The sequence below is a fragment of the Pseudomonas sp. NPDC089392 genome, from assembly GCF_044749595.1.
Taxonomy (GTDB): domain Bacteria; phylum Pseudomonadota; class Gammaproteobacteria; order Pseudomonadales; family Pseudomonadaceae; genus Aquipseudomonas.
This window is the reverse complement of the sequence record NZ_JBIVIF010000020.1, coordinates 1-57671: the sequence shown is the minus strand read 5'-3', so window position 1 is coordinate 57671 and position 57671 is coordinate 1. Positions and strand designations below refer to the sequence as shown.

The 57671-nt window shown below is 62.7% G+C and carries 45 protein-coding genes; 21 read left to right on the top strand and 24 right to left on the bottom strand.

Annotation, left to right across the window (positions count from 1 at the left end; genetic code table 11):
* Nucleotides 1-4: 4 nt before the first annotated feature.
* Nucleotides 5-919 carry a LysR family transcriptional regulator gene (locus ACIP1G_RS17860; RefSeq protein ID WP_400739372.1) on the bottom strand — a complete coding sequence of 305 codons (915 nt, stop codon included), beginning with the start codon at nucleotides 917-919 and terminating at the stop codon, nucleotides 5-7.
* A gap of 192 nt (nucleotides 920-1111) precedes the next feature.
* On the opposite strand from ACIP1G_RS17860, the gene ACIP1G_RS17855 reads away from it, so the two are divergent.
* The 5 genes from ACIP1G_RS17855 to ACIP1G_RS17835 all read left to right on the top strand — a co-directional run bounded on the left by ACIP1G_RS17855 (nucleotide 1112) and on the right by ACIP1G_RS17835 (nucleotide 10155).
* Nucleotides 1112-3448: a TonB-dependent receptor gene (locus ACIP1G_RS17855; protein ID WP_400739369.1), complete on the top strand. Its 2337-nt coding sequence runs from the start codon at nucleotides 1112-1114 to the stop codon at nucleotides 3446-3448.
* 18 nt (nucleotides 3449-3466) lie between these two features.
* Nucleotides 3467-5143 carry an aryl-sulfate sulfotransferase gene (locus ACIP1G_RS17850; RefSeq protein WP_400739366.1) on the top strand — a complete coding sequence of 559 codons (1677 nt, stop codon included), beginning with the start codon at nucleotides 3467-3469 and terminating at the stop codon, nucleotides 5141-5143.
* A 709-nt stretch (nucleotides 5144-5852) separates the two neighbouring features.
* A complete protein-coding gene (gene gabD, locus ACIP1G_RS17845; protein ID WP_400739364.1) occupies nucleotides 5853-7295 on the top strand; it encodes an NADP-dependent succinate-semialdehyde dehydrogenase in 1443 nt (480 codons plus the stop codon).
* Between the two features lie 183 nt (nucleotides 7296-7478).
* On the top strand, nucleotides 7479-8756 hold the full coding sequence (gene gabT / locus ACIP1G_RS17840; protein WP_400739361.1) for a 4-aminobutyrate--2-oxoglutarate transaminase: 1278 nt from the start codon (nucleotides 7479-7481) through the stop codon (nucleotides 8754-8756).
* Between the two features lie 139 nt (nucleotides 8757-8895).
* Nucleotides 8896-10155: an HDOD domain-containing protein gene (locus ACIP1G_RS17835; RefSeq protein ID WP_400739358.1), complete on the top strand. Its 1260-nt coding sequence runs from the start codon at nucleotides 8896-8898 to the stop codon at nucleotides 10153-10155.
* A 237-nt stretch (nucleotides 10156-10392) separates the two neighbouring features.
* Here ACIP1G_RS17835 and ACIP1G_RS17830 read toward each other — a convergent pair whose 3' ends face one another.
* Nucleotides 10393-11421 (bottom strand): GGDEF domain-containing protein, encoded by a 1029-nt coding sequence (locus tag ACIP1G_RS17830; RefSeq protein ID WP_400739355.1) that lies wholly within the window; start codon nucleotides 11419-11421, stop codon nucleotides 10393-10395.
* Nucleotides 11422-11520: 99 nt separating this feature from the next.
* Nucleotides 11521-12705 (bottom strand): delta-9 fatty acid desaturase DesA, encoded by a 1185-nt coding sequence (gene desA, locus ACIP1G_RS17825; protein WP_400739352.1) that lies wholly within the window; start codon nucleotides 12703-12705, stop codon nucleotides 11521-11523.
* A gap of 146 nt (nucleotides 12706-12851) precedes the next feature.
* Here desA and dibA point away from each other — a divergent pair, with 146 nt between their 5' ends.
* Nucleotides 12852-14747 carry a phosphodiesterase DibA gene (gene dibA / locus ACIP1G_RS17820; protein WP_400739349.1) on the top strand — a complete coding sequence of 632 codons (1896 nt, stop codon included), beginning with the start codon at nucleotides 12852-12854 and terminating at the stop codon, nucleotides 14745-14747.
* 96 nt (nucleotides 14748-14843) lie between these two features.
* Here dibA and ACIP1G_RS17815 read toward each other — a convergent pair whose 3' ends face one another.
* From ACIP1G_RS17815 to tcyJ, 9 genes are all read right to left on the bottom strand, one after another.
* Nucleotides 14844-15488 (bottom strand): methionine ABC transporter permease, encoded by a 645-nt coding sequence (locus ACIP1G_RS17815; RefSeq protein ID WP_079230410.1) that lies wholly within the window; start codon nucleotides 15486-15488, stop codon nucleotides 14844-14846.
* Nucleotides 15478-16587, bottom strand: coding sequence for a methionine ABC transporter ATP-binding protein (locus tag ACIP1G_RS17810; RefSeq protein WP_400739345.1), 1110 nt, complete (start codon nucleotides 16585-16587; stop codon nucleotides 15478-15480). Before ACIP1G_RS17810 ends, ACIP1G_RS17815 begins: the two co-directional genes overlap by 11 nt.
* A gap of 1 nt (nucleotide 16588) precedes the next feature.
* Entirely contained in the window at nucleotides 16589-17389 is an 801-nt protein-coding gene (locus tag ACIP1G_RS17805; RefSeq protein ID WP_400739342.1) for a MetQ/NlpA family ABC transporter substrate-binding protein, read from the bottom strand.
* On the bottom strand, nucleotides 17382-18773 hold the full coding sequence (locus ACIP1G_RS17800) for an LLM class flavin-dependent oxidoreductase (protein WP_400739339.1): 1392 nt from the start codon (nucleotides 18771-18773) through the stop codon (nucleotides 17382-17384). The genes ACIP1G_RS17805 and ACIP1G_RS17800 overlap by 8 nt, the downstream gene beginning before the upstream one ends.
* Nucleotides 18773-19954 (bottom strand): SfnB family sulfur acquisition oxidoreductase, encoded by a 1182-nt coding sequence (locus ACIP1G_RS17795; protein ID WP_400739336.1) that lies wholly within the window; start codon nucleotides 19952-19954, stop codon nucleotides 18773-18775. The genes ACIP1G_RS17800 and ACIP1G_RS17795 overlap by 1 nt, the downstream gene beginning before the upstream one ends.
* A gap of 151 nt (nucleotides 19955-20105) precedes the next feature.
* Nucleotides 20106-21347 carry an SfnB family sulfur acquisition oxidoreductase gene (locus tag ACIP1G_RS17790; protein WP_400739334.1) on the bottom strand — a complete coding sequence of 414 codons (1242 nt, stop codon included), beginning with the start codon at nucleotides 21345-21347 and terminating at the stop codon, nucleotides 20106-20108.
* A 308-nt stretch (nucleotides 21348-21655) separates the two neighbouring features.
* Nucleotides 21656-22414: an L-cystine ABC transporter ATP-binding protein TcyN gene (gene tcyN, locus ACIP1G_RS17785; protein WP_400739331.1), complete on the bottom strand. Its 759-nt coding sequence runs from the start codon at nucleotides 22412-22414 to the stop codon at nucleotides 21656-21658.
* A 2-nt stretch (nucleotides 22415-22416) separates the two neighbouring features.
* The gene (tcyL, locus tag ACIP1G_RS17780; RefSeq protein ID WP_051099126.1) at nucleotides 22417-23085 is read right to left on the bottom strand and encodes a cystine ABC transporter permease; all 669 of its coding nucleotides are present in this window, start codon (nucleotides 23083-23085) and stop codon (nucleotides 22417-22419) included.
* Nucleotides 23082-23876 carry a cystine ABC transporter substrate-binding protein gene (gene tcyJ / locus ACIP1G_RS17775; protein WP_400739328.1) on the bottom strand — a complete coding sequence of 265 codons (795 nt, stop codon included), beginning with the start codon at nucleotides 23874-23876 and terminating at the stop codon, nucleotides 23082-23084. The genes tcyL and tcyJ overlap by 4 nt, the downstream gene beginning before the upstream one ends.
* Nucleotides 23877-24267: 391 nt before the next feature.
* On the opposite strand from tcyJ, the gene epsC reads away from it, so the two are divergent.
* A complete protein-coding gene (gene epsC, locus ACIP1G_RS17770; protein WP_400739325.1) occupies nucleotides 24268-25200 on the top strand; it encodes a serine O-acetyltransferase EpsC in 933 nt (310 codons plus the stop codon).
* 333 nt (nucleotides 25201-25533) lie between these two features.
* Entirely contained in the window at nucleotides 25534-27495 is a 1962-nt protein-coding gene (gene betT / locus ACIP1G_RS17765; protein ID WP_400739474.1) for a choline transporter BetT, read from the top strand.
* A 119-nt stretch (nucleotides 27496-27614) separates the two neighbouring features.
* Here the strand turns inward: betT and tauD are convergent, their stop codons facing one another.
* From tauD to tauA, 4 genes are read right to left on the bottom strand one after another with little or no spacing between them, the layout of a single operon-like run.
* Complete coding sequence (tauD, locus tag ACIP1G_RS17760) at nucleotides 27615-28448, bottom strand: taurine dioxygenase (protein ID WP_400739322.1); 834 nt, start codon at nucleotides 28446-28448, stop codon at nucleotides 27615-27617.
* 37 nt (nucleotides 28449-28485) lie between these two features.
* Entirely contained in the window at nucleotides 28486-29325 is an 840-nt protein-coding gene (gene tauC / locus ACIP1G_RS17755; protein WP_400739319.1) for a taurine ABC transporter permease TauC, read from the bottom strand.
* Nucleotides 29322-30110, bottom strand: coding sequence for a taurine ABC transporter ATP-binding subunit (gene tauB, locus ACIP1G_RS17750; protein ID WP_400739316.1), 789 nt, complete (start codon nucleotides 30108-30110; stop codon nucleotides 29322-29324). The genes tauC and tauB overlap by 4 nt, the downstream gene beginning before the upstream one ends.
* 27 nt (nucleotides 30111-30137) lie before the next feature.
* Nucleotides 30138-31109, bottom strand: a complete 972-nt coding sequence (tauA, locus tag ACIP1G_RS17745; RefSeq protein ID WP_400739313.1) for a taurine ABC transporter substrate-binding protein — start codon at nucleotides 31107-31109, stop codon at nucleotides 30138-30140.
* Nucleotides 31110-31756: 647 nt separating this feature from the next.
* Between tauA and ACIP1G_RS17740 the strand changes: the two genes are divergently transcribed.
* The 8 genes from ACIP1G_RS17740 to ACIP1G_RS17705 all read left to right on the top strand — a co-directional run bounded on the left by ACIP1G_RS17740 (nucleotide 31757) and on the right by ACIP1G_RS17705 (nucleotide 38896).
* Nucleotides 31757-33091, top strand: coding sequence for an OprD family porin (locus tag ACIP1G_RS17740; protein ID WP_400739310.1), 1335 nt, complete (start codon nucleotides 31757-31759; stop codon nucleotides 33089-33091).
* A gap of 165 nt (nucleotides 33092-33256) precedes the next feature.
* The gene (locus tag ACIP1G_RS17735) at nucleotides 33257-33895 is read left to right on the top strand and encodes a peroxiredoxin (RefSeq protein ID WP_400739307.1); all 639 of its coding nucleotides are present in this window, start codon (nucleotides 33257-33259) and stop codon (nucleotides 33893-33895) included.
* 288 nt (nucleotides 33896-34183) lie between these two features.
* A complete protein-coding gene (ssuE, locus tag ACIP1G_RS17730) occupies nucleotides 34184-34777 on the top strand; it encodes an NADPH-dependent FMN reductase (protein ID WP_400739305.1) in 594 nt (197 codons plus the stop codon).
* Between the two features lie 84 nt (nucleotides 34778-34861).
* On the top strand, nucleotides 34862-35827 hold the full coding sequence (locus tag ACIP1G_RS17725) for a sulfonate ABC transporter substrate-binding protein (protein WP_400739302.1): 966 nt from the start codon (nucleotides 34862-34864) through the stop codon (nucleotides 35825-35827).
* A 60-nt stretch (nucleotides 35828-35887) separates the two neighbouring features.
* A complete protein-coding gene (gene ssuD, locus ACIP1G_RS17720; protein ID WP_400739300.1) occupies nucleotides 35888-37036 on the top strand; it encodes an FMNH2-dependent alkanesulfonate monooxygenase in 1149 nt (382 codons plus the stop codon).
* 10 nt (nucleotides 37037-37046) lie between these two features.
* Nucleotides 37047-37844 (top strand): aliphatic sulfonate ABC transporter permease SsuC, encoded by a 798-nt coding sequence (gene ssuC / locus ACIP1G_RS17715; RefSeq protein WP_400739299.1) that lies wholly within the window; start codon nucleotides 37047-37049, stop codon nucleotides 37842-37844.
* Nucleotides 37841-38653, top strand: a complete 813-nt coding sequence (gene ssuB, locus ACIP1G_RS17710) for an aliphatic sulfonates ABC transporter ATP-binding protein (protein ID WP_400739297.1) — start codon at nucleotides 37841-37843, stop codon at nucleotides 38651-38653. The genes ssuC and ssuB overlap by 4 nt, the downstream gene beginning before the upstream one ends.
* Nucleotides 38654-38680: 27 nt before the next feature.
* Nucleotides 38681-38896: a molybdopterin-binding protein gene (locus ACIP1G_RS17705; RefSeq protein WP_003255829.1), complete on the top strand. Its 216-nt coding sequence runs from the start codon at nucleotides 38681-38683 to the stop codon at nucleotides 38894-38896.
* Nucleotides 38897-38942: 46 nt separating this feature from the next.
* Here ACIP1G_RS17705 and ACIP1G_RS17700 read toward each other — a convergent pair whose 3' ends face one another.
* From ACIP1G_RS17700 to ACIP1G_RS17680, 5 genes are all read right to left on the bottom strand, one after another.
* Nucleotides 38943-44435, bottom strand: coding sequence for a hypothetical protein (locus tag ACIP1G_RS17700; RefSeq protein WP_400739295.1), 5493 nt, complete (start codon nucleotides 44433-44435; stop codon nucleotides 38943-38945).
* An 86-nt stretch (nucleotides 44436-44521) separates the two neighbouring features.
* Nucleotides 44522-45157, bottom strand: a complete 636-nt coding sequence (locus tag ACIP1G_RS17695; protein WP_400739293.1) for a TetR/AcrR family transcriptional regulator — start codon at nucleotides 45155-45157, stop codon at nucleotides 44522-44524.
* The gene (gene gshA, locus ACIP1G_RS17690; protein ID WP_400739290.1) at nucleotides 45157-46734 is read right to left on the bottom strand and encodes a glutamate--cysteine ligase; all 1578 of its coding nucleotides are present in this window, start codon (nucleotides 46732-46734) and stop codon (nucleotides 45157-45159) included. The genes ACIP1G_RS17695 and gshA overlap by 1 nt, the downstream gene beginning before the upstream one ends.
* 154 nt (nucleotides 46735-46888) lie before the next feature.
* The gene (locus tag ACIP1G_RS17685; RefSeq protein WP_400739288.1) at nucleotides 46889-47272 is read right to left on the bottom strand and encodes a PaaI family thioesterase; all 384 of its coding nucleotides are present in this window, start codon (nucleotides 47270-47272) and stop codon (nucleotides 46889-46891) included.
* Complete coding sequence (locus ACIP1G_RS17680; RefSeq protein ID WP_400739285.1) at nucleotides 47272-49596, bottom strand: Tex family protein; 2325 nt, start codon at nucleotides 49594-49596, stop codon at nucleotides 47272-47274. Before ACIP1G_RS17680 ends, ACIP1G_RS17685 begins: the two co-directional genes overlap by 1 nt.
* A 217-nt stretch (nucleotides 49597-49813) precedes the next feature.
* Here ACIP1G_RS17680 and ompR point away from each other — a divergent pair, with 217 nt between their 5' ends.
* Both ompR and ACIP1G_RS17670 read left to right on the top strand, forming a co-directional pair.
* Nucleotides 49814-50554, top strand: coding sequence for a two-component system response regulator OmpR (gene ompR / locus ACIP1G_RS17675; protein ID WP_400739282.1), 741 nt, complete (start codon nucleotides 49814-49816; stop codon nucleotides 50552-50554).
* Between the two features lie 13 nt (nucleotides 50555-50567).
* On the top strand, nucleotides 50568-51881 hold the full coding sequence (locus tag ACIP1G_RS17670; protein WP_400739279.1) for an ATP-binding protein: 1314 nt from the start codon (nucleotides 50568-50570) through the stop codon (nucleotides 51879-51881).
* 116 nt (nucleotides 51882-51997) lie between these two features.
* On the opposite strand, the gene rimK is transcribed toward ACIP1G_RS17670, so the two are convergent.
* Nucleotides 51998-52903, bottom strand: a complete 906-nt coding sequence (gene rimK / locus ACIP1G_RS17665) for a 30S ribosomal protein S6--L-glutamate ligase (protein ID WP_012316721.1) — start codon at nucleotides 52901-52903, stop codon at nucleotides 51998-52000.
* Nucleotides 52900-53382, bottom strand: coding sequence for an ATP-dependent zinc protease (locus ACIP1G_RS17660; RefSeq protein WP_400739277.1), 483 nt, complete (start codon nucleotides 53380-53382; stop codon nucleotides 52900-52902). Before ACIP1G_RS17660 ends, rimK begins: the two co-directional genes overlap by 4 nt.
* 109 nt (nucleotides 53383-53491) lie before the next feature.
* On the opposite strand from ACIP1G_RS17660, the gene ACIP1G_RS17655 reads away from it, so the two are divergent.
* Nucleotides 53492-53893: an RNA-binding S4 domain-containing protein gene (locus ACIP1G_RS17655; RefSeq protein ID WP_400739274.1), complete on the top strand. Its 402-nt coding sequence runs from the start codon at nucleotides 53492-53494 to the stop codon at nucleotides 53891-53893.
* A gap of 110 nt (nucleotides 53894-54003) precedes the next feature.
* Here ACIP1G_RS17655 and ACIP1G_RS17650 read toward each other — a convergent pair whose 3' ends face one another.
* A complete protein-coding gene (locus tag ACIP1G_RS17650; protein ID WP_400739271.1) occupies nucleotides 54004-54798 on the bottom strand; it encodes a phosphatase PAP2 family protein in 795 nt (264 codons plus the stop codon).
* A 119-nt stretch (nucleotides 54799-54917) separates the two neighbouring features.
* On the opposite strand from ACIP1G_RS17650, the gene hslO reads away from it, so the two are divergent.
* Entirely contained in the window at nucleotides 54918-55817 is a 900-nt protein-coding gene (hslO, locus tag ACIP1G_RS17645; protein ID WP_400739268.1) for an Hsp33 family molecular chaperone HslO, read from the top strand.
* Between the two features lie 179 nt (nucleotides 55818-55996).
* Nucleotides 55997-57538 carry a phosphoenolpyruvate carboxykinase gene (locus ACIP1G_RS17640; RefSeq protein ID WP_400739265.1) on the top strand — a complete coding sequence of 514 codons (1542 nt, stop codon included), beginning with the start codon at nucleotides 55997-55999 and terminating at the stop codon, nucleotides 57536-57538.
* Nucleotides 57539-57671 lie beyond the last annotated feature (133 nt).

The following is a 57671-nucleotide window of genomic DNA, read 5'->3' as shown; positions in this document are numbered from 1 at the left end:
GCCTTCAGATTTCGGTATCACAGGCAATAAGCTGTCTCACCAACCCCTGCGCCAACGGCGATAAGCCATACCCCACCCGGCTCACCACCCCATAGCGGGTATAAAACGCTTCTTCCTGCTCCGCCGTCAGGTCTGCCAGGCGCAGCGCCACCAGCCCACCGTCCCGCTGATACGGCCGCAAATTGGCATTGCAGGCAATGCCGATGGTGTCCGAATGCATCACCACATTCAGCAACGCATAACCATGCTCGCATTCCACCGACGGCAGGAAGTCCTGCCGCCCGCTGAGTTCGCTGAGGATCTTGCGGATGTTCGGTGGGCGGACCGTAGTGGCCAGCGGGTAGTCGAACAGGTCCCGCGCCTGCACGGTCTCGCGCTTGGTCAGCGGGTGCCCGGCGCGGCAGCAGAAGTGCCAGCGCTGCGGCGTCAGCTTGTGCACCTGGTAGTCCGGGTCGGACTCGAACTGGCGGGTGTCGGCGACGAAGAATTCGATCTCTTCGGCAACCAGCTTGCGGTTCAGTACCTGCCAGTTATCCACCTGAAAGCAGGTGCGCGCCGCCGGGTATTCGGCGACAAAGCGCGCCACCGCCCGTGGCACCAACCCCCCGGCTGGCGCAGGGCCGGAGCCGAAGCGCACCACGCCGGTGGTGGCACCGTTGAACTGGTGAATTTCGTTGACCAGGTTGTGTGCCCCATGGACCAGACGCCGCGAATGCTCCAGTACCAGCAAGCCCTGGCGGGTCGGCGCCAGTTCCTTGCTGGCGCGGTCCACCAGGCGGCAGCCGACGTTGTGTTCCAGCGTCTGAATGCTGCGGCTAAATGCCGATTGTGACAGGTTCACCGCCGCCGCCGCGGCGACAAAGCTGCGGTGTTCGACAAGGGCAATGTAGTGGCGCAGCTGACGCAGATCGATATGCATTTTCTACATTAAAACCTTCGGTCAAATGCAATTGCTGACAAGGGTGAGTCCCCTTATAAAGGGAGTCACTTATTCCACAAAATATGAATTACAAATATTTATATCTCTTAAAAGAATATAAGCCCGACTGACCGCGATTCGGTTCCGCCAACGGAAATGCTCGCCAGGGCCCACGCCTCAAGGAGCATTTGCATGTCCGGACTTTCCCGTTGGCCTGCGCGCGCGTCGCGTTTCACCTTGCAACCCTTGGCCGCTGGCGTGCTGCTGGCGGCGTCCGCTGGCAGCTTTGCCGAAGAGCCGGCCAGTGCCACCCCGGCGGTAGAACAGGAAGCCAAGCTCGGCACCGTCACAGTCAATGCCCGGCGCCGCGAAGAAACCGCGCAAAGCGTGCCCACACCGATCAGCGTACTGGACAGCGAAACCCTGGAAACCCAACGCATCTATCGCGTGCAGGACTTGCAGCAACTGGTGCCCAGCACCAACGTCGCCTACGTGCATGCCCGCCAGTCGAGCATCTCGATCCGCGGCCTGGGCAACAACCCAGCCAGCGATGGCCTGGAAGGCAGCGTCGGCATCTACCTGGACAACGTCTACCTTGGCCGTCCCGGCATGGCGGTGTTCGACCTGCTGGACGTGGAGCAACTGGAAGTGCTGCGCGGCCCGCAAGGCACGCTGTTCGGCAAGAACACCACTGCCGGCGTGCTGAACATCACCACGCGCAAGCCTACCTTCCACCGCGAGGGCAGCATCCAGCAGTCGATTGGCGAAGACGGTTACCTGCAGACCCAGGGCAGCTTCTCGGGGCCGATCAGCGAAACCCTGGCCGGGCGCATCAGTGCTTACCGCACCGAAGACGACGGCTATGTGAAGAACATCCACAACGGCGACGACCTTAACGGCGGCAAGCGCCAGGGTTTTCGTACCCAGCTGCTGTTCAAACCCAGCGAAACCTTCAACCTGCGCTGGATCGGCGAATACAACGAAGAGGACTCCAACAACGGCATCCTCAGCCTGTACAGCACTGGCCCGACCATCAATGGCGTCAACCGCTATGAAAGCCTGGCCGCCCAGGCGGGCGCGACGCTGGTGTCGGGCAAGGACCGCAAGGTCAATTTCGATGCCGACCAGCAGGTGACGGTGTTCCAGGGCGGTACCTCGGTGGAGGCCAACTGGACCCTGCCCAACGACTTCACCCTGACCTCGATCACCGCCTACCGCTGGTGGGACTTTACCCCGCGTAACGACGACGGCCTCAACGTGCCGGTGTTCTACAGCGCCGGGGTATCGGTGCGCGACAAGCAGTATTCCCAGGAAGTCCGCCTGGCCTCGCCCACCGGTGGCGCCTTCGACTATGTGCTGGGCGCGTACTACTTCAAGCAGGACCTGGACAACAAGTCCTTCACTTATTACGGACCACAGGCGGATATCTGGAACCTCACCCCGGCCGGTGCGCTGAACAACGTCAACACCATCGGCGATGGGCACATCGATACCGATAGCTATGCGTTGTTCGCCCAAGGCACCTGGCACATCACCGACCGCCTGGACTTCACTGCAGGCATTCGCGGTACCTATGAAGAGAAAAGCGCCTGGGTGACCCGCGATGCGCCGACGGGCGGCGCGGACGTGACCGGTGCTGCCGCTGCCGCACGGCAGGGCAGGGTAGGTGCCTACGATTCGGGTGACCTCAACCAGTACAGCTTCAGCCCCTCGGGCCTTCTGGGCCTGAGCTACCGCTTCAACGAGCAGTTGCTGGGCTACGCCACCCTGACCCATGGCGAGAAATCCGGCGGCATCAACCTCACCGTCGGCGCGGCGCCACGGCTGGGCACCGACTCGCTGCTGGTTGGCACCGAGCGGGTCAACAACGCCGAGCTGGGTTTGAAAAGCACGTTGCTCGACGGCCGCCTGCAGCTTAATACCAACCTGTTCTGGGCCGAAGTGCATGGCTACCAGGCCAACGTCTACGACCAGATCAACCGCGTGCAGTACCTGGCCAACGCCGGCAGCGTGCGCTCGCGTGGCCTGGAGTTCGAAGCCACGGCGCTGCCGATCCGCGGCCTCACGGTCAACTTCAACGGCTCGTGGAACGACGTGCGCTACACCGAGTACAAGGACGCGCCATGCCCTCCGGAGGTGAGCCTGGCCAATGCCACCGCCACCTGCGACCTGTCTGGCCACCAGGTGGTCGGTGCCTCCAAGTACATCGCCAACCTCAACACCCAGTACAAGTGGCAGGCCACTGAGCATGTCGAACCCTACGTCACTGCCAGCTACGCCTTCCGCTCGAAGGCGGTGGGCACAATCGACGATTCCGATTTCGGCCAGATCCCCAGCTATGCGCTGGTCAACCTTTCCGCGGGTGTACGCCTGGACCAGGGCGACGGCGTGGTCGACCTGTCGCTTTGGGTGAAAAACGCCGGCGACAAAACCTACTTCACCAGCCTGTGGAACTCCGCCAACGGTGGTTATGCCGGCGTGCTCGGTACCCCGCGCACCTTCGGCGCCACCGCCCGTTACGACTTCTGAGTAAAAAGGAGCTTTGCCATGAATGCCAAGACCGAAACCCCTGTATTGCCTGAAGGCGCCTGCCTGACCGCCAAGGTCCCCGAACGGGACGAAGCGCTGCTCGGCGACGTGGTGGTCAACCCGTACCGCCTGGCGCCGCTGACCGCGATCATCCGCGATGGCGGCCGCACCGTGAGCGCCGCGCATGTGCGCGTGCTGGGGCGTGGCGAACGCGGCGTGGACATCGCCTACGAGGTGTCCGACCGTTCGTTGTGGACCTATGGCGGCATCCCGGTATTTGGCCTGTACCCGGACCACGTCAACCAGGTGGAAGTGACCTACAAGCTGGACGGCGAACGCGTGCGCGAGCAGTACCAGATCTATGCGCCGGCCGTGCGCCTGCCGGTGGTGGCGAAGCAAACCGCCGCGTTGCCGGAAGTCGAGCCGATCAAGGTCTCGGCAGGTTTTGAAAAGCGCCTGTACCTGTTCAACCACCTGCAGGGTGACATCCCCGGCGGTCGCGCCTTCAAGTGGAACGCCCTGGGCGGTGCGGCGGAATGGGACCAGGTGGGCAACAACTGGATTGCCGACAGCAACGGCGACGTGCGCTGGTACCTGGATATCGAGCAGATCCACGACTCCAACCGCCGCGACGCCCTGGGCGGCACCATGGGCTTCCAGCAGACCCGCGACGGCAAGCTGATCTGGGGGCAGGGCCAGACTTATTCCAAGTACGACCTGTTGGGCCGGCGCATCTGGCAGCGCAGCCTGCCCGACAAGTTCGCCGACTTCTCCCATGAAATCCGCGAGACTGCCAATGGCACCTACCTGCTGCGGGTGGGCACCAGCGACTACCGCCGGCCCGACGGCAAGCGCGTGCGCTCGATTCGCGACCACATCATCGAAGTCAACGAGGCGGGGGATGTGCTGAACTTCTGGGACCTCAACCAGATCCTCGACCCGTACCGTGGTGACTTGCTGGAAACCCTGGGCAAGGCGGCGATCCAATTGCCGGATGGGGTGCAAAAGCAGGACGAGCGGCTGGCCAACGAGTTGGCTGAGGGCGACTTGCCCTTTGGTGACACCCCAGGGGTGGGCACCGGGCGAAACTGGGCCCACGTCAATGCCATCGACTACGACGCCGATGACGACAGCATCATCGTTTCAGCACGGCACCAGGGCGTGGTGAAGATTGGTCGTGACAAGCAGGTGAAGTGGATTCTCGCCTCGCCCCAAGGCTGGCCTGAACGTTTGCGTGAGAAGGTGCTGACGCCGATCGCGAGTGAAGGCTTCGACTGGTCGTGGACCCAGCATACCGCCTGGCTGACCGGCAAAGGCACGCTGACCGTGTTCGACAACGGCTGGGGCCGCGACTTTGCGCCGACCAGGCTGACCGGCAACTACAGCCGGGCGGTGGAATACCGCATCGACGAGGCCAAGGGTACGGTCGAGCAGGTGTGGGAGTACGGCAAGGAGCGCGGCGACGAGTGGTATAGCCCGGTGACTTCGGTGGTGGCTTATAGGCCGGAGACCGACACCCAGTTCATCTACTCGGCTTCGGTGAACTTCCTTACGCCGGAGAAGCTGACTACTACCGTGCTCAACGAGGTGCGGCGCGGGACCCAGGAGGTGCTGGTGGAATTGAAGGTGCACAGCCGGCAGCCGGGGTCGGTTGGTTACCGGGCTTTGGTGATCGACCTGGGCAAGGCGTTCTGATTGAGCTGGAAAAGCATCACGGCTGGCGGGTGCTTGCCACAACATTTTCTTCGCCTGTGAGATCGAGCGCCGCCCGCGCGGCGCTTCGCGGCACAAGGCCGCTCCCACTGTCTGTTTCGGGCCAGTCAGTCCTGTGAGATCACCTCTGTCCGCCTTGTTGGTTTCATTCGATATTGGAGGTGGCGCTGATTTTTATCGATTTTCAGTCATGCACCCCAGGGTGCGCCCGCCTATGGCACAGGAATAATTGGCCCGAAACAGATGTGGGAGCGGCCTTGTGCCGCGAAGCGCCGCGCGGGCGGCGCTCGATCTGTGGTCCACCTCAAAATCCGAGGCAACACCTGCCAGCCTTCACCGATAATCTGTGAAGACCCTTCCTGCCATGAGGGCCGTCTGTCCTCCCATCACATTTCCTTCAGCTCGTTCGTCTAACCTGTACCGGCCTCTTCGCGGGTGAACCCGCTCCCACAGGTACTGTGCATATCCTGAATCCTGTGCGGGTCTTGTGGGAGCGGGTTTACCCGCGAAGAGGCCGGTTGCCACAGCACAGAAATGTGAATTTTCCGCCAGGCTGTTCAACCATTCGTTCTTTTTTTCGAACAGCCTATTGTCCAACACCCCAGCAGCCGCTTAGCATTCGTTTGAGATTTCAAACGCTCGATGCCCTGCCTTGGGCGCTTTTCAACAATCAACAATTCGGGAAGCCGACATGCAGCTCAAAGACGCTCAGTTGTTCCGCCAGCAAGCCTATATCAATGGTGAGTGGCTGGATGCGGACAACGGCCAGACCATCAAGGTGACCAACCCGGCCACCGGTGAAGTCATTGGTACCGTGCCGAAGATGGGCACCGCGGAAACTCGCCGCGCCATCGAAGCCGCCGACAAGGCCCTGCCGGCCTGGCGTGCCCTGACCGCCAAGGAGCGCTCGAACAAGCTGCGTCGCTGGTTCGAACTGATGATCGAGAACCAGGACGACCTGGCTCGCCTGATGACCACCGAGCAAGGCAAGCCGCTGGCCGAAGCCAAGGGCGAAATCGCCTACGCTGCCTCGTTCATCGAGTGGTTCGCCGAAGAAGCCAAGCGCGTCTACGGTGACACCATCCCGGGCCACCAGCCAGACAAGCGCCTGATCGTCATCAAGCAGCCAATCGGCGTTACCGCGGCCATCACCCCGTGGAACTTCCCGGCCGCCATGATCACCCGTAAAGCCGGCCCGGCCCTGGCCGCTGGCTGCACCATGGTGCTCAAGCCTGCCTCGCAGACCCCGTACTCCGCCCTGGCCCTGGTCGAGCTGGCCCACCGTGCCGGTATCCCGGCTGGCGTGCTGAGCGTGGTTACTGGCAGCGCTGGCGAAGTTGGCGGCGAACTGACCGGCAACTCCCTGGTACGCAAGCTGTCCTTCACCGGCTCGACCGAAATCGGTCGCCAGCTGATGGAAGAATGCGCCAAGGACATCAAGAAGGTTTCCCTGGAGCTGGGTGGCAACGCCCCGTTCATCGTGTTCGACGACGCCGACCTGGACAAGGCGGTCGAGGGCGCGATCATCTCCAAGTATCGCAACAACGGCCAGACCTGCGTCTGCGCAAACCGTATCTACGTGCAGGACGGCGTCTACGACGCGTTCGCCCAGAAGCTGGCCGCTGCAGTTGCCAAGCTGAAGATCGGTAACGGCCTGGAAGACGGCACCACCACTGGCCCGCTGATCGACGGCAAGGCTGTCGCCAAGGTCCAGGAACACATTGAAGACGCCGTTTCCAAAGGCGCCAAAGTGCTGTCCGGTGGCAAGATCATCGAAGGCAACTTCTTCGAGCCGACCATCCTGGTCGACGTACCGAGGACCGCTGCCGTCGCCAAGGAAGAGACCTTCGGCCCACTGGCGCCGCTGTTCCGCTTCAAAGACGAAGCCGAAGTCATCGCCATGTCCAACGACACCGAGTTCGGCCTGGCTTCGTACTTCTACGCCCGCGACATGAGCCGTGTGTTCCGTGTTGCCGAGGCCCTGGAATACGGCATGGTGGGTATCAACACCGGCCTGATCTCCAACGAAGTGGCACCGTTCGGTGGCATCAAGGCTTCGGGCCTGGGCCGCGAAGGTTCCAAGTACGGTATCGAGGACTACCTCGAAATCAAATACCTGTGCATCAGCGTCTGATAGCACGGTAAAGGCTTTACCTCTGCCAGCGGGGCGCGAGAGCGACGTCTCGCTGGCCTTTTTTACATCGCAGTACCTGGTGGCCAGGGCGTTCACGGCAGTCGATCAACGAATACTGTTCGCGAGCACTCCCAGCCACCCCCGAATAAAAGCGCCATTTCTGAGCGGCGCAATGAGGGCATTATGAGCAAGACCAACGAATCCTTGATGCAACGTCGTGTAGCTGCCGTCCCACGTGGCGTTGGCCAGATCCACCCGATCTTCGTCGACACCGCGAAGAACTCGACCGTGATCGACGTTGAAGGCCGCGAACTGATCGACTTCGCTGGCGGCATCGCAGTACTGAACACCGGCCACCTGCACCCGAAAGTGGTTGCAGCTGTGCAAGACCAGCTGACCAAGGTCAGCCACACCTGCTTCCAGGTGCTGGCCTACGAGCCTTATGTAGAGCTGTGCGAAAAGATCAACAAGTTGGTCCCGGGCGACTTCGACAAGAAGACCCTGCTGGTCACCACTGGCTCCGAAGCCGTTGAAAACGCCGTAAAGATCGCCCGTGCCGCCACTGGCCGCGCTGGCGTGATCGCCTTCACCGGCGGCTACCACGGCCGTACCATGATGACCCTGGGCCTGACCGGCAAGGTCGTGCCGTACTCCGCTGGCATGGGCCTGATGCCAGGCGGCATCTTCCGCGCCCTGTTCCCGAGCGAACTGCACGGTATCAGCGTTGACGACGCCATTGCCTCGGTTGAGCGCATCTTCAAGAACGACGCCGAGCCGCGCGACATCGCCGCGATCATCCTCGAGCCAGTTCAAGGCGAAGGCGGCTTCTTGCCAGCGCCGAAAGAGCTGATGAAGCGCCTGCGCGCCCTGTGCGACCAGCACGGTATCCTGCTGATCGCCGACGAAGTACAAACCGGCGCTGGCCGTACCGGTACCTTCTTCGCCATGGAACAGATGGGCGTTGCGCCTGACCTGACCACCTTCGCCAAATCCATCGCTGGCGGCTTCCCGCTGGCCGGTGTGTGCGGCAAGGCCGAGTACATGGACGCCATCGCTCCAGGCGGCCTGGGCGGCACCTACGCCGGTTCGCCGATCGCTTGCGCCGCGGCCCTGGCCGTGATCGAAGTGTTCGAAGAAGAAAAACTGCTGGACCGCAGCAAGGCTGTGGGTGAGCGCCTGACCGCTGGCCTGCGCGAAATCCAGAAGAAGCACCCGATCATCGGCGACGTCCGTGGTCTGGGCTCGATGATTGCTGTCGAAGTGTTCGAGAAAGGCACTCACACCCCGAATGCTGCTGCTGTTGGCCAGGTTGTGGCCAAGGCACGTGACAAGGGTCTGATCCTGCTGTCTTGCGGCACCTACGGCAACGTCCTGCGTATCCTGGTTCCGCTGACCGCCGAAGACGCGCTGCTGGACAAAGGCCTGGCCATCATCGAAGAGTGCTTCGCTGAACTCGCCTGATGTGACGCGCTTCTGAAAAAACCCGCTTCGGCGGGTTTTTTTTGTGCCCAGAAAAGCCATGTGGCGCTATGGTTGTCCGAGGACTTGCTCAGGAAGCTGCGACGGACTGTGTGTCAGGGATATTCAGGAGTAGTTGGCGATGAACGCTGCAGACCCCACACCACCAAGCGTACTGATTGTCGAGGGCGACCCTTGGGTACGTGACATGCTCAGCGAAATGCTGCTCAGCGTGCGCTGTGACGCGCGGCTGCAGGTATGCGCCGACGGCTCGCAGGCGCTCAGTGCCTTGGCCGGCAAACCCGACCTGATCATCGCCGCTCGCGAACTGGCCGGCGTCGATGGCCTCGACCTGCTGCGCAAGGTGCGCGCCAAGGGCCCGGGCTTGCCGTTCATCCTCATGAGCAACCGCAGCGACAGTGCCAGCGTGCGCGAGGCGCTGCCCTTGCACCCCACGGCCTACCTGAGCAAGCCACTGAACCTGGATAACCTGCGCAAGCGCCTGGAAGAGCTGCTGGTGGCGGTTGGCGAAGAGATCGCCTGCCCGGTGCCAGCCTTGCAGGTGGGTGCCAGCCTGCCGGCCTACCTGGAGCAGCGCCGTGCCAACGCCGATGGCGGGCCGTTGCTGGCCGATGTGCAATTGGCGATCAAGCGTGCGCTCAATCCCCAGGGCCTGAACCTGAAGGTGCTGGCAGAGGAAGTGCGTAACGACCCGCAAGTGACCGCCGTGCTTATCGCGGCGGCCAACAGCGCCGCGATGCACCGTGAAGCACCGGTCCAGACCTTGCTGCAGGCCCTGAACAAGCTTGGCAGCACCCAGAGCATGAACCTGATCCTTGGCATGACCCTCAAACGCAGCGCACGCCTCAGCGACCCGTTGCTGGCGGAACATGCGGCCCGCTACTGGGACTTGTCACTGCACACAGCCGAATATGGCCGCACCCTGGCGTGCATGCTTGAGCTGGACGAGGGGCGTTGCTATTGCGCGGGGCTGCTGCATTGCCTGGGCGACCTGGCGGTGCTGCGCTGCCTGCAGGAATGGCGCCTGGCTGGCGGCGAGCTCGATGAAGACAAGGTCCAGCTATCGCTCAACGAGTTCGGCGCGGCGTTCGGCTCGGCGTTGCGTACCCGCTGGCGCTTGCCGCTGGCCTTGCGCGAGTTGATCGCGGCGGTCTACCAGTTGGGCGGCGGGGTGTATTCGCGGGAGATTCTGGCCATGAACCTGGCCGGGCAGTTGTCGCAGTTGCCGGCCGAGCAGGGGTTGGAGAAGGTGGCCAGCGGCAAGACTGCGCGGTTGCTCAAGATTGGTTTGCCGGAGCTGAGCCGGCTGCGCAAGGTGGAGAACCCGGAGGTGAAGCCGGCGCCACCTGAGCAATCCGACCCCGCCGAGCCTACTGCCTAAGCTTGTCCAGCCGTGCGCGACCCTGTGGCAGATCACCCAGCCCTTTGGGCTGCGCTGTCGCGCAGAAAACTGATGTTGGCAGGCGCTCCGCATACCCTGTGGGAGCGGGTTTACCCGCGAAGAATTCAACTCGGTGCATGGCACCGGCTCCGCCGGTGTTCGCGGGTAAACCCGCTCCCACAGGGATCGCGCCAGCTTTAGGTTGTATGCAAGACAGCCAATTCTCAAGATGATGTGTCAGCCGCGGACGATCTGGTTCTTGCCTTGCCGCTTGGCCCGGTACATCGCCGCATCGGCGCGGGCATACAGGCTGTCCAGGGACACATCTTCAGCAGTCAACCCAGTCAGCCCCTGGCTGACTGTCACCCCGTACACCTGCTCGCCATGGCTGAAGCTCAAACGCTGAATTTGCCGCTGTAGGCGCTCGGCAATCTGCTCCGCTTCCTGGGCGCTGCAGCCTGGGAACACCGCCGCAAACTCCTCGCCACCAATACGCCCGAACAGGTCGCCGCGGCGTAGCACGGCCTTGCCGCTGTCGGCGATGTGTTGCAGCACCTGGTCGCCTTCCTGGTGGCCGTAGCTGTCGTTGATGCGCTTGAAGTCGTCGATGTCCAGCAGCAGGAAAGCCAGCGGTGTGCCGTTTTCGCGGGCGCTGTCGAAGGCTTGTTGGGCGCATTCGAAGAAGTGCCGGCGATTGCTGCTCTGGGTCAGCGCGTCGGTGGTGGCCAGGCGCTGCAGCTCGCCTTCGATCTGCTTCTTCTCGGTGATGTCTTCGGCGATGCCGACGATGATCACCCGCTCGCCATCGCGCTGCTGGTTGATGTAGCACTTGTCGCTCAGCCAGCGCAGCTGGCCGTCGGCATTGAGGATGCGGTACTCGCGGTCTTCCACCGAACCTTGGAGCAGCACCTGGGCCAGGCTGCGCTCGGCGAACTCCAGGTCGTCGGGGTAGATGCTGTCGCGCCATTCGTTGTAATCAGCCAGCACCAGGCTGGCCGGGCGGCCGAAGATGCGCTCGTAGGCAGGGCTTACGTAAAGCACCTGGCGGGTTTCCCAGTCGAAGGCCCAAAGCACCGCATTGACGCTGTCGAGCAGCGAGCTGAACAGCTGTTCACGTCCGCTCAGGCGGGCGACTTCGCCTTGGGCATGGAGTAGCGCCAGTAAAGTCTGTGCGGCTTCAGGGCGAGGGGTGCCGGGCAATGTCGTTGTAATGTTCTTGGCCATGTGCACGAAGCGGGTCTCAACGTGAAAGCGTGCGGCCAGCATCCGGCCCGCCACGCGGGCGATGTGCCAAATTTGAGTGGGGGCGAGGGGGTGAAGTTCCAAACGGCACGCCCCGACATGGGGCGTGCCGATCAACGGCGGTCAGGCGCCGGTCGGGCGCAGGGAGTAGGTCTTGAGCTGTGCCGCGAAGTCACGCAGGGCATGGATACCGCTGGTTTCGGCTTCGTGTACCCAGTCTTTCATGGCGGCCAGCATGTCGTGGCCGTTGGCGCTGGTGCGCGCCCAGATCTGCTGCAGGGCCAGGCGTTTTTCGTAGATGGTCTTCAGCGCCTGGCTGTGCGCGAGCATCGACTCGATGCGCACATGGTGGCGGTCTTCCAGCAGGCTGGTCTCGCGCGACAGCAGGCGCTTGGCGCGGCGGAAGTGGTGGCGCACCGAGGCGTCGACCCGGGCAAGCTCCTGCTTGACCAGCGGGCCGATCACCAGCTTGCGGTACTGGGCCATGATCTGGAAGCGGTTGTTGAGGATGGCCATGGCGGTGTCCATGTCCAGGCTGGCCTTGCCCGTCACCCGGTGGGCGATAGGTGCCACACGCTGCACCTTGGCCAGGCGCAACAGGCAGAACAGGCGGATCCACGCCCAGCCCATGTCGAACTCCCAGCGCTTGACCGACAGCTTGGCCGAGTTGGGGTAGGTGTGGTGGTTGTTGTGCAGTTCTTCGCCACCGATGACGATGCCCCACGGCACCAGGTTGGTGGCGGCGTCGCGGCACTCGAAATTACGGTAGCCGAGCGCGTGGCCCAGGCCGTTGACCACACCGGCGGCCCAGAACGGGATCCACATCATTTGCACCGCCCAGATGGTGATGCCGATGGTGCCGAACAGCAGCAGGTCGATCACCGCCATCAGGGCGATACCGCCCAGCTTGTAGCGCGAGTAGAGGTTGCGCTCGATCCAGTCTTCAGGGCAGTTCTTGCCGTAGATGCGCAGGGTTTCGGGGTTGCGCGCCTCTTCACGATATAGCTCGGCACCTTTGCGCAATACCGTGCTCAGGCCCTTGTGTACCGGGCTGTGCGGGTCGTCTGGGGTTTCGCATTTTGCGTGGTGCTTGCGGTGGACGGCGGTCCACTCGCGGGTGTTCTGCGCCGTGGTCAGCCACAGCCAGAAGCGGAAGAAATGCTTGAGCGCGCCGTTGAGCTCCAGCGCCCGGTGCGCGGAGTAGCGATGCAGGTAGACCGTGACGCTGACAATGGTCACATGGGTCATCAACAAGGTGATGCCGACCAGTTGCCAGGCCGACAAGTCGAGCAGGCCGTTGTACCACATAGGTGTAAAAACCCTCGGAATGCAGGAGGAGGGGCTGATTATCCCTTGAGGAGGAAATAAAACCAGTCACCCTTTCAGATAGGCGGTCACGATATGTTTCAGCCTTTATAATGCCCCATCCTTTTTCATGGGCAATTGCACCCGACATGTCTGTTTCTGTTCGCGACGCCTTGCGCATGGCTGCGCTGTATGTGGTGCTCTCGATCCTCTGGCTGGCCCTGGCCGAGGTGGTGCTGCACGGTATGACTGAAGACCCTCTGGCGCTGACTGTCGGCCGGCAGATCAATGTGGTGGTCTGGGTGTTGCTCAGTGCCTTGCTGATTTATGTGTCGCGGGTACGCCTGCTCAACTTCATTGGCCATGGCGCACGCTTGCGTTGTGAGGACCGTGAACGGCTGCGCATGGCCGCCGCGGTGTTCGACAGCACCCTCGAAGGCGTGCTGGTGACCGACCGCCAAGGCCTGATCGTGCACGTCAACCGCGCCTTCATGCGTATTACTGGCTACCAGCAGGACGAGGTCATCGGCCAGCGCCCGAACAAGTTCAAGTCGGGGCGCCATGGCGTGGCGTTCTACCAGCAGATCTTCGCCACGCTGGCCGACAAGGGCGAGTGGAGCGGGGAAATCTGGAACCGGCGCAAGAGTGGTGAAATCTACCCGCAATGGCAGACCATTTGCGCCATTCGCGACGATGAGGGTGAGGTTAGCCACTACGTGGCAGTGTTCAGTGACATCAGCGCGATCAAGCATTCGGAGCAGGAGCTGGCCTACCTGGCCCACCACGATCCGCTGACCGGCCTGCCCAACCGCCTGTTGTTCACCGACCGCGTCGAGCAAGCGCTGGCGGCAGCGCAGGCGAACAAGCGCGGTTGTGCCCTGCTGTTGCTGGACCTGGACCATTTCCAAAGCATCAACGATGGCCTTGGCCACACCATCGGTGACCAGTTGCTGAAGCTGGTGGGCGAGCGCCTGGGTGAGGGGCTGGGCACGGGTGTGACCCTGGCGCGGCTGGGCGGCGACGAGTTCGGTGTGCTGGCGGAGAACTGCCAGCAGGTAGGCCAGGCCGGCAAGCTGGCGCAGCGCATCATCGAGCGCATGCGTGAGCCGTTCCTGTTTGATGGACACCGCCTGTTCATCAGTGTCAGCGCGGGCATCAGCCTGTTCCCCAGCGATGCCTTGGGTGCCGAACAGTTGCTGCGCAATGCCGACTCGGCGTTGTACAAGGCCAAGAGCAACGGGCGGGCCTGCTATGCGCTGTACACCGAAGAGCTGACTGCCCACGCCCAGCACCGGGTGGAAACGGCCGGTGAGCTGCGCCGGGCGCTGGAACAGGACGAGCTGCGGGTGTTCTACCAACCAGTGCACGACCTGGCTACCGGCAGCCAGGTCGGGGTCGAGGCGTTGGTGCGCTGGCAGCACCCCCAGCGCGGCCTGGTGCCGCCGGGCGAGTTCATCCCGATTGCCGAGCGCACCGGGTTGATTGCCGAGATTGACGCCTGGATACTGCGCCAGGCGTGCCAGCAGATGGTGCAGTGGCAGGTGGAAGGCCGGCAGCTGGCATTTGTGGCAGTTAATATTTCCAGCCGCCTGTTTGGCCAGCACGAGTTGTACCGGCAGGTGGCCGAGGTGCTGCACGACACCGGCTTGGCTCCGGCCTTGCTGGAGCTGGAAGTGACTGAAAGCGCGGTGATGGACGACCCGGAAGTGGCGCTGGAACAATTGCATCGCCTGCGTGAGCTGGGTGTGACCCTGGCCATCGACGACTTTGGTACCGGCTATTCATCGTTGCTGCGGCTCAAGCGCTTGCCGGTGCAGAAGCTGAAGATCGACCAGGGCTTCGTTGCCGGCTTGCCGCTGGATGAAGATGACATCGCGATCGTGCGGGTGATCATCGCCCTGGCCCGCAGCATGGGCATGCAGGTGCATGCCGAGGGTATCGAGCAGGCAGAGCAGGCCAGTTTCCTGCTGCAGGAGCTGTGTCAGCTGGGGCAGGGGTATTGGTTCGGGCGGCCGGTGCCGGCTGCCGATTTGCACTGGGGTTGAGGGCCTCTTCGCGGGTAAACCCGCTCCTACAAGGGGACGCGGTCGCCTGTAGGAGCGGCCTTGCGTCGCGATAGGGCTGCAAAGCAGCCCCTAAGTTCAACGCTTGTTCAAGCCCTTCGCCAAGCGGTCCCCACCCAGCTGGATCAACGCCACCAACGCCACCAGCATGGCAATCACGGTCAGCATGATCTGGCTGTCGAAGCGCTGGTAGCCATAACGGTAGGCGATATCCCCCAGGCCCCCGGCACCAATCGCCCCGGCCATGGCCGAGGAGTTGATCAGGGTTACCAGGGTAATGGTGAAGCCACCTACGATCCCTGGCAGCGCCTCGGGCAACAGCACATGCCAGACGATGTGCCAGCGCCGGCAGCCCATGGCCTGCGCGGCTTCCACCAGGCCATGGTCGACTTCGCGCAGGCTGACCTCGGCTATCCGGGCAAAGAACGGCGTGGCCGCAATGGTCAACGGCACCACCGCCGCCCACACGCCATAGGTGGTACCCACCACCAGGCGAGTGAACGGGATCAGCGCGACCATCAGGATCAGGAACGGGATCGAGCGGAACAGATTGACGAAGGCGCCCAGCACCCGGTTCAGCAGCGGTGCCTCAAAAATCCCGCCCTTGTCGCTGGTAACCAGCAGCACCGCCATCGGTACCCCCACCAGCAGGGCGACCAGTGAGGACACGCCGACCATCAGCAAGGTATCGAGCAAGCCTTCGAGCAGGCGATCAAACCACATGGCCCAGTACCTCCACGTCCTCGGCCCAGCGGCGGGCGCGTTCCAGCAAATGATGGGCGTCGTGCGGCGAGTGCTGCACCGACAGAATCAGCTGCCCCAGGGCATGCTCGCCAATGGTTTCCACACCGCCCTGTAGCAGGCGCACGCGGCCGCCCAGGTCGTTGAACAGGGCAGACAGCTCCGGCTCGCCGAACAGGGTCAGCTTCAGCACCACGGCACTGTCGTGGTTCGCCGGGCTGGCCCGCAGGCTGGCTTGCAGTGCGGCTGGCAGCCTGGCCTGCAACGGTGCCAGCAACGTGCGGGTGACCTCGTGGCGTGGTGAGCCGAACACCCGCCAGACCTCGCCCTGCTCGACTACTTCACCGCGTTCCAGCACCACCACCCGGTGGCAGATATCGCGGATCACCGCCATTTCGTGGGTGATCAGCACGATGGTCAGGCCCAGGCGCTGGTTGATGTCGCGCAGCAGTTCGAGGATCGAGGCGGTGGTTTCCGGGTCCAGCGCCGAGGTGGCCTCGTCGCACAGCAGGATCTCGGGGTCGTGCACCAGCGCCCGGGCGATGCCCACGCGCTGCTTCTGCCCGCCGGAAAGCTGCGCCGGGTAGACGTGGTGCTTTTCCTGCAGGCCGACCAGTTCCAGCAGTTCGCGCACCTTGCGCTGGCGCTCGGCCTTGGCCACGCCAGCCACCTTCAAGGGCAACTCGACGTTCTGCCATACGGTCTTGGCCGACATCAGGTTGAAGTGCTGGAAGATCATTCCGATGCGCCGGCGCAGGGCAACCAGGTGGTCCTCGTCGAACGGCGCGATATCTACCTGGTCGATCAGCACCCGGCCCTGGCTGGGCTGCTCCAGGCGGTTGATGGTGCGTAGCAGCGATGACTTGCCGGCGCCGCTGCGGCCGATGATGCCGAAAACCTCGCCATGGCGGATGTTCAGGTCGATGCCTTGCAAGGCCGGTTGCGCCTGCCCTGGGTAGGTCTTGCCCAGGCCAATGAAGCGCACATGGGCTTCATTGACCTCTGGGCGCAGGGCCTGCTCCCTGGCCGTTGGCGGCAGTGGTTGTGTGGTGGGCGCCCTGAGCGCGCTGGCCTGGCTCATGTCAGCCCTCCCAGCCGGCCTGGTAGAGCTTGCCGTGGGCCTTGTCCAGCGCCGCACGCACGGCTGGCGAGTGCTGGTAGATATCGACGAACTTGGCCAGGCGCGGGTCGCCCTTGCTCTGCGGGCGAATGACGAACTGGATCACGTATTCCTTGTTTTCCAGGCCGTCGAACAGCAGCGCGGAACCTGCATCGAAGCTGTTGGCCAAGCGAATGTAGGCCGGGTAACCCTGCACCAGGTCGGCGTCGTCATAGGCGCGTACCAGCTGCACCGCCTCGACTTGCAGGATCTTCAGCTTCTTCGGGTTGGCGACGATGTCGTCCTCGGTGGCCTTGTAGCCAACCCCCGGCTTAAGCGTGATCAACCCGGCCTTGGCCAGCAGCTGCAGGCCGCGGCCGCTGTTGATCGGGTCGTTGGCGATGGCCACGCTGGCGCCTTCAGGCAGCTCGGCGAAGCTTTTGTACTTTTTCGAGTACAGGCCAACGTTGTTGATGATGCCCGGGGCGTAAGGCACCAGGTTGAAGCCCGCAGCAGCCTTGGCGTTTTCCAGGAACGGGATGTGCTGGAAGTAGTTCACGTCGATGTCGCCGCTGTTGAGGCTGACATTGGGCGCGATCCAGTCGCTGAACTCGATCAGCTTCACGTCCAGCCCTTGCTTGTGCGCTTCTTCCACTGCAGCTTCCAGCGGGATGGCAAAGGCCGAGGTGGTGCCGATCTTCAACGGGTCGGCGGCCAGGGCCGCGGCGGACAGGCCGAGGGTGAGGGCAATGGCCGCGACGGGCCGGAACAGTTTCTCAAGCATGGTGCAGGGCTCCAGTCGGGGCAGGGGTAGAGGTAAAGCGGTAAGCCGAGCCAGGGTGGTCGGCGGGCAGGTGCGGGTGGTCGGCCTGGAACAGCTTCTCGCGCAGGGTGCCTTCGGCGTAGGCGGTTTTGTAGCGGCCACGCTGTTGCAATTGCGGGATGACCAGGTCGATGAAGGCCTCATAACTTTCCGGGGTCACGGTGCGGGTCAGGTTGAAACCGTCCAGCCCGGTATCATCGATCCAGGCGATCAGCTGCTCCGCGACCTGCTCGGGCGCGCCGACCAGGGTCAAGTAGCGCCCACCCAAGGCGTGCTGCTGCAACAGTCGCCGGCGGGTCCAGGCGTTATCCTGCAACTGGCGCGTGGCGGACTGGATGGCATTGCCCTGGCTGAAGGCAATCGGCTCGTCCAGCTCAAAGGCGGCAAAATCGATGCCGGTGGAGGCAGCGAAGTGCGCGACCCCGGCCTCGGCGCTGGCGTAGCTCAGGTATTCGGCGTGCTTGGCCTGGGCCTGTTGTTCGGTGGCGGCGACGATCACCGTGATGCCCAAGAACACCTTGACCGCCTGCGGGTCGCGGCCGGCGGCCTGGGCGGCGGCGCGCACCTTGTCGACCTGGGCACGGGTGGAGGCCTTGTCCTGGCCACCGATGAACACGCATTCGGCATGGTCGCCGGCGAAAGCCAGGCCACGCTGCGAACTGCCGGCCTGGAACAGCACCGGGGTGCGCTGCGGCGAAGGCTCGCACAGGTGGTAGCCGTTGACCTTGTAGAACTCGCCCTGGTGCTGAACCTTGCGCACCTTGTCGGGCTGGGCGTAAACGCGCTGCTGGCGGTCGGCGACCACGGCATCGTCGGCCCAGCTGCCCTCCAGCAGCTTGTACAGCACCTGCAGGTACTCGTCGGCCTGGTCGTAGCGGCGGTCATGCTCTGGTTGCTGCTCCAGGCCCATGGCCCGGGCGGCGCTGTCGAGGTAGCCGGTGACGATGTTCCAGCCCACCCGGCCGTTGCTCAGGTGGTCGAGGGTGGAAAGGCGCCGGGCGAACAGGTACGGCGCCTCGTAGGTGAGGTTGGCGGTAAGGCCGAAACCCAGGTGCCGGGTAACCGCAGCCATGGCCGAAACCAGCAACAGCGGGTCGTTGACCGGCAGCTGGATCGACTCCTTGAGAGTGACGTCCAGCGACTGGCCGTAGATGTCGTAGGTGCCGACGATATCGGCGATGAACAGCCCGTCGAACAGGCCACGCTCCAGCAGCCGCGCCAGGTTGGTCCAGTAGTCCAGGGTCTTGTACTGGGTCGAGGTGTCCCGTGGGTGGGTCCACAGGCCGTGGTTGATGTGCCCGATGCAGTTCATGTTGAAGGCATTGAGCAGGATCTGCTTGGCCATCAGATAGTCCCCCGGCGTGGTGGGTTGGCATCGTTGAGGTAGTAGTTGCCGATGGCGTGGTACTTCCAGCGCACCGGGTCGTGCAGGGTGTGCACGCGGGCGTTGCGCCAGTGGCGGTCGAGGTTGTGCTCGGCCAGGGTGGCCTGGCTGCCGCCCAGTTCGAACAGCGCGGTACCGGCTGCAAGGGAAATCTCGGTGCTGATGGCCCGTGCCTCGGCCACGGCGATGGAGGCTGCGGCAACGTTTTCGGCCGTGCTGTCGTCGCGGGCGCGGTCGAGGTATTCGCCGGCGCGCTCCAGTAGGGCTTCAGCGGCGTGCAGGCGGATCGCCAGGTGACCGAAGCTCTTCAGCGTCAGCGGGTCATCGGTGGCCTTGTCCAGGCCGGAATCGACCCACGGGCGGCTGCGGGTGCGCACGAAATGCAGGGCATCTTCATAGGCGGCGCGTGCGATGCCGGTGTCGATGGCGGCATGGAGGATCTGCGCCAGCGGGCCGACCGGGGTGGGGCGTTCGAAGGCGCTCTGGAACGGCACCACGTCGGCGGCGCTGACCAATACGTTGTCGAACACTACCGAACCGCTGCCGGTGGTGCGCTGGCCAAAACCGCTCCAGTCGTCGATCACCTGCAGGCCCTGGCTGTCGGCAGGGACGAACGCCAGGTGCTGCACGCCGTGTTCGTCGACCACCGAAGTGGGAATGCGTTGGGCATAGATGGCGCCGGTGGAATAGAACTTGCGGCCGTTGATGCGGAAATCCTCGCCTTCACGGCTCAGGCGGGTGGTGCGCTCGTTGGCGGTCTTGGTGCCCAGTTCAGCCAGGGCGTTGCCGAAGCGGCTGCCGGCCAGTACTTGGGCGTACAGGCGTTGTTGCTGTTCGGGGGTGCCGTTTACCCGCAGTACTTCCAGGCCGTAGAAATGGTTTTGCGGGATCTGCCCGAGTGAGCCGTCGGCCTGGGCGATGCGGGCGATGACTTTGGCCAGGGTGACATTGGACACGCCGGCGCCGCCGAAGGCCTTGGGCACGCTGATGGCCCACAGGCCGGAACGGGTGAACAGCTCCAGTTCGGCGTGCGGCAGGCGGCGTTCGCGGTCGCGCAGGGCGCTGTCGCGGCGCAGTTGTTGGGCGATGTCTTCGGCGATTGCCAGGGCTTGAGTGTCGCTGGTGATGATTGTTGTAGTCATGTTGTTCTCCGGGGCCCCAGGGGCCGCTTTGCGGCCCATCGCGACACAAGGCCGCTCCTACAGGAGACCGCGTACCTGCATGGGCTTGCGTATCCCTGTAGGAGCGGCCTTGTGTCGCGATGGGCTGCAAAGCAGCCCCAGGGCCCTCAAATCAGATCCAGGAGTGCCGCGCAGGCAAGGTGCCGTTAAGGTGATAAGCCCCGACCGCGTGGTACTTCCAGCGCACCGGGTCATGCAGGGTGTGTACCCGGGCATTGCGCCAGTGGCGGTCGAGGTTGAACTCGGCGAGGGTGGCGCGGCTGCCGGCCAGCTCGAACAGCTTCTCGCTGGCCTGCAAGGCGATTTCTGTAGTCAGCACCTTGGCCTCGGCCACGGCGATCGAGGCGCGGGCTGCGGAGGCAGCATCGATCGGCGCTGCATTGACCTCGTCGAGTACTCGCGCAGCCTTGCGCAGCAATGCTTCTGCCGCGTGCAGCTCAAGCTTCAGGCGGCCGATATCGGCGATCACATAGGGGTCGTCACTGGCACGGTCCACGTTGGCCTCGATCCATGGCCGGGACTTTTCCCGCACAAAGCTGATGGCATCTTCGATAGCCGCTTCGGCAATGCCGGCATCAATCGCCGCCTGAATCAGCTGCGAGACTGCGCCCTGGATATTGGCAATATCGCGCTGGCGCCAGTTGTCGATCACCAGCTCGGTATCCACCGGCACCTGGTCGAGCAGCACGGTGCCGCTGGCGGTGGTGCGCTGGCCGAACCCGGACCAGTCATCGACGATGCGCAGCCCCGGGCTGCCCCGGCGCACGAATGCCAGGCGCTGGTGGCCCTCGTCATCCAACGCTTTTACCGCCACCCAGTGGGCGAACAGGGCGCCGGTGGAATAGAACTTCTCGCCGCTGATGCGATAACCATCACCGACGCGGGTGATGCGGGCCTTGAGGGTGAGGGTGTCCTTGGTACCGCGTTCAGGCCCGGCATTGCCGATGCGCCAGCCGTCGAGCACGCTGCGGAAGATCACTGCCTGCTGTGCCTCGGTAGCCGTCAGGCGCAGCAACTGCAATATGCCGAACTGGTTCTGCGGGATCTGCCCCAGGGCCGGGTCGGCGGCGCTGATCAGGCGGAACACTTCGGCTATGGTTTCAAACGAAACATCGGGGCCGCCATGGGCCTTGGGTACGCTGATGCTGCCCAGGCCGCTGCGGGTGAACAGCTCGATCTCGGCCCAGGGCAATTTGCGTTGCTGGTCGCGGCGGGCGGCTTGCTCGTGGGCGACCGTGGCCAGTTCGCGGGCCGCTTGCAGGGCTTCGGCGTCGTTGCGCAGTACCTTGGCCGGCAGCAGCAGGGGCGTGCTGTCGAGGTCGCTGTGGAATTGGGTATTTGGCTGGCTGGACATCAGTGCCGCTCCTTGGCTGCACTCAATGCCCTGGCGTTACGCACTGGGGTGATTGTGATCCTGACCATTCCTGACCTCACAAATAAGTTATGCCGCTACAGCTGGTCGCGGCAGATGTGTGTTGGTCCGGTGGTCCGGTTTATATACCCTAATGCTTTATAAAAAGTTTATGAACTAACTTTTTGGAATATTTATAGAAGGATGGATTTGCGTTGGATGTGCCGGCCTATTCGCGGGTAAACCCGCTCCTACACGGCCAGCGATATCCCTGTAGGAGCGGGTTTACCCGCGAATAGGCCGTAACAGGTTTACTCGGAAGCAGCAGTCCCAAGAAACTTGCGCAGGAACTGTCGGGTACGCTCTTCCTTGGGCGCCGCAAACAGCGCCTTGGCCTCACCCTGTTCCACGATCACGCCCTTGTCGAAGAAGATCACCCGGTTCGCCACGTCCCGGGCAAAGCTCATCTCGTGGGTGACGATGATCATGGTGCGCTTCTCTTCGGCCAGGCCGCGGATGGTCGCCAGTACTTCACCGACCAGCTCGGGGTCCAGCGCCGAGGTGGGTTCGTCAAACAGGATCACCTCCGGCTCCATGGCCAGGGCGCGGGCAATGGCCACCCGTTGCTGCTGGCCGCCAGACAGGCGCCTTGGGTAGGCATCCTCCTTGCCAGCCAAGCCGACTTTGGCCAACAGGCGCCGACCCAGGTCGAGGGCCTGCTCGCGGGGTGTCTTCTTGACGATCACCGGCCCCTCGATCACGTTTTCCAGGGCGGTGCGGTGCGGGAACAGGTTGAAGTTCTGGAACACGAACCCGGCCTGCTGGCGCAAACGGCGAATTGCACTCTGCTGGCCACCCAACGGGCGGTTGGCGTCGATGCTGATGGCGCCGATCTGGATCTGCCCGGCATCGGGGGTTTCCAGCAGGTTCAGGCAGCGCAGGAAGGTGGTCTTGCCTGAGCCGCTAGGGCCAATGACGGCCACTACTTCGCCGGGCTGCACGGTCAGGTCGATACCGTTGAGCACGGTCTGGCCCTTGAACCGCTTGGTCAGGCCTTTGACTTCAATCATGCTCAATGCTCCTGGTCATGCTGGTTGACCCGCGCTTCCATGCGGTTCTGGAAGTGCGCGAGGATGCTGCACAGCACCCAGTAGATGACCGCGACCGCCACGTACATGGTGAACACTTCGAATGTGCGCGCGGTAATCAATTGGGCCTGGCGGAACAGCTCGGGCACCTGGATGGTCGCCGCCAGGGCGGTGTCCTTGACCAGTGAGATGAAGCTGTTGCCCAGCGGTGGCAGGGCGGTGCGCAAGGCCTGTGGCAGGATCGCCCGGCGCATGGCCTGCACGCGGGTCATGCCAATGCTGGCAGCGGCTTCCCACTGGCCACGGTCGATCGAGGAGATCGCCGCGCGCAGGATTTCGCAGATGTAGGCGGCCATGTTCAGCGACAGGCCGATCAGCGAGGCCGGAATCGGGTCAAGTTCGATACCGATCTGCGGCATGCCGAAGTAGATCACGAACAGCTGCACCAGCAGCGGCGTGCCGCGGAAGAACGACACGTAGACCCGCGCCAGCCAGTTCAGCGGCAATATCTTCGACAGCCGCATCAGCGCCAGGGCAAAGCCCAGCACCAGGCCGAAGAACATGCCGCCAACGCTGAGCAGCACCGTATAACCCGCGCCCTTCAGCAGGAAGGGCGTGGAATCGACAACGAGTTGCAGGCTTTCGGCAATCATTTGGTGACGTCGGCACCGAAGTATTTTTCCGACAGCTTGGCCAGCGTGCCGTCAGCCTTGAGCTTGTCGATGGCCTTGTTGAGGGCGGCCAACAGTTCAGGCTCGCCCTTGCGCAGGGCCACGCCGCTTTCCAGGCGCGAGAAGGCATCGCCGGCAAGTTCCGTGTCCTTGGCTTTTTGCGCGTATTCCAGCGCGGCCAGGCGGTCGATCAGGATGGCGTCGATGCGGCCGTTGCGCAGGTCAGCGAACTTGCTCGGGTCGTCTTCATAGGTGCGCACGTCAGCCTGTGGCACGTCCTTTTTCACCCACTGCTCGTAGTTGGTGCCCAGGCCCACGCCGACCTTCTTGCCGGCCAGGTCCTGCGCGCCCTTGATGTTCAGCTGCTCGGCCTTCTTCTTCAGGATCAGCGCCTGGATGCCGGAGATGGTGTAGGGCTCGGAGAAGTCGTACTTCTTCTTGCGCTCTTCGGAGATGGTGACCTGGTTGACCACCACGTCCAGGCGCTTGGACTCCAGTGCGGCGAGGATGCCGTCCCACTTGGTCGGCTGGATCTTGGCCTTGACCCCCAGCTCCTTGGCCAGCAGCTCGGACAGCTCCACTTCAAAGCCGGTCAGCTTGCCGTTTTCGTCCTGGAAGCTGAACGGTGGGTAAGTGCCTTCCAGGCCGACGTTGATCACGCCTTTTTCCTGGATGGTCTTCAGCTGCTCACCGGCGAAGGCCTGGCTGAGCAGGCCGGCACCCAGCAGGATTGCCAGGCTGGCGTTGAGTAGCGGTTTGGCGAATTTCGACATGAGGGAGCCCCGCGCTTGTTGTGTAAGTAGTGGGTGGCGACTATAGGGTTGGCTGCTTAGGCCAGGAAATAATAAAAAATTATTTTGTTATTTCCTTTTTGATTTGTGCCAGGTGCTGGCTGCTTTGAGGGTAGGCGAGGTTGCCCGCGCCGTCATCGCTGCTTATGCCTGACTTAGTGCAGGATGGAATAAAGCGTTGTTTTTTCCAAGGGATGGATTTGCCGTAGAGTGGATTGCATGTAGGCAGGTCCGGCCCTTTCGCGGGTAAACCCGCTCCCACAGGGATCGCGCAAATATTGAATGTTGTGCAGTACCTGTGGGAGCGGGTTCACCCGCGAAGAGGCCGGACCTGCCGATAAAAATAGTTGGCCTACTCAGGCAGGAGAACACCGTGAGCGAACAACCTTCATCCGGGCACTGGCAGTTGCAGAGCATCGTCACCGGCCTGCGCGGCGCCCGTGAGCAATGGCGCACCCGCAATGGCCGCAGCAGCGGCGAGCAGGGCGGGCGCGAGCTGCCTTCGCGCGAGGCAATGCGACATATTCTGGAGCAACTGTGCGGCGCGCTGTTCCCCATGCGCCTGGGCCCGGTCGACCTGCGCGAAGAAAGTGAAGACTTCTATGTTGGCCATACTCTGGATGCCGCGCTGACCGCCCTGTTGACCCAGGCCCGTCTTGAGCTGCGCTACGCCGCACGGCAAAGCAAGGCTGAGCTGGCTGGCGTCGATGCCCATGCCTTGAGCCTGGTCCAGGGCTTCGCTGCCGCACTGCCAGACTTGCGCGTAATGCTCGACACCGACGTGCTGGCTGCCTACCACGGTGACCCGGCGGCGCGCAGCGTCGATGAAGTGCTGCTGTGCTACCCAGGCATCCTGGCGATCATCCACCACCGCCTGGCACACCACCTGTATCAGGCCGGCCTGCCACTGCTGGCGCGGATCAGTTCGGAGCTGGCGCATTCGGCCACCGGTATCGACATTCACCCTGGGGCGCAGATTGGCCCGAGTTTCTTCATTGACCACGGCACGGGTGTGGTGATCGGTGAAACCGCGATCATTGGTGAGCGCGTGCGTATCTACCAGGCAGTGACCCTGGGCGCCAAGCGCTTCCCCAGCGATGAGTCGGGCACCCTGCACAAAGGCCTGCCACGCCACCCGATCGTCGAGGACGATGTGGTGATCTATGCCGGGGCCACGGTGCTGGGGCGTATTACCATCGGCAAAGGCTCGACCATTGGCGGCAATGTGTGGCTGACCCGCAGTGTGCCGGCTGAAAGCAACATTACCCAGGCCAACTTGCAGCTGGATTGCCATGACAAGAATTGATCTAGGATTTGCTTAGCCTGTACCGGCCTCTTCGCGGGTAAACCCGCTCCTACAACGGGCGCGCCGATCCCGAGGGCGGCGCCGCCCAATGTAGGAGCGGGTTTACCCGCGAAGAGGCCAGAACAGGAGTACACCAATCAGCACCCCAATTCGCAATGAAATCCGATCCATGTTTAACTTGAACGCTTGTTCAATGAAAAACGCTGGTCCGCTGCCGGTGTTCAACAGGAGGATTCCTTTGCTGAACCCGTTCATTCCGAACCTTACGTCATTCGACGAGGTGCGCGCCCGATGAGTGCACCGACCCCTTCCCTTGCCAATGGCAAGATCCGCATGAACCCCCCGGTGTTCTACTTTGCGGCAAGTTTCATCCTCATCTTCGGCCTGGTGGTCATTTCCTATCCGCAAGCCGCAGGTGACTGGTTGCTGGCGGCGCAGAACTGGGCGGCCAACACGGTTGGCTGGTACTACATGCTGGCGATGACGCTGTACCTGGTCTTCGTGGTGGTCACCGCCTTGTCTGGCTACGGCAAGATCAAGCTCGGTGCCGACCACGACGAACCCGAGTTCAGCTACCTGTCATGGGCCGGCATGCTGTTCGCCGCCGGCATCAGCATCACGCTGTTCTTCTTCTGTGTCTCCGAACCGCTGACCCACATGCTGCAACCGCCCCAGGGCGAGGCAGGCACGGCCGAGGCCGGGCGCCAGGCGATGCAGATCCTGTTCTTGCACTGGGGCCTGCACGGCTGGGGGGTATTCGCCTTCGTCGGCATGGCCCTGGCCTACTTCGCCTACCGGCACAACCTGCCGCTGGCCTTGCGTTCGGCGCTGTACCCGCTGATTGGCAAGCGCATCAACGGGCCGATCGGTTACGCGGTAGACGGCTTCGGCATCATCGCCACGGTGTTCGGCCTGGGCGCCGACATGGGCTTTGGCGTGCTGCACCTGAACGCCGGCCTCGACTACCTGTTCGGCATCAGCCACAGCCAGTGGGTGCAGGTAATCCTCATCACCCTGATGATGGGCGCGGCGGTGGCCGTCGCGGTTGCCGGGGTGGAGAAGGGCGTGCGGGTGATGAGCGACATCAACCTGTTCCTGGCCTGCGCGCTGCTGCTGTTCGTGCTGTTCGCCGGGCCTACCCAGCACCTGTTCAACACGCTGATCCAAAACCTCGGCGATTACCTGGGCGCTCTGCCGCGCAAGAGCTTCGACGTGTATGCCTACGGTGAAAACCGTGACTGGCTGGGTGGCTGGACGGTGTTCTACTGGGCCTGGTGGATTGCCTGGGCGCCGTTCGTGGGCTTGTTCATCGCGCGTATCTCCCGTGGCCGCACCATCCGCGAGTTCGTCTTTGGCGTGCTGTTGATTCCGCTGGGCTTCACCCTGGCGTGGATGTCGATCTTCGGCAACAGCGCCCTGGACCAGGTCATCAACCACGGCATGACGGCCCTCGGCCAGTCGGCACTGGATAACCCGTCGATGAGTCTGTACCTGCTGCTGGAGACCTACCCGTGGAGCAAGGCAGTGATCGCCACCACGGTGTTCATCAGCTTCGTGTTCTTCGTCACATCGGCAGACTCAGGCACTGTGGTGCTGTCGACCTTGTCGGCCAAGGGCGGTGAAGCCGATGAGGACGGGCCGAACTGGTTGCGCATCTTCTGGGGCGCGATGACCGCGCTGATCACCAGTGCGCTGTTGTTCGCCGGCAGCATCGATTCGTTGAAGTCGGCGGTGGTGCTGACTTCGCTGCCGTTCTCGCTGATTCTGCTGTGCATGATGTGGGGGCTGCACAAGGCGTTCTACCTGGAGTCGCAACGGCAGATTGCGCAGATGCATTCGTTGGCCCCGTTCGCCCAGTCACGCCGCGGCCGTGGCGGCTGGCGCCAACGCCTGAGCCAGGCGGTGCACTTCCCGTCGCGTGACGAGGTGTACCGCTTCATGGACGACGTGGTGCGCCCGGCGATTGCCGATGTGCGCGAAGTGTTCGAGCAGAAGGGCCTGGTGCTGATTACCCAGGACGACCCGAGCCACGACAACGTCAGCCTGAAGATTGGCCATGGCGACGAGCAGCCGTTCATTTACCAGGTGCAGATGCGTGGCTACTTCACGCCATCGTTCGCCCTGGGTGGGCTGGGTACGCAGGAGTTGAAGAACCGCCGCTATTACCGGGCGGAGGTGCACCTGAGCGAAGGCAGCCAGAACTATGACCTGGTGGGCTACAGCAAGGAGCAGATCATCAACGACATCCTCGACCAGTATGAGCGGCACATGCAGTACCTGCATCTGGTCAGGTAATAATCTGTACCGGCCTCTTCGCGGGTAAACCCGCTCCCACAGGTACGGCACCGGTTTCGAAGCCTGTGTTGTACCTGTGGGAGCGGGTTTACCCGCGAAGAGGCCGGCACAGGCAACAACTAGAAGGGCGCATCCCCAAGGATGGTCGCCCGATGCATCACCCGCCGATTGGGCCGGTAATCATCCACCGCAAAATGCTGGGTCACGCGGTTGTCCCAGAACGCCACGTCATTCTCCTGCCACCGCCAGCGAATGCTGAACTCCGGCCGCGTCGCATGGGCGAACAGCAGCTTCAGCAATGCCTCGCTTTCCAGCTCGCTCAGCTCATTGATGCGCGTGGTAAACCCTTCATTGACGAACAACGCCTTGCGCCCGCTTACCGGGTGCGTGCGCACCACCGGGTGTGACAGCGGCGGGTTGTTGCGCCGGGTGGCTTCCCAGCGTGCCAGGTCTTCAGCCGTGGTGCCAAAGCGCTCCAGCGGGAACGACTTGGTGAAGTCGTGGGTGGCCGTCAGCCCGTCGAGCATCTCACGCAGCGGTGACGACAACGCCTCGAAAGCCGCAATGCCGCTGGCCCACAGGGTGTCGCCACCGTACGCCGGCAATTGCTTGGCGCTAAGCACCGCACCCAGCGCCGGGGTCGGCAGGAAGGTCACGTCGGTGTGCCACACGGCGTTGTCGCGTACATCGGTCACCGCCGTGTCGAGCACCAGTACCTGCGGGGTTTCTGGCACGTTGGGGTAGATCGGGTGAATGTGCAGGTCGCCGAAGCGGGCGGCAAAGCGCGCCTGTTGCTCCGGGTTGATTGGCTGGTCGCGGAAGAACAGCACCTGGTGTTGCAGCAGCGCCTGCTCGATGGCGTCGCGCTGTTCGGCTGTGATGTCGCGGCTGATGTCCACGCCGCTGATCTGGGCGCCGAGCGCCGGGCTGAGGGGGGTGATGGTCAGGCTCATGTCGGTCTCTTTGTCAGGCACCAGTGTGCTGGCGTGGTCAGTGTGTTTGCCCGTGCCACGGCACCAGTTTGCGTTGCAGGGCACGCAGGCTCATTTCCAGGGCGAACGCGATCAGGGCGATCAGCAGGATGCCCAGCACCACCACGTCGGTAACCAGGAACTGCGCAGCCGACTGCACCATGAAGCCCAGGCCGCTGGTGGCGGCGATCAGCTCGGCGGCCACCAGGGTCGACCAGCCGACGCCCAGGCCAATGCGGATGCCGGTGAGGATGTCGGGCAACGCGCTGGGCAGGATCACGTGGCGAATCAGCTGGGCCTTGGTGGCGCCCAGCGACTGCGCGGCACGCAGCTTGGCCGGGTCGACCGTGCGCACGCCGGTGGCGGTGGCAATAGCAATCGGGGCGAAGATCGCCAGGTAGATCAGCAGCACCTTCGACAGCTCGCCGATGCCGCACCAGATGACGATCAGCGGCAGGTAGGCCAGCGGTGGGATCGGCCGGTAGAACTCGATTAGCGGGTCGAGAATGCCGCGCGCCACCCGGTTGTAGCCGATGGCGATGCCTACCGGGATAGCGGTCAATGTGGCGGCCAGCAGGGCCAAGCCGATGCGCCCCAGGCTGGCGCCCAGGTGCTGCCACAGGCTGGCGTCCATGTAACCTTGGGTCAGCAAGGTCCAGCCCTTGGCCAGTATGTCGCCGGGCGAGGGCAGGAACAGCGGCTCGACCCAGCCGGCGGCAGTCACCAGCCACCAGGCCAGCAGCAGGCTGCCCAGGGTCAGGGTGCTGATCCAGCGGGTGGAAAGCGGGCGGCGCAGCTTGGCGGCCGGCCGGGTTTGGTTGTCGGGTTTGCCGGTAACCGGCAGGTCAAGGCTGCTCATGCGCGCTCCTGCAGGCTTTGGCGTTGGGAGAACACGCGGGCCAGGACGTGCTCGCGGGTTTCGATGAAGGCCGGGTCGGACTTGATCGCCCGGGCCGATTCGCCAGCGGCATAGCGCTGGCCGAAGTCCAGTTGCAGGCGCTCCACCACGCGCCCGGGGTTGGGCGCCAGCAGTACCAGCTCGCTGGCCACGAACACCGCTTCTTCGATGTCGTGGGTAATCAGGAATACCGGCTTGGCGGTGCGTTGCCACACCTGCAGCAGCAGCTCTTGCATCTGCTCGCGGGTGAAGGCATCGAGTGCGCCGAACGGCTCGTCCATCAGCAGCACCCGCGGGTCGGCCGCCAGCGCCCGGGCCAGGCCCACGCGCTGTTTCTGGCCACCGGACAGTTGCCAGATACGCCGCTCGCCGAAGCCGGCGAGGTCGACCAGGGCCAGCATCTCGCGGGCTTTGGCTTCACGCTCGGCGCGTGGCACGCCGGCCAGTTCCAGGCCGAAGGCGACATTGCCCAGCACGTTCTGCCAAGGCAGCAATGCGTCGTCCTGGAACACCACGCCGCGCTCGGCACCGGGGCCTTGCACCGGTACGCCGTCGAGCGAGATGCGCCCGCTGCTGGGGGCGACGAAGCCGGCAATGAGGTTGAGCAGCGAGGTCTTGCCGCTGCCGGAAGGCCCCAGGGCCACCAGTAGCTGGCGCGGCCCCAGGCTCAGGTTGATGTCGGCCAGCACCGGGGTGGCGGCACCGGGGTACTGTGCGCTGATGCGCTCCAGTTCGAGCAAGGCCATGGCAGGCTCCGGTCGGTTTCTACGGGCTTAGTTGGGAAGGTACTGGGCGCTGACGTACGGCGAGTAGTCCGGCAGTACCGCGTCGACCTTGCCTTGCTGCTTGAGGAAGGTGGCGGTGTCGGTCAGTGCCTGGGTGGTTGGCGCGCCCAGTGCGCTGGCCTGGTCGGCAGCCAGTGGGTAGACGTTGCCCTGCAGCAGCACCGGGATATCACCAGGCTTGGCGCCAGACAGCTTGGCCAGTTTGCTCACGTTGTCCGGGTTGGCCAGCCAGGCTTTCGGGTCTTTGCGGTAGTCGGCGTAGGCGTCGAGGGTGACCTTGGCGAAGGCCTTGACCACGTCGGGGTGCTTGGCGGCGAAGTCCTTGCGCACGATCCAGGCGTCGAAGGTTGGTGCGCCTTTTTCGGCCAGCTCGCCAGAGGTGATCAGCACCTTGCCGTTTTCCTTGGCCACGCCCAGGGCCGGGTCCCAGACGTAGGTGGCATCGATGTCACCGCGCTTCCAGGCGGCAATGATCGCCGGTGGCGCCAGGTTCAGGATCTGTACCTTGGACGGGTCGATGTTCCAGCTTTTCAGGGCTGCCAGCAGGCTGTAGTGGCCGGTGGAGACGAACGGCACGGCGACCTTCTTGCCGACCAAGTCCTGCGGGGTCTTGATGCTGTCGCGGGCGACCAGCGCTTCACCGGCGCCAATCTGCGTGGCAATCAGGAAGGTTTCGACCGGCAGCTTGCGGGTAGCAGCGGCTGCCAAGGGGCTGGAGCCCAGGTAGCCGATCTGCACGTCGCCGCTGGCCACCGCAGTGATCACATCGGCGCCGTTGTCGAATTTGCGCCAGTCGATGCTGGCCTTGCTGGCTTTTTCGTAGTCGCCATCGACCTGTGCCACTTTGGCCGGGTCGACGGTGGTCTGGTAGGCAACGGTCAGGTCGGCGGCCTGGGCCAACCAGCTGGCGCTGGCGAGGGTCAGGGCGGCGAACAGGCGCAGCGGAGCGTGCGGGATCATGGTGAACCTCTCGTCAGGCAATGGGTGTGATGGGATGACGAGAAGGCTAAATGATCTAAGAAAGGTAAAATAAATAACTTTTTTGCATTAGCTTAGGAGCCAAATGCTTTAAGCTTCATGTCGCCGTGACGCAGTCCGTTGTAGGAGCGGCCTTGTGTCGCGATGGGCCGCATAGCGGCCCCGGCAATTTCTGTGGCGTAGCTGAGATCCTGGGGCCCCTTCGCGGCCCATCGCGACACAAGGCCGCTCCTACAAGAGACCGCATGAGACTGCAACCTGGATCAATGGCGAAATCAGAGGAGCCTGCTAGGCTTTTTCGTCCCTTTAGAACGATACGGAATTAGGTTATGAGCAAACGTTTGCAAATAACCAATAGTTATTAGATGTGGGGCTGCTACAACGAATGGTAGTAAAGGTTCCTAACATATTCCGTAAAAATCTTACAAATTCATAAAACGGTCATTTTGGATTTATAGGATTGTCATTATCCTGTAGCGCAGGTGGCGCCTTAGACCAAAGTCTCGAAACGTTTAGAAACGATTGACTTACTAGTCACGCTTTGGGACTAAATCGCCAATCCACGGTGAGCGGGGCAGCAGATCCCACCGCCAGAGATACACAAGAATTAGAACGTAGAGGAGCAAAACATGTACAAGTCCAGCCTGGCTCTGGCCGTGGCACTGGGGGTTCTCGCCCAACAAGCAGGCGCTGCCGGTTTCGTCGAAGACAGCAAACTGGCGCTCAGCTCGCGCACCATGTACTTCAACGATGACAACCGTGAAGGTGGTACTGACCAGAAAGAAAGCGGTCAGGGCTTCAAGCTCGACTATCTGTCTGGCTTCACCGAAGGTACCGTAGGTTTTGGTGTTGACGTTCAAGCGCTGTGGGGCATTCACCTGGATGGTGGCCGTGGTAGCCGTCCGGATGCCAACAACACCTTCTTCCCAAGCGACTCCGATGGTTCGGCAGTCCACGACTGGGCACGCATTGGTGGTAACGCCAAGGCTCGCTTCTCCAAGACCGAGGTCCACTACGGTAGCGCCCTGGCGCCTAACCTGCCGATCCTGGTCTCCAACGATGGTCGTCTGCTGCCGCAGACCTTCGAGGGTGGCACCCTGCAGTCGAAGGAAATCGACAACCTGACCTTCAACGCAGGTCAACTGACCCACGCCATGGGCCGTGCTTCGAGCAACCATACTGGTCTTTCCGTTTCTGGCGCCTTCCGCGACAGCAACAAGTTCCAGTTCGCTGGTGGTGACTACAAGCTCACTCCAGACCTGACCCTGCAGTACTACTACTCGAACCTGGAAGACTTCTACAAGCAGCACTTCCTGGGTGCTACTCACGTCTTCAAGATTGCCGACAACCAGTCGTTCAAGACTGACCTGCGCTACTTCGACAGCAGCAGCGATGGCAAGAACGGTCAGACCGGTTATGCCTTCGACAACAACGGTGGCTTTGCCAAGAACGCGGGCGAGGTCGACAACAAGACCTGGAGCGCCATGTTCACCTACACCCTGGGTGGCCACGCGCTGATGCTCGGTCACCAGCAAGTCGGTGACGATGGTGGCTTCGTCTGGCTGAACCAAGGTAGCGTCCGTAAGGACGGCGCCACGTCTTCGCTGGAAGGCAACGGCGGCGCGAGCTTCTACCTGTTCACCGACAGCATGATCAACCAGTTCGCCCGTGCCGGCGAGAACACCACCTTCGGTCAGTACTCGTATGACTTCGCGGCCCTGGGCGTTCCAGGCCTGAAGGCTTCGGTGGCCTACCTGCGTGGTGACGATGTCCGCAACAAGTCGGGCGACGGCAGCTACAACGAATGGGAACGTGACGCACGCGTCGACTACACCCTTCAGGAAGGCACCCTCAAAGGCCTGGGCTTCAGCCTGCGTCAAGGCGTGTACCGTGGTAGCGGCGAAAGCGCTGCAGACAAAGACCAGACTCGCTTCATCGTGAACTACACTTACAACTTCCTGTAAGCCGTAGCTCAACAAGAAGCCTCGCCTAGTGCGAGGCTTTTTTGTGCCTGCAATTTCGTATGCATTATGGTTATAAACAAATCAGTATTTATTCTTTTTGTTTTTAATCGAAAGCAGGCACATTGAACCCATACGGTACAGAACCCAGTACAGGAGCCGCAGCCCATGAGCCTCAAACTCGGCGATATCGCCCCCGACTTCGAGCAGGATTCCAGCGAAGGCAAGATCCGCTTCCACGAGTGGCTGGGCAACAGCTGGGGGGTGTTGTTCTCCCACCCGGCCGACTTCACCCCGGTGTGCACCACCGAGTTGGGCCTGACTGCCAAGCTCAAGGACGAATTCGCCAAGCGCGGGGTCAAGGCCATTGCCCTGTCGGTGGACCCGGTCGACTCGCACCACCGCTGGATCGATGACATCAACGAAACCCAGAACACCGTGGTCAACTTCCCGATCATTGCCGACGCTGACCGCAAGGTGTCCGACCTGTACGACCTGATCCACCCGAACGCCAGCGACACCCTGACCGTGCGCTCGCTGTTCGTCATCGACCCGAACAAGAAGGTGCGCCTGACCATCACCTACCCGGCCAGTACTGGGCGCAACTTCAACGAGATTTTGCGGGTGATCGACTCGCTGCAGCTCACCGACAACCACAAGGTCGCCACACCAGGTAACTGGCAGGACGGTGACGAGGTGGTGATCGTGCCTTCGCTGAAGGACGAGGAGGAGATCAAGCAGCGTTTCCCCAGAGGTTACCGGGCGGTCAAACCCTATCTGCGCCTGACCCCGCAGCCAAATCGTTAATGGATTCCTCGTTGCATTGCTCTTAGCCAAGCAGGGATTTTCGGGCCGTTTCGACGGCCCTTTTTTATGCCTGCTGAAACTGCGTGGGCTTCTTCGCGGGTAAACCCGCTCCTACAGGGATAGCGCAATCCCCAGGGTCTGTGGTGTCCCTGTAGGAGCGGGTTCACCCGCGAAAGGGCCGGCACAGGCGAAAGATAAAAATGGAATATACAAATGAAAAAATATGATTTCTAGATATATGCAGCGGCTGTTAATGTCACTCCCAACAGAACACAAGGAAGCGCTGCAATGCTGGTCGTATCAATCGGAGGTAGCCCAAGTCCACGTTCACGCTCCGGCGTGCTGCTGGAGCGTTCGCGCCAGTGGCTGCAGAACCGCGGCGTCGAAGTGGTAACGTTCCAGGTAAGTGACTTCCCCGCCGAGGACCTGCTGCACGCCCGTTTCGACAGCCCGCAGGTGCAGCACTTCCAGCAGCTGGTGGCCCAGGCCGATGGCCTGATCGTCGCCACGCCGGTGTACAAGGCATCGTTTTCCGGCGCCCTGAAAACCTTGCTCGACCTGCTGCCCGAACGCGCCCTGGCCCACAAGATCGTGTTGCCAATCGCCACCGGCGGCAGCATCGCCCACATGCTGGCGGTGGACTACGCACTGAAACCCGTGCTGTCGGCACTCAAGGCGCAAGAGACCCTGCAAGGGATCTTCGCCGACGACAGCCAGGTTGCTTACGCAGAAGGCAGCAAGCCCGCGCAGCTGGTATCCGCGCTGGAAGAGCGCCTGCACGACTCGCTGGAAACCTTTCACGTTGCTCTGGCCCGCAGGCCGCGCCCCGTGGCCCCCGGCGTACTGAATGAACGCCTGATCAGCGCTCGCTGGAGCATCTGACCGGCCCCACCCGCTTCACCACCTTACTCGCCCGACAACGAGGCAAGCAGGTGCAACCCGAACCCATTCGCACAGGAGAGCGCCATGCGCACAGTCTTCTTGCGTCGCGGTCTGGTCGCCCTGTTTGCGGCGGCTGTGTCCTTCGGCGCCATCACCCAAGCCCAGGCCGAGAGCCTGCGTATCGGTTACCAGAAATACGGCACCCTGGTGCTGCTCAAGGCCAAGGGCACGCTGGAAAAGCGCCTGGCCGAGCAGGGCGTGCAGGTGCAGTGGACCGAGTTCCCCGGCGGCCCGCAGCTGCTTGAAGGGCTGAACGTCGGCTCCATCGACTTCGGTGTAACCGGCGAAACCCCGCCAGTGTTCGCCCAGGCCGCTGGCGCCGATCTGCTTTATGTGGCCTACGAGCCGCCTGCGCCGCACAGCGAGGCGATCCTGGTGCCGAAGGGCTCACCGATCCAGTCGGTAAAGGACCTCAAGGGCAAGAAAGTCGTCCTCAACAAAGGCTCTAACGTGCACTACCTGCTGGTTCGCGCCCTGGAAGACGCCGGCCTCAAGTACAGCGATATCCAGCCTGTCTACCTGCCGCCGGCCGACGCCCGCGCCGCCTTCGAGCGCGGCAGCGTGGATGCCTGGGTGATCTGGGACCCGTACCAGGCCGCTGCCGAGCAGCAGCTGCAGGCGCGCACCCTGCGTGACGGCAAGGGCCTGGTCGACAACCACCAGTTCTACCTCGCCACCCGCAACTACGCGACTCAGCACCCGGCAGTGATCAACACCGTAATCGAGGAAGTGCGCGCCGTGGGCGAGTGGTCCCAGGCCAACCCGCAGCAGGTGACCGACCAGGTCGCACCACTGCTCGGCCTACCCGCCGACATCACCCTGACTTCGGTCAAGCGCCAGGGCTACGGCGCTGCGCCGCTAACCCCGGAAGTGGTGGCCGCGCAACAGAAGATCGCCGACACGTTCCAGGCGCTGAAGCTGATTCCCAAGCCGCTGAGCATCAAGGACGTGATCTGGACACCCCCGGCCAAGGTCGCTAGCGCACCTTGATTGATTCGCCTGCGCCGGGGCGCCGCTCCGGTTTGAGCCACCCTTGAGGAGACAACTCCAATGAGCCTTAACATTTTCTGGTTCCTGCCCACGCACGGTGACGGTAAGTACCTGGGCACCTCCGATGGCGCGCGCGCTGTCGACCATGGCTACCTGCAGCAGATCGCCCAGGCGGCCGACCGCCTCGGCTTTGGTGGCGTGCTGATCCCTACCGGGCGTTCCTGCGAGGATTCCTGGCTGGTCGCGGCATCGCTGATTCCGGTGACCCAGCGCCTGAAGTTCCTGGTCGCCCTGCGCCCCGGCATCATTTCGCCGACCGTGGCAGCGCGCCAGGCGGCAACCCTCGATCGGTTGTCCAATGGCCGTGCGCTGTTCAACCTGGTGACTGGCGGCGACCCGGACGAGTTGGCGGGTGACGGCCTGCACTTGAACCACCAGGAACGCTACGAGGCCTCCGTTGAGTTCACCCGTATCTGGCGCAAGGTGCTGGAAGGCGAGACCGTCGACTACGACGGCAAGCACATCCAGGTGAAGGGCGCCAAGCTGCTCTATCCACCGATCCAGCAACCGCGCCCGCCCCTGTATTTTGGCGGATCCTCCGACGCCGCGCAGGACCTGGCCGCCGAGCAGGTCGAGCTGTACCTGACCTGGGGCGAGCCGCCGAGCGCCGTCGCCGAGAAAATCGCCCAGGTGCGTGAGAAAGCTGCCGCCCAGGGCCGTGAAGTACGTTTTGGCATCCGCCTGCACGTGATCGTGCGGGAAACCAACGAAGAAGCCTGGGCCGCTGCCGACAAGCTGATCTCGCACCTGGACGACGACACCATCACCCGTGCCCAGGCCTCGCTGGCGCGCTTCGACTCGGTTGGCCAGCAACGCATGGCTGCCCTGCACAACGGCAACCGCGACAAGCTGGAAGTCAGCCCCAACCTGTGGGCCGGTGTCGGCCTGGTGCGTGGCGGTGCCGGTACCGCGCTGGTGGGCGATGGCCCGACCGTTGCGGCGCGGGTCAAGGAGTACGCCGAGCTGGGCATCGACACCTTCATCTTCTCCGGTTACCCACACCTGGAAGAGTCCTACCGCGTTGCAGAACTGCTGTTCCCGCACATTGATGTGAACCGCCCCGAGCAACCCAAGACTGGCGGCTACGTAAGCCCGTTCGGCGAGATGGTGGCCAACGACATATTGCCCAAGTCCGTCGCGCAGAGCTGAGGGCCAGGCCATGAGTCGTGCAACTTCCAACAACCTGGCCCAGCGCTTGGCGCCATGGGCGCTGCCGGTACTGCTGCTGGCCGCCTGGCAACTGGCGGTGAGCGCCGGCTGGCTGTCGACGCGCATCTTGCCGGCGCCTAGTGCCGTGGTCAGTGCCGGCATCGAGCTGGTGCGCAGCGGCGACATCTGGACCCACTTGGCCATCAGTGGCTGGCGTGCCGGGCTGGGCTTCGTCATCGGCGGCAGTATCGGCCTGGTGCTGGGCTTTATCACCGGCCTGTCGAACTGGGGCGAACGCCTGCTCGACAGCTCGGTGCAGATGATCCGCAACGTGCCGCACCTGGCGCTGATCCCGCTGGTGATCCTGTGGTTCGGTATCGACGAGTCGGCGAAGATCTTCCTGGTCGCGCTGGGCACGTTGTTCCCGATCTACCTGAACACCTACCACGGCATTCGCAACGTCGACCCGGCGCTGGTGGAAATGGCCCGTAGCTATGGCTTGTCCGGCTTCAGCCTGTTCCGCCAGGTGATTCTGCCGGGGGCGCTGCCTTCGATCCTGGTGGGGGTGCGTTTTGCCTTGGGCTTCATGTGGCTGACGCTGATCGTTGCCGAAACCATTTCGGCCAATGCCGGCATCGGTTACCTGGCAATGAACGCCCGTGAATTCCTGCAGACCGATGTAGTGGTATTGGCCATCGTCCTGTATGCCGTGCTCGGCAAGCTCGCCGACCTCGCTGCCCGCGGCCTGGAGCGTGTGTGGTTGCGCTGGCACCCGGCCTACCAAGTGGCCAAGAAGGAGGGCGCATGACCGTGCTCAAGGAACAGCCGCCACGCCTGTTGCGTGGCATCCCGCTGGCCTCCAACGGCTTGCGCAAGACCTTTGGCCAGCGCGAAGTGTTGAAGGGCATCGACCTGCATATTCCGGCTGGCCAGTTCGTTGCCATCGTAGGCCGCAGCGGCTGCGGCAAGAGCACCTTGCTGCGCCTGCTGGCCGGCCTCGACCAGCCCACTGCCGGCCGGCTGCTGGCCGGTGCCGCGCCGCTGGACGAAGCCCGTGAAGAAACCCGCCTGATGTTCCAGGACGCACGCCTGCTGCCATGGAAGAAGGTGATCGACAACGTTGGCCTGGGCTTGTCTGGCGACTGGCGCCCGCGTGCGCTGGAAGCTTTGGAGTCGGTTGGCCTGGCCGACCGTGCCAATGAATGGCCGGCGGCGCTCTCGGGTGGCCAGAAGCAGCGCGTGGCGTTGGCCCGGGCGCTGATCCACCAACCGCGGCTGCTGTTGCTGGACGAGCCGCTCGGCGCGCTGGATGCCCTGACCCGTATCGAGATGCAGCAACTGATCGAACGCCTGTGGCGTCAGCACGGCTTCACCGTGTTGCTGGTTACCCATGATGTCAGCGAGGCAGTTGCCGTGGCTGACCGGGTGATCCTGATCGAAGACGGTGAGGTCGGGCTCGACCTCACTGTCGACCTGGCACGGCCCCGGGCGCGTGGTTCGCACCGCCTGGCCGCGCTGGAAAGCGAAGTGCTCAACCGTGTTCTGTCGGCCCCGGGCGTTGCGCCCGAGCCGGACCCTGTAGCCCCTTTGCCCACGCAACTGCGTTGGGCGCACTGAATCCCAGAAGCCAAAAGGAAGCAAATCATGACTATCAAAGCCATCAACGTTCGTAACCAGTTCAAAGGCACCGTGAAAGAAATCCTCGAAGGCCCGGTGCTGTCGGAAATCGACGTGCAGACTGCCTCCGGTATCGTTACCTCGGTGATTACCACCCGCTCCGTGCGTGAGCTGGAGCTGCAGGTGGGCAGCGAAGTGATTGCATTCGTCAAGTCGACTGAAGTGTCCATTGCCAAGTTGTAAGCATTCGCCACCTGGGCTGCCCGCCAGCCCAGGTGGTGATGCGGCGTCAACTGGCCTGCCGCAGGTTACCGAATAGCCGGTTGGCTTGTGGCTCGCTTATGCTTCCTCGCCACGCGCCCTCGCTCAGGTTGCGTTCACTCGCCAGTTTCAGGTGGCCTGCTTCCAGCCGTGTAAAGCCTTGTGGCGGTCTCTGCCGGAAGTGAAAGTGTGCATACCACAATGGTTGGAGGGTATTCAGGTCATCAATGCGATACTCCTCCAGGTATTCGGTTGGCTTGCCCTTGCGGTCCACTTTCGGTCTCAGGGTGCGCGACCAGCTCACCCTCACTTCTCGTTGTTCAAGCAAGTACTCCAGATAGCCGACCGTTGGTTTGCTGCTCGCCTTTGTCTGGGCGATCCGCAGTTGGCGGCCAAGTGCTTGCATCTGCTCGGCGGCGGCTTCCAGTCTCTGGATCAGGGTGGCCTGTTCGGGATGGAGCGATTGGCCTGCCTTCTGGCGAATCCTGTCGGCAATGAAGCGCAGCGGCTGCGCGTGGCCCTGGGCAATGTCTTCCAGGTCGATGGGGATGGCCTGCGGGGTCTGATATAGCCGTAATCTGGCCTGTTGCCTGGTTAGATCGTTCAGTCGGCTGTTGGCCGTCTCCACAAGGCTGGCCATCGACTGTGCTGCCACCGTGCGCTCAGGCGCGGACAATTGCCATTGACCTGTTTCGTTTCTGACGTAGATGGTATGAGATTGTTCGGAGTCGGGCCTTTTGACATGCATGCGGGTTTGCCCCCGCTCAACGATTTCGCTACCGATCAGTGGTCCTTCCACGGTCTCGAACAGCTGGGGGCGGCTGGGACCTCGATTGGTTTGAGGTTGCGGGCGTTGCCGGGCAGCATGGGCCTTGCTGAGGTCGTCCGTGATTTCATCGATGAGCTGTTGCATGAGTTGACGGAAAGATCGTGTTTCGTTTGGCAACAGCAAATCCTCGAAGGTGTCTTGCCATGCCGTGAGGTGGCTCAGGAAGCGCGCGTAGTGGTTGTGCGTGCTGATCAGGAAACTGCGTTCCTGGGCGCGTGAAAGCGCTGCCCGGGGTAAGGCCATATGGCTGAAAAGGCTGCTGCGCAGGTCCCGGCCTTGTTCATTGAAGTGCACCATGAACGCCCCCATCTGCGGATGTTCGACGGCGCTGGCGTTGAACAGCGATGCTGAAAGAATGGTGGCTCGGGCTTGTCGTGCATGGGTCACGTCCAGGGTCAGGCCTGATCGTTCCACTAACATCAGATAGTCGGTCAAGGCCCTGCCTTGCAAGTGATTGCGCTTGGCGTGGTGGCGAATGGCTACACGCTCGACCTCCTCCAGGGATGCGATCAGTTCCTGATTCGCCCTCAAATTATTCTGCGCCAGGCGCTTCACCTGCGCAGCAGGGGCTGAAGGCTCTCGTAGCGCCTGGATGGCAGCGGTTGCGAGGCGTGACTGCTCGGTGGCCAGGATGAAGCGGTCGGATACCAGGTGCATGTCGAGCGCACTCATTTCACTGATGTTTGCCTCGCACACAGCAATGAAGTGGGTGTAGTCCGACCTGCTCAGTGTTGCACGATGCTCCCTGAGACGGGCCAGACCGCGCGTGTTGTAGTCGATACTCCGGTTAAGTTCACCGCTCAGTTGCTGGCGTGTATTGACGACAGCGGCGTGTTGCGCGTCGGTCGGTTGGGCACCTTCGGCTACCGCTTGCTTTGCCGTGTGGTAATTCGCTTGCTTTGTACCCATGCGAGTCTTGATGCGTATCAGCTCGTCGTGTAGCTCATGCGCGAGCTCCATGCCGGTTAGCTGCCGGGGTTGTCGGCGAATGGCCATGCGCCAGTAGGCAATGCCGTGGTTGTAGAGGGTAGTGAGTGCGCCGCCGCCGCCTGCCAGGCCATGGTCGACCAACAGCCCACTCAATCTGCCTGGGGTTTCCCAGATACCCTGTTCACTCAGCCGCACGGGTTGACGGTAGGACCGCACCCCTTGCGGTTTCAGCCGCCAGGTGAGGTATGCCGAGTCCCACTCGACGGCATACCAGGCACCATTTCGCGCGATGTAGCGCTGCCGGGTCGAGACGTGTTCGAACACGCCCGTCCCTTGAGGGATCGAAGAACGGACCATGGGGCCTGATGGCAGCTCCGCCTCATACCCACTGAATGGGCTGGAGGGTGTTTTACGAATCGTCGGCGAGGGGTGCAGCAGGTCCAGGCGTTGGCGTTTCTGGGTCAGCAGGCGCGCTGCCGCCCCTGGTTTGCCAGGGCCGGCAGCCAATGGCGCGAGCGAGAGGATGGCATCGGTCAACGACTGCAACAGGCTGAGCAGATGCTCAAGGCCTTCCTCCAGGTTACCGTGAGCGAAGGCGCTGGCCGCCGAGTTCGCCGCATGCCAGCCATCGTACAGCGCCATGGCGGTGCCGACACCTGGCAAGATGCCCAGCGCTATCCTCAACCCCACGAACAGATGGCGGCTGGCGACTTCAGGCGCCGCGAGGGCCAGGTCGCTCTGGCTGCGCGATGTGGCGCGGTGATCGCGGATGTGCTCGCCCATCTCCAGGCGGCTTTCATGCGTGGGCAGGGATTCGGTGCGTGCGATACCGAGTGTGATGAAGCTCTGAAAATTCCGCTGCAACGCCGTGTTGATGTAGTGTTCATGCCGGTCGGGGTCACCCGATTGGCACTGGTCCGCCAGATAGCGGGCCATCTTGCTGTCCAGTGCCATGTCTTGCACTGCCTTGCAGGCTGCAGTGGTGCTTTGGTACTGGCTGATGATCTTGCCATTTGGCGCACCGGGTATATACAACAGCACCGGACCGGAAGCACCCTGGATCACGTGCATGCCCGCGAGCCCCACCCTGTCGCTGGTCCCGTCTGCTGCGGTACCTTGCTTGAGCAGTAGCGAATGATATCTGACCGTTCTGGTCGCCGTGGTTTCGACCTGTTCGCTGCAGAACTGCTCCAACAGTTGCAGGCCATCGTCCCTGAGGCTGGTCGGTCGGCTCGATACCAGCAGTCGCAGGCGATGTTCATAGGGTGCGCGGAGGGTTTCCTGACGCCATTGCACCTGCCAGGCCGTTTCGTGTTCAAAGCCCAGGTAGCTTTGGGTGATGCGTTTCTCGAAGGCGCCGGCGATGTCCAGCCGGGTTATCAGATTGGCGATGTAGGCCGGAGTCAGTGCGCCGAGCAGGGCGGGCTCATTTGCAGGTTCGAGCCTGATGTTGGCATTGTCCAGCCGGTGACGCCGCTCATCATCCAGCGCCCATAACATAAATATCTCCAGGGCAACTTCACTGCGTGCTTCGCTGAACACCGGCACTTGCCGTGACCCGGCCCCTCCCAGCGCCGATTGGCCCGTCACTTCACGCTTGAGGGTGACGCTGTCGGCAATGTCGAGGGTAATGCGCGGTACCGAGCGCAGGGAGAATTCACGGCGAAGATGCTCGTGCAGCGTGAGCCGCGCGAAATGCGCACGCGATGGCAAGCTCAGATTGAGCAGCACTTGCGAAGCACGCAGGGCTTCTTGCAGGGCGCTTACCTGGGTGGCCATCGCAGCGCGCTGAGTGCCGTCAAGATGTTGCAACGACTGCAACCGAGTCTGGAGGTGGCTACTGCGGTTCTTTTCCGCGAAGCGAGACAAGGCCATCGCCCTGGCGCGGTTCTCGCTGATGCACAGGCGCTGCCGGGTTTGCTCTCGTGTGCTATCGGTCGGGAGTGCGGCACCGATGGCCTGCACGCAGTGCTGCATGAAATGCGATTGAATGGAGGGGTACTCGAACGTCACTGCGGGTGACACCGAAAGCGCCTCTATCAGTTGCATGCGCTCGGCAGGCTGCACTGACTCAAGCAGCGCATCGGGCCATGCGCCGTGAAGCGTTGCCAGCAGTTGCCTGGCAAGCGTCGACTCGTCGTCGAAGGCCATCAGCCCGCCTCTTAGGCCTGGCCTGTACAGCAACAGGGTGCGGTCCACGGTTTCGTCGTTCTCCTCAGGGATGGCGCGAAACGTCATATAGCCGTGCAGAGGCCATCTCCGATCAGCAGTGACCAACACCAGTGCGCTGGCCTGCACGAGGCGCTGCAGGCCAGGTTCAGGTCTGTCGACCAATGCCTCGACCCAGCCCAGGTGGGTTGCCGACAAGCCTCCCAAGGTATGCTGCAGCCGAGCTTCTTTCAGCAGGCTCTCGCACAACCCTTCGGTGATGCGTTCTGCCCGTGTCGTGTCGCCGTCCTGCGCTTGAAGGTCGGCAACGACCAAGGGTTCAGGCAGCGCCAACAGGTAGTTGTCGTGCGAACCCTGTAACTGGTCCAGCATCGCCTGGCGTTCGCGTAGCGACGTTACTTTGCTGGAAGTGACCGCCGTTTCAGGCCCCAGATATTCTTCCAGTAGCGTTTCCTGGCGTTCGACCAGCTGATGTCGCCAGCCTATGGGCAAATGCTGCTCCAGGCCGGCGAAGTGGACCTCTTCGTTCGCCAGTGCGGCGTCGCTTGCGATCACTGCATCAATGGTCGTATCGATGGGCGGGGCCAGACCCGGCACAACCATTGCGCTGCGCATATTTTCCCAGGCCTGTACCGCAGCCCAGTCCAAGGGATCGGTTTCACTTTGCCGGCAGGCTTCGAGCAGGTGATGGTCCGTGATCGCTTGGTGCTGCAGCAAGGCCTCCTCCCTGAAACTGAGCAAGCCATCGCCTTGCACATCGGTGACCAGCACATCGTCTCGTGTACCTGCCGTTATTGGAGATCTGGGGTCTGACCAAAAGATGAAGCGGTTTTCGAAAACCCAATCGCGCAACTGCTCGAGGTCGGCAATCGGCAGGACACTGTTATGCCTGTCCGGCATGTAGATCAGCCATTGCGTATTACCGGCCTGGGGTTTGATCAACAGCGCAACGGTGCTGGTCAGTAGGCCGCCGGTCGCCGTTCGCCATTGAAGCTGCGCATAACGCGCAGAAGCCTGCCGGGCCTGTAGCCAAAGGTTGGTGCCCAGCGTTGCGCAGCCATATGCGATGTCCAGGCTACTGGTGAAATGTTGACGTAGCAGGTTGTCCGCGTGCGCTTGCCGGGCAATGTCGGTGCCTGGCATTCGCGCCTCCCAGTAGGTGCGCGGGGCATTAAGTTTCGCGGCGTTGATGATGGGGCTGAGGAAGGTTGCCCATTGCGATGCGCTCATGTTCGCCTGCACCTCGGTGCCGTCGAAGCCCCAGGTAGACCAGTCGGTATAGGGGTTGGCGAACACCGGGCCAGCCAGCAGGCGGGAGGCGAAGGTCATCAAGGTTACCTGGCTATCGCCATGGCGCAACCCGCAGGCGAGAGGGGAGATTTGCAGGTGGGTCTTCAGCGCGGTGTGCACGGTTTGTTGTAAATCGGGCGCCTGGCTCAACAGGCTGCGCAGTTCTGTGGCGCTGCGGTTCAAGGTTTGTCGGGCGGCGACAAGCAGGTTGCCTTTGCCGGCCAATGCTGGGTAGCCGTTTTCGGAGCGGGTGGGCTCTAGCGTCCTGATGACGACGGCAGAGTGGGTGCTAGGGGTAGGCATGAACTGAGGGTCTCATTGAGGCGCTGCGTGCGCTGAAGCCTCATTGAAACGATGGTGGTGTTCTGCCTGGTGGTAGATATGACTGCTCAGCCCTTTGTGCGCGAAGCCAGAAAGGGTGGCAGATAGAGTGCCAGGTAGGCTTCGAACACGCGCATGCCTTCCTCGGCCATGCGTGGGGTGATTTGCTCGAACAACTGCATCGAGCGGGCGTAAACGCGGTCGCTCAACTCCATGGCCAAGGCAAATACATCCACATCGTTCGGCATTGTCGGTAGCTGGAAATGCCGGTCGAACAGGCTGTGCATCAACTCACCCAGTTCCATGTCGTGCTGACGGTCGGCCTGCATCACTTCGCTCAACCCGTGCTGGGCGAGAATCAACTGACGTGCTGCGGCATCCTTGTTGTAGATATCGAGCATGCGCTGCTCGATCAGCCGCGACAGTTGGTGCCAGGTGGTGAAGGCGCTGCTGTCGATCGGCGCGCTCAACGCCTCGCGGAAGGCCCGGTGAACATCGGCAGTCAAGGCTTCCAGCAAGGCCGGCACACTGGCGAAGAAATGGTAAACCGAGGAAGGCGGGATCTGCGCCCGCTCGGCCACGCTGTAGATCGAAAGCGCCGCCACCCCTTGCTCGGCCAGTAACTCGCGTGCGGCGGCCAGGATCGCCTCGATCCTGGCCTGGCTGCTGGCGCGCGGCTTGCGCGGGGTGGCGGTGCGGGTCATCAGTTGCTGATCGCCAGGATGCTGGCCTGGTAAGCGCCGACGAACAGGTCGAAGTCACCGACTTCCTCTTGTTCCAGCTCGGACTGTTTGGCGAGCGACTCACGGGCCAGCGTTTCGTATGCCTGTTGCTGTTCCTGGCTCAGTGGCTGCTCGCGGAACGTCTCGGCGTGGATCCGGCTCTGGCGCAGCGAGAACTGCACGAAGCTTTCGTCATGATCGGCCATGCGCGCCAGTACCTGGGCCGAGGGCGTCAGCGCGGCGTCGTCGACCTTGGCCTGCTGGGCATCCAGGGCCTTGGCGTGCTCATCAAAGCCCTGGGCCTGGTCGAGCAGGTCGGCCAATTGGCGGATACGCTCGATCAGCTCGCTGGCCCATTGCTTCAGGCCAATCGGTTGGCCGTTGCGGTGCAGCTCCAGGCCTGGGCGGCGGCCTTCCTTGACCACGCTCAGGAAGTTGTTGGTGCACTGGCCGCACTCGCCGTTGTCCAGCTGCGGGCTGTCTTCAAGCGCGCAGAACAGCAGGAACGCATCAAGGAAGCGTGCCTCGGTCAGGTCGATGCCCACCGGCAGGAACGGGTTGATGTCCAGGCAACGCACTTCCACATACTGCACGCCACGCGAGGTCAGGGCCTGGATCGGCCGTTCGCCGGTGTAGGTGACGCGCTTGGGGCGAATGTTCGAGTAGTACTCGTTTTCGATCTGCAGGATGTTGGTGTTCAGTTGCACCCACTCGCCATCCACATGCGTACCGACTTCAACATACGGCGGGTACGGCGTGCCCACTGCCTTGCGCAGGCTGTCGGTGTAGCTGGCCAGGTTGTTGTAGCACGGCGTAAGGCCGGCCTGGGCGTTGCTCTGGTAGCCCAGGTCGCTCATGCGCAGGCTGGTGGCGTAGGGCAGGAACAGGGTCTCGGCGTCCAGCTCTTCGAGCTGGTGCGGGCGGCCACGCAGGAAGCCTTTGTCCAAAGCCGGCGAGGCGCCGAACAGGTACATCAGCAGCCAGCTGTAGCGGCGGAAGTTGCGGATCAGCGCGATGTAGGCCGACGACTGGTAGTCGCGGTCGTTCTCGCTGCCACCTTCGGCGGCGCGCAGCAGCGGCCACAGCGCTTCAGGCAGCGAGAAGTTGTAATGGATGCCGGCAATGCACTGCATGGTGCGGCCGTAACGCAGGGCCAGGCCCTTGCGGTAGACGTGCTTGAGCTTGCCGATGTTGGAGGTGCCGTACTCGGCGATCGGGATGTCCTCCTCGGCCGGCAGCGTGCATGGCATCGACGGGCTCCACAGGTATTCGCCGCCCAGCTTGCTGTAGACGAAACGGTGGGTCTGTTCGAGGCTTTCGAGCACCTTGGCCGGGTCGGGGAGGGCCGGGGTGATGAACTCCAGCAGCGACTCGGAATAATCGGTGGTGATCTGCTCGTTGGTCAGCGCCGATCCCAGTGCATCCGGATGCGGGGTCTGGGCCAGGCGACCTTCATCGGTCACGCGCAGGCATTCGCGCTCAATACCGTGCAGGCACTGCTTGAGCAGGGGGAGATTGGCGCCGAGCAGGCTCAGGCGGCGGTTGAGGAGGTCGCTCAAGATGTATTCCTTCACGCGTCAGTCGCCCCAATATGGGGGTAGAGATGACGGTCTACAAGGGTAGGAAAAAAGGAACTGGCGTTGTCGCCTGGTTTACGCGGTTCCGGCAGTGCCAGCGCACTGCCGAAAAATACCGCAGATACCCCTTGGTGAGCTAGAGAACCGCGAAGGTTCCTTGCGCTTTCGCCACCAGCTTGTCGCCTTGAGCTACGTCGGCGTCGACCACCAGGGTGCGCCGCCCGGCATGCAGCACTCGGGCGGTACACAGCACTTCGCCGTCACTGACGGCGCGCATGTAGTTGATCTTGCATTCGATGGTGACGCTTTGCTGGTCAAAGCCATGGCTGGACGAGCAGGCCAGGCCCATGGCGATGTCCACCAGGCTGAAGATCGCCCCGCCATGCAGCTTCTGGCCACGGTTGCGCAACTGTGGCTCAAGCGCCAGGGCCACCTCGGCAACACCTGTTTCCAGGCGTTGCAGGCGGCAGCCGAGGAGCTGGCTGAAGGCGCTTTCGACGTATTCGCGTGGTACGTCCATCACTTCTTCTTCAGCTGTTTGGCGTTGGCGAACAGGGCGGCCATGGGGTTGTTGGCCGGTGCGGCAGTGGCGGTTTCGCGCTGGCGCGGCGCCTGCTGCTGGCGGTTGCCGCCATTGCCACGGTTACCGCCGCGGTTGCCTTCGACCTTCTCGCCCGGGGTGTCGCTCATGCGCATGGACAGGCCGACGCGCTTGCGTGGGATGTCCACCTCCATGACCTTGACCTTGACGACGTCGCCGGCCTTGACCGCTTCACGCGGGTCCTTGATGAACTTCTCCGACAGCGCCGAAATGTGCACAAGGCCGTCCTGGTGCACGCCGATGTCGACGAAGGCACCGAAGTTGGTGACGTTGGTCACCACGCCTTCGAGGATCATGCCTGGTTCCAGGTCCTTGAGGTCTTCGACGCCGTCCTGGAAGGTGGCGGTCTTGAACTCGGGGCGTGGGTCGCGGCCAGGCTTGTCCAGTTCCTGCAGGATGTCGGTGACGGTCGGCAGGCCGAAGGTTTCGTCGGTGAACTTCTTCGGGTCCAGGCGCTTGAGGAAGCTGCTGTCGCCGATCAACGAGCGGATATCGCGGTCGGTGCCGGCGGCGATGCGCTGTACCAGCGGGTAAGCCTCGGGGTGAACCGCCGAGGCGTCCAGCGGGTTGTCACCGTTCATCACGCGCAGGAAGCCGGCGGCCTGCTCGAAGGTTTTTTCACCCAGGCGGCTGACTTTTTTCAGCGCCGCACGGGTAGCGAACGGGCCGTTGGCGTCGCGGTGGGCGACGATGTTCTGCGCCAGGGTGGCGTTAAGGCCGGAGATGCGCGTCAGCAGCGCCACCGAGGCGGTGTTGACGTCCACACCCACGGCGTTCACGCAGTCTTCGACCACGGCGTCCAGGCCGCGCGCCAGTTTCAGCTGGGACACGTCGTGCTGGTACTGGCCGACACCGATGGATTTCGGGTCGATCTTCACCAGTTCTGCCAGCGGGTCCTGCAGGCGGCGGGCAATCGACACGGCGCCACGGATCGAAACGTCCAGGTCCGGGAACTCGCGGGCGGCCAGTTCCGATGCCGAGTACACCGAAGCGCCGGCTTCGGAAACCATGATCTTGGTGATCTTCAGCGCTGGGTACTTCTTGACCAGCTCGGCCACCAGCTTGTCGCTCTCGCGGCTGGCGGTGCCGTTGCCGATGGCGATCAGCTCCACCGAGTGCTTGGCGCACAGCGCGGCCATGATCGAAATGGTGCGGTCCCAGTCGTTCTTCGGCGCATGCGGGTAGACCGTGGTGTAATCCAGCAGCTTGCCGGTGGCATCGACCACGGCGATCTTGCAGCCGGTGCGCAGGCCCGGGTCGAAGCCCAGGGTGGCGCGCGGGCCGGCCGGGGCGGCCAGAAGCAGGTCGTGCAGGTTGTGGGCGAACACGTTGATCGCCTCGCCTTCGGCGTTGTCGCGCAACTCGCCGAACAGGTCGGTTTCCAGGTGGGTGTACAGCTTGACCTTCCAGGTCCAGCGCACCACCTCGCCCAACCACTTGTCGGCCGGGCGGCTGCGGTTTTCCACGCCGACGTGGTTGCCGATCATCACTTCGCACGGGTGCAGGGTACCGGGCAGCTCTTCGCCGACTTTCAGCGAGGCGCTCAGCACGCCTTCGTTGCGCCCGCGGAAAATGGCCAGGGCGCGGTGCGACGGGGCGTTGCGCAGCAGTTCGTCATGGGCGAAGTAGTCGCGGAACTTGGCGCCTTCTTCTTCCTTACCGGCCACCACACGGGCGCTGAGCACCGACTCCTGCTTGAGGAAGTTGCGCAGCTTGTCGAGCAGGGCAGCGTCTTCGGCGAAGCGCTCCATGAGGATGTACTTGGCGCCCTCCAGGGCCGCCTTGACGTCGGCCACGCCTTTCTCGGCGTTGACGAAGCGTGCGGCTTCGCTTTCCGGGGCCAGGTTGGGGTCATTGAACAGGCCGTCGGCCAGTTCGCCGAGGCCGGCTTCCAGGGCAATCTGGCCCTTGGTGCGGCGCTTCTGCTTGTACGGCAGGTAAAGGTCTTCAAGGCGGGTCTTGGTGTCGGCCAGCTTGATTTCGCGGGCCAGTTCCGGGGTCAGCTTGCCCTGTTCCTCGATGCTGGAAAGGATGCTGGCACGGCGCTCGTCCAGCTCGCGCAGGTAACGCAGGCGCTCTTCCAGATGGCGCAGCTGGGTGTCGTCCAGGCTACCGGTCACTTCCTTGCGGTAACGGGCGATGAAAGGCACGGTCGAGCCTTCGTCCAACAGGCCCACGGCCGCCTCGACCTGCTGGGGGCGTACGCCCAGTTCCTCGGCGATACGGCTGTTGATGCTGTCCATGTAAACCACCTGACATTTGTGAATACGGGGGTCGCCTGTGGGCTTTTCGCCCGGCGGCGCTGGATGAAAGCCGCGCATTATACCCATCGAAAACGGCTTGCGGTGATGGCGCCCGGCCAGCCGGAACTGGCGTCCGGGGAAAAATCTGCTAACAATGCTCACGCAACGTGCAGCAATGGCTACGCCATAATGCGCGGCGATATCAGAGGAGTTATTCATGACCGGCACCGCAAACACCGCAGAAGGTGACAAGATTCTCATCGTCGACGACGATCCGGGGCTGAGCAGCCTGCTGGAACGTTTCTTCACCAGCAAGGGCTACCGTGCCCGCGCGGTGCCCAACACCGAACAGATGGACCGCCTGCTGCAGCGCGAGGTGTTCAACCTGGTGGTGCTCGACCTGATGCTGCCGGGTGAAGATGGCCTGTCCGCGTGCAAGCGCCTGCGCCAGCAGAACAACCAGATCCCGATCATCATGCTCACCGCCAAGGGCGACGAGCTTAGCCGTATCAAGGGCCTTGAACTGGGCGCCGACGACTACCTGGGCAAGCCGTTCAACCCGGACGAGCTGATGGCCCGGGTCAAGGCCGTGCTACGCCGTCAGGCACCGACTGTGCCGGGCGCGCCGGGCAGCGAAGACGAGTCGGTCACGTTCGGTGACTACGAGCTGTCGCTGGCGACCCGCGAGCTCAAGCGTGGCGACGAAGTGCACATGCTGACCACCGGCGAGTTCGCCGTGCTCAAGGCCCTGGTGATGCACGCCCGCGAGCCGCTGACCCGCGACAAGCTGATGAACCTGGCCCGTGGCCGCGAATGGGATGCGCTGGAGCGCTCCATCGACGTGCAGATCTCGCGCCTGCGCCGCATGATCGAGCCGGACCCGTCCAAGCCGCGATACATCCAGACCGTGTGGGGCGTGGGCTACGTGTTCGTGCCAGACGGAAACGCCGGTAAATGATGCCTGGTCGTCGATGAAAACACCGCTCTGGTTTCCGCAAAGCTTCTTCGCCCGCACCCTGTGGCTGGTGTTGATCGTCGTCCTGTTCTCCAAGGCCTTGACCTTGGTCTATCTGCTAATGAACGAGGACGTGCTGGTCGACCGTCAGTATAGCCACGGTGTGGCGCTGACCCTGCGCGCCTATTGGGCTGCCGACGAAGAAAACCGCGACAAGATCGCCGAGGCAGCAGGGCTGATCCGCGTGACCGGCGCGGGCGTGCCCGAAGGCGAGCAGCACTGGCCCTACAGCGAAATCTACCAGCGGCAGATGCAGGCCGAGCTGGGCGAAGACACTGAAGTGCGGCTGCGCATTCATGCGCCACCGGCACTGTGGGTCAATGCGCCAAGCCTCGGCCCTGGCTGGCTGAAGGTACCTTTGTACCCACACCCGTTGCGGGGGCAGAAGATCTGGAACGTGCTGGGCTGGTTCCTGGCCATCGGCCTGTTGTCGACCGCCTCGGCCTGGATTTTCGTGCGCCAGTTGAACCAGCCGCTCAAGCGCCTGGTATTCGCCGCCCGTCAACTGGGCCAGGGGCGCAGCGTGCGCCTGCCGATCAGCGATACGCCCAGTGAAATGACCGAGGTGTACAAGGCCTTCAACCAGATGGCCGAGGATGTCGAGCAGGCCGGTCGCGAGCGTGAACTGATGCTGGCGGGGGTTTCCCACGACCTGCGCACACCGCTGACGCGCCTGCGTCTGTCGCTGTCGTTGCTGAACAGCGACAACGAGCTGAGCGACGACATGGTCCGCGATATCGAGGACATGGATGCGATCCTTGACCAGTTCCTGGCCTTCATCCGCGATGGCCGTGACGAGCCGGTGGAAGAGGTTGACCTGGCTGACCTGGTGCGTGAGGTGGTGGCGCCGTACAACCAGCCGCAAGAGCGTGTGCGCCTGTGCCTGGAGCCGATTCCGCCGTTCCCGCTGCGCCGGGTTTCGCTCAAGCGCATGCTGGGCAACCTGATCGGCAACGCCCTGCACCATGCCGGCAAGGGGGTCGAGGTGGCTGCCTATGTATCGGGTGACGAGAGTGCGCCGTATGTGGTGCTGAGCGTGCTGGACCGCGGCACCGGGATCGACGAATCGGAGCTGGAGACCATCTTCAACCCGTTCATTCGTGGTGACCGGGCGCGGGGCGGCAAGGGCACCGGGCTGGGGTTGGCGATCGTCAAGCGGATTGCGGCGCAGCATGGTGGGAATGTGGAGTTGCGTAACCGGTCTGGCGGCGGGATCGAGGCGCGGGTGCGGTTGCCTTTGGGGTTGTTGCTACCGCGTAATGCTGTGTGAGCCTTACCGGCCTCTTCGCGGCTAAAGCCGCTCCTACATGGGAACGCGATTTCATGCCGGAAACGCAATCCATGTAGGAGCGGCTTTAGCCGCGAAGAGGCCGGAACAGGCTTGAATCAGCCCTTGCCCTTGGTCCGGGTCTGGTTCGGCCCGCCATTCTTCTCCAGGTGCTCTATGATCATCCCGGCCACGTTCTTGCCGGTGGTCACTTCAATGCCCTCCAGCCCCGGCGACGAGTTCACCTCCATCACCAACGGCCCATGGTTGGAGCGCAGGATATCCACACCCGCCACGCTCAGCCCCATCACCTTAGCCGCACGAATCGCAGTAATCCGCTCTTCCGGGGTGATTTTGATCAGGCTGGCGACGCCCCCGCGGTGCAGGTTGGAGCGGAACTCGCCCGGCTTGGCCTGGCGCTTCATCGAGGCAATGACCTTGTCTCCCACCACGAAGCAGCGAATGTCGGCACCGCCTGCCTCCTTGATGTACTCCTGCACCATGATGTTCTGCTTCAGGCCCATGAACGCTTCGATCACCGACTCGGCCGCCTGGGTGGTTTCGCACAGCACCACGCCGATGCCTTGGGTACCTTCCAGCACCTTGATCACCAGCGGGGCGCCGTTGACCATCTGGATCAGGTCGGGGATGTCGTCTGGCGAGTGGGCGAAGCCGGTGATCGGCAGGCCGATGCCGCGCCGCGACAGCAGTTGCAGCGAACGCAGCTTGTCGCGGGAGCGGGCAATTGCTACCGACTCGTTGAGCGGGTACACGCCCATCATTTCGAACTGGCGCAACACCGCGCAGCCATAGAAGGTTACCGACGCACCAATACGCGGGATCACCGCGTCGAAGCCTTCCAGCGGCTTGCCGCGGTAGTGGATCTGCGGCTTGTGGCTGGCAATGTTCATATAAGCCCGCAGGGTATCGATCACTACCATTTCATGGCCGCGCTGGGTACCGGCTTCGACCAGGCGGCGGGTGGAATACAGACGCGGATTGCGCGACAGCACAGCGATCTTCATGCAGCACCTGTGGCAGGGGAAAGGGTGGCCGGAAAGGCCGGTTTGTCTTGTACGTATTTCAGGCCAGGGTTGACTACCAGCTGGCCATGGATCAGGGCCTTGGAGCCAAGTAGCAGGCGATAGCGCATGCTCTTGCGGCAGGCCAGGGTAAATTCCACCTCCCACACACGATCACCCAAGGCCAATGACGTGCGAATGACATAACGGGTCTGAGCGTGACCGTTGGAGCTTCTGATGGTTTTCCTGTTCACCAGCGGTGCCTCGCAGCGCCGGTGGCGCAGTTGTACCACTGTGCCCAGATGTGCAGTGAAACGTACCCAGGGCTGGCCATCGCGCTCGAACGGTTCCACCTCGGTGGCGTGCAGGCTGGATGTGCTAGCGCCGGTGTCAATCTTGGCGCGCAGCCCGGCCACGCCAAGGTCGGGGAGGGCGACCCACTCGCGCAGGCCGATCACAGTCAAATGGTCAAATGTCTTCACGAAGCACACCCTGCGAATGAGGTGGTGAACTGTAAGCACCGCGGGGACTTTTTGCATCCGTATGTGAAGGTAGTACAGTTCGATGAAAGACTGAATCCGAGGTAACGGGATGGCACAAAAAGCCGAAGATGACGACAAGGTGCGCCTGGACAAGTGGCTGTGGGCCGCACGCTTCTACAAGACACGGGCGTTGGCCAAGGCGGCGATCGAGAGTGGCAAGGTGCATTGCCGCGGCGAGCGTTGCAAGCCGGGCAAGGAGCCGCGGGTGGGTGACGCGTTTGTGCTGCGCATCGGGTTTGATGAGCGCACGGTGGTGGTGAAGGCGCTGTCGGTGGTACGGCGTGGGGCGCCGGAGGCGCAGACGTTGTACGAAGAGACTGAAGAGAGCGTGCGTCGCCGTGAGCAGGCGGCCGAAATGCGCAAGGCTGGGGCTATGGGGGTGACTACCGATGGCCGGCCGACCAAAAAGCAGCGGCGGCAGATTCACCAGCTGCATGGGAGCTTCGAATAGCCGGGGCCGCTCCGCGCCCCATCGCGACACAAGGCCGCTCCTACAAAAGTACGCGGTCCCCTGTAGGAGCGGCCTTGTGTCGCGATGGGCTGCGCAGCAGCCCCAAGGAACTAACGGACAACCGCCAATCGCCCGACCAACGGTAGCTTGGCTGCGAGGTCGGCTACAGGCCTCGTCCAGCGCATCAACGCCTCACTACCCTTGGCCGCCAGCGGCGTGTAATAGCTCCAGCCCAACGCCAGCACCGCCATCAGCAACCCGCCGATATAGTCATCCTGCCCCCAGTGCGCTCCGGCCACTAGCCGCGGCATCATGAACAGGAAGGCCAGCCCCCATACCACCAGGTACTGCACCACGCGCCGGCTGAACACGCTCATGAACAGCGCCCAGATCAGCAGCACCGAGGCATGATCCCCCGGGAAACTCTTGCTGGAACGGTCCTTGAGCTCCCAGGCCGCCTCCAGGTTGGGGTAGTAGTCACTCAGGTGCACGACGTCGTCGAACATCATCGACGGGCTGTTGTGTTGCCACCCGGCTGCATCTACCCACTTGGAAAACAGTGCGCGAATCACCACTAAGAGGATTAGCGAGACCAGAAAGCCGAAAAAGGCCTGGCGAACCTGGGCGGCCTTGAACACCCAGTTACCCCGGATAAGCACTGCCAGAAGGATCAGGCCGACGACGATGTCGAACGGGCGCAAGCTGCCGACGGTCCAGATGTAGCGCCAGGTGGTGTTGTCGGCCAGCGGCGCATTCAGGCTGTGGAACAGCCACTCGTCGAAAGTCAGGCACAAGATCTGGCCAATGGGCCATAACCAGAAACACAGTAGAGTGATGGGTAGCAGCGTACAGGCTGCCAATGGCCCCCAGGACCACCTTGCTTGGAACAGTGGTCGATTGTCCATAAAATACCTCTATTGCAAACATGAATCGGAGCGCCTTGTGAGCGCTCTGCCACGGGGTTCTCGCCTGTTTCGACAACCCTTGTAACCATTTTGTCATCATTCTTAGATAGCCAAAACCTATGAGCGATTTGCCTGATACCGATTTCACCCAACGTTTCATCTTCGACGAGCGCGATGTGCGCGGCGAGTGGGTGTCTCTGGATGCCAGCTACGCCGCGGTGCTGGCGCGTCATGAGTACCCGCAGCCGGTGCAGGCCCTGCTTGGCGAGCTGATGGCCGCCACCGCCTTGCTGGTGGGTGCGCTGAAGTTCGACGGCCTGCTGATTTTGCAGGCGCGCTCCGCAGGGCCGATCCCGCTGCTGATGGTGGAGTGCTCGGGCGAGCGTGACATCCGCGGCATGGCCCGCTACGAAACCGACCAGATCCCGGCGGGTGCGACGCTGGAGCATTTGATGCCCGACGGCCACCTGACCTTGACCATCGACCCGGTCAAGGGCCAGCGTTACCAAGGCACCGTTGACCTTGATGGCGCCAACCTGTCGGAATGCTTCACCAACTACTTTGTGCAGTCTCAGCAGCTCAATACGCGCTTCTGGCTCGATACCTCCAGCGGCAAGGCACGTGGCCTGCTGCTGCAGCAATTGCCGCGCGATCGCCAGCCTGACGATGAAGAGCGGGAAGAAAGCTGGCAGCACGTGGTGGCCCTGGCCAAGACGCTGAAGCTGGAGGAGTGGGCGCTCGATAACGAAACCCTGCTGCATCGCCTGTACCACGAGGATGCCGTGCGCCTGTTCGATATCGAACCGTTGCGCTTCCACTGCAGCTGCTCGCGCGAGCGTTCTGGCAATGCGCTTGTCAGCCTGGGCGAGCACGACGCCAAGGCGCTGGTAGAGGAATGTGGCGGGCAAGTTGAAGTCGATTGCCAGTTCTGCAACGAGCGCTACCTGTTCGATGCCAGCGATGTGGCGCAATTGTTTGCGGGTGGCGGCACTGACGTGGCCTCAGAAACTCGCCACTGAAACGTTTAACTACAGGATAATCTCCTGTCGAATTGCGCAAAAGCGCAGTTCTGACAGGAGGGGCCTACTTTTTTTGGGCGTTTCTGGCATAATCCGGCCACTTTTTTCGCTGTAGTAGTTTTTTCAAGACAACTACAAAACGTTTGGAGCACTCGGCCTCGGGCCGGATGGGGTATCTCATGACGCAAGCCAACAACACCGTGTACACCGACCTGAGCGTCGATGAGCTGGTAAAAGAAGCGCTGCAACGCGGTGAAGGCGTACTAGCCGATACTGGCGCACTGGTCGTGGAGACTGGTCACCGTACTGGCCGTTCGCCGGCTGACCGTTTCATCGTCGAAGAACCTTCCACCCAGGACGCCATTTCCTGGGGCCCGATCAACCGCAAGTTCCCGGCCGACAAGTTCGATGCCCTGTGGGACCGCGTCGAGGCGTTCAACAACGCCCAGGATCACTTCGTTTCCTACGTTCACGTAGGGGCCGCCGCCGAGCACTACCTGCCGGTGAAAATGACCACCCAGACTGCCTGGCAGAACCTGTTCGGCCGTTGCCTGTTCATCAACCCGGAGCAGTTCAACCCGGCTGGCCGCGACCAGTGGCAGATCCTCAACGTTGCCAACTTCGTCTGCGAACCTGAGCGTGACGGCACCAACTCCGACGGTTGCGTGATCATCAACTTCGCCCAGAAGAAAGTGCTGATCGCTGGCATGCGTTACGCCGGCGAAATGAAGAAAGCCATGTTCTCGGTGCAGAACTTCCTGCTGCCGGCTGCCGACGTGCTGCCAATGCACTGCGCGGCCAACATCGGCGAAGAAGGCGATGTAACCCTGTTCTTCGGCCTGTCCGGCACTGGCAAGACCACCCTGTCGGCCGACGAAAGCCGTTACCTGATCGGTGACGACGAGCACGGTTGGGGCGAAGGCGTTGTCTTCAACATGGAAGGCGGCTGCTACGCCAAGTGCATCGACTTGTCCGAAAAGAACGAGCCGGTCATCTGGAAAGCCATCAAGCACGGCGCCGTACTGGAAAACGTCGTTCTCGACGGCAACCAGCACGCCGACTACACCGATGTCAGCCTGACCCAGAACAGCCGTGCGGCCTACCCGCTGGAGCACGTTGCCAAGCGTTCCGAAGCGAACCTGGGCGGCGAGCCTAACGCAGTCATCTTCCTGACCTGCGACCTGACCGGTGTTCTGCCTCCGGTGTCGATCCTGAACAACGAGCAGGCGGCCTACCACTTCCTGTCCGGCTACACCGCGCTGGTCGGTTCCACCGAAATGGGTTCGGGCGGCGGCATCAAGTCGACCTTCTCCACCTGCTTCGGCGCACCGTTCTTCCCGCGCCCTGCTGGCGAGTACGCCGAGCTACTGATCAAGCGTATCAACGGCTTCAACTCCAAGGTCTACCTGGTCAACACCGGCTGGACCGGTGGTGGCTACGGCGTTGGCAAGCGCTTCAGCATCCCGACCACCCGTGCCGTGATCGCTGCAATCCAGAGCGGTGCGCTGGTCGGTGCCGAAACCGAGCACCTGGACATCATCAACCTGGACGTGCCGAAGGTCGTTCCGGGCGTTGAGACCGAGCTGCTCAACCCGCGCACCAACTGGGCTGACAAAGCGGCCTACGACGAGGCCGCCAAAGGCCTGGCCAAGCTGTTCATCGAAAACTTCAAGAAGTTCGAAGTTTCCGACGCCATCAAGGCCGCTGGTCCACAGCTGTAAGCTGAACCCAGCCGCAACAAGAAAGCCGCCCCTTTGGGTAATGCCAGTCAGTTAAGCTGACTGGCATTTTCATTTGCGCATGGGGTACTTCGCCGGTCGTTGCTTCACTGCTCGGGGAAACCACCGGTCAGGC

Bases quoted from the DNA above. Each gene is read 5' to 3' on its own strand.
- ACIP1G_RS17860 (WP_400739372.1), bottom strand. From the start codon at position 919: ATGCATATCGATCTGCGTCAGCTGCGCCACTACATTGCCCTTGTCGAA.
- ACIP1G_RS17855 (WP_400739369.1), top strand. From the start codon at position 1,112: ATGTCCGGACTTTCCCGTTGGCCTGCGCGCGCGTCGCGTTTCACCTTG.
- ACIP1G_RS17850 (WP_400739366.1), top strand. From the start codon at position 3,467: ATGAATGCCAAGACCGAAACCCCTGTATTGCCTGAAGGCGCCTGCCTG.
- gabD (WP_400739364.1), top strand. From the start codon at position 5,853: ATGCAGCTCAAAGACGCTCAGTTGTTCCGCCAGCAAGCCTATATCAAT.
- gabT (WP_400739361.1), top strand. From the start codon at position 7,479: ATGAGCAAGACCAACGAATCCTTGATGCAACGTCGTGTAGCTGCCGTC.
- ACIP1G_RS17835 (WP_400739358.1), top strand. From the start codon at position 8,896: ATGAACGCTGCAGACCCCACACCACCAAGCGTACTGATTGTCGAGGGC.
- ACIP1G_RS17830 (WP_400739355.1), bottom strand. From the start codon at position 11,421: ATGCTGGCCGCACGCTTTCACGTTGAGACCCGCTTCGTGCACATGGCC.
- desA (WP_400739352.1), bottom strand. From the start codon at position 12,705: ATGTGGTACAACGGCCTGCTCGACTTGTCGGCCTGGCAACTGGTCGGC.
- dibA (WP_400739349.1), top strand. From the start codon at position 12,852: ATGTCTGTTTCTGTTCGCGACGCCTTGCGCATGGCTGCGCTGTATGTG.
- ACIP1G_RS17815 (WP_079230410.1), bottom strand. From the start codon at position 15,488: ATGTGGTTTGATCGCCTGCTCGAAGGCTTGCTCGATACCTTGCTGATG.
- ACIP1G_RS17810 (WP_400739345.1), bottom strand. From the start codon at position 16,587: ATGAGCCAGGCCAGCGCGCTCAGGGCGCCCACCACACAACCACTGCCG.
- ACIP1G_RS17805 (WP_400739342.1), bottom strand. From the start codon at position 17,389: ATGCTTGAGAAACTGTTCCGGCCCGTCGCGGCCATTGCCCTCACCCTC.
- ACIP1G_RS17800 (WP_400739339.1), bottom strand. From the start codon at position 18,773: ATGGCCAAGCAGATCCTGCTCAATGCCTTCAACATGAACTGCATCGGG.
- ACIP1G_RS17795 (WP_400739336.1), bottom strand. From the start codon at position 19,954: ATGACTACAACAATCATCACCAGCGACACTCAAGCCCTGGCAATCGCC.
- ACIP1G_RS17790 (WP_400739334.1), bottom strand. From the start codon at position 21,347: ATGTCCAGCCAGCCAAATACCCAATTCCACAGCGACCTCGACAGCACG.
- tcyN (WP_400739331.1), bottom strand. From the start codon at position 22,414: ATGATTGAAGTCAAAGGCCTGACCAAGCGGTTCAAGGGCCAGACCGTG.
- tcyL (WP_051099126.1), bottom strand. From the start codon at position 23,085: ATGATTGCCGAAAGCCTGCAACTCGTTGTCGATTCCACGCCCTTCCTG.
- tcyJ (WP_400739328.1), bottom strand. From the start codon at position 23,876: ATGTCGAAATTCGCCAAACCGCTACTCAACGCCAGCCTGGCAATCCTG.
- betT (WP_400739474.1), top strand. From the start codon at position 25,534: ATGAACCCCCCGGTGTTCTACTTTGCGGCAAGTTTCATCCTCATCTTC.
- tauD (WP_400739322.1), bottom strand. From the start codon at position 28,448: ATGAGCCTGACCATCACCCCCCTCAGCCCGGCGCTCGGCGCCCAGATC.
- tauC (WP_400739319.1), bottom strand. From the start codon at position 29,325: ATGAGCAGCCTTGACCTGCCGGTTACCGGCAAACCCGACAACCAAACC.
- tauB (WP_400739316.1), bottom strand. From the start codon at position 30,110: ATGGCCTTGCTCGAACTGGAGCGCATCAGCGCACAGTACCCCGGTGCC.
- tauA (WP_400739313.1), bottom strand. From the start codon at position 31,109: ATGATCCCGCACGCTCCGCTGCGCCTGTTCGCCGCCCTGACCCTCGCC.
- ACIP1G_RS17740 (WP_400739310.1), top strand. From the start codon at position 31,757: ATGTACAAGTCCAGCCTGGCTCTGGCCGTGGCACTGGGGGTTCTCGCC.
- ACIP1G_RS17735 (WP_400739307.1), top strand. From the start codon at position 33,257: ATGAGCCTCAAACTCGGCGATATCGCCCCCGACTTCGAGCAGGATTCC.
- ssuE (WP_400739305.1), top strand. From the start codon at position 34,184: ATGCTGGTCGTATCAATCGGAGGTAGCCCAAGTCCACGTTCACGCTCC.
- ACIP1G_RS17725 (WP_400739302.1), top strand. From the start codon at position 34,862: ATGCGCACAGTCTTCTTGCGTCGCGGTCTGGTCGCCCTGTTTGCGGCG.
- ssuD (WP_400739300.1), top strand. From the start codon at position 35,888: ATGAGCCTTAACATTTTCTGGTTCCTGCCCACGCACGGTGACGGTAAG.
- ssuC (WP_400739299.1), top strand. From the start codon at position 37,047: ATGAGTCGTGCAACTTCCAACAACCTGGCCCAGCGCTTGGCGCCATGG.
- ssuB (WP_400739297.1), top strand. From the start codon at position 37,841: ATGACCGTGCTCAAGGAACAGCCGCCACGCCTGTTGCGTGGCATCCCG.
- ACIP1G_RS17705 (WP_003255829.1), top strand. From the start codon at position 38,681: ATGACTATCAAAGCCATCAACGTTCGTAACCAGTTCAAAGGCACCGTG.
- ACIP1G_RS17700 (WP_400739295.1), bottom strand. From the start codon at position 44,435: ATGCCTACCCCTAGCACCCACTCTGCCGTCGTCATCAGGACGCTAGAG.
- ACIP1G_RS17695 (WP_400739293.1), bottom strand. From the start codon at position 45,157: ATGACCCGCACCGCCACCCCGCGCAAGCCGCGCGCCAGCAGCCAGGCC.
- ACIP1G_RS17685 (WP_400739288.1), bottom strand. From the start codon at position 47,272: ATGGACGTACCACGCGAATACGTCGAAAGCGCCTTCAGCCAGCTCCTC.
- ACIP1G_RS17680 (WP_400739285.1), bottom strand. From the start codon at position 49,596: ATGGACAGCATCAACAGCCGTATCGCCGAGGAACTGGGCGTACGCCCC.
- ompR (WP_400739282.1), top strand. From the start codon at position 49,814: ATGACCGGCACCGCAAACACCGCAGAAGGTGACAAGATTCTCATCGTC.
- ACIP1G_RS17670 (WP_400739279.1), top strand. From the start codon at position 50,568: ATGAAAACACCGCTCTGGTTTCCGCAAAGCTTCTTCGCCCGCACCCTG.
- rimK (WP_012316721.1), bottom strand. From the start codon at position 52,903: ATGAAGATCGCTGTGCTGTCGCGCAATCCGCGTCTGTATTCCACCCGC.
- ACIP1G_RS17655 (WP_400739274.1), top strand. From the start codon at position 53,492: ATGGCACAAAAAGCCGAAGATGACGACAAGGTGCGCCTGGACAAGTGG.
- ACIP1G_RS17650 (WP_400739271.1), bottom strand. From the start codon at position 54,798: ATGGACAATCGACCACTGTTCCAAGCAAGGTGGTCCTGGGGGCCATTG.
- hslO (WP_400739268.1), top strand. From the start codon at position 54,918: ATGAGCGATTTGCCTGATACCGATTTCACCCAACGTTTCATCTTCGAC.
- ACIP1G_RS17640 (WP_400739265.1), top strand. From the start codon at position 55,997: ATGACGCAAGCCAACAACACCGTGTACACCGACCTGAGCGTCGATGAG.